Here is a 56,911-nt window from a genome sequence, read left to right on the forward strand (position 1 = left end):
CGCCCTCGCTGCTCTTGTCGTAGAACACGCCGTGGATGGACCGACGCCGGCCGGTCCAGGTTGTTCTTGAAGACTACCTTGATGCTGTCGCCGACAACGCCGCGGATCACTGGGCCCTGGAAGCCAAGGTGCTCTTCGGCGGGGGTCCGCTGCTTGAGGGTCCTGAAGGTGGCGTCGGTGTAAGCCCGGTAGAGTGACTTGATTTAGGTGCCATACGCGAAGGGCGAAGGCTCCGAAGCGTGAGGGGTATACATCGAGGGCGCTGGTCTTTTGCTTGATTCTTATGTGGCCTGGTGGAATGATCTTTTTACTAGTTCGATAAAAATTCAGTACACTCTTGCTTGGCAAATGCCGTTATCATGATGCCGCTTGTTGATATCACCCGACTCCCGCAGGGCTGGTGGCCGGATCGGGGCAACCGCCGGCCACCAACGGAACAAACTTTTTCACGGTCTTTCAATAAGACTTATTTGATGCCTTATGGTCCGCAGTCAGTGGAAGATCCAGCTGGCACCGCCTCGCTCCCACGGCGTCCAAGCGGAAGTGGTCAGACCTTCTTTCACCCGGAATCGAACCTTTTGGTACAGCTCCTCATTGCCTTCTTTCCCGCCTCCCGCGTCCCACGTTTGCGGGACCAGAGTGCGGTAGGTGCGCACGAAACTTCCGCCCCGATTCTGGAACGAAATCACCCAATCGGGGTAGTGGCTACCTAAGTAGTCGTCACCGCGACCGAGTCCTTTGGGATCGTCCTCCTCCCAACGCTGTTGCTGGACGCGGATGATGCGACCTTTGCTGCACGTGCCCTTCACGACCCACTCGACAACTGGTCGATTACTGCTGTCACGCCCGACGTACTTTGGACCCGCCGGCTTCAACACTGTGCAGCCCGCACGTGTTGTGTCGGCCTCGGCTGGCGTTGCCACCAACCCTATTGACGCTACGGTAATCAATGTTCCCGCAGCGAACGCTGCAAAACGGTTCTTGCTCATAATTCTCTTCCTGATTGTTTTTGATAACCGCTCCAATTGCCGGAGCTGCTTGCCCGGTATTTTGCCCTACATTCTCATCCTCTCTTGGAGGGCCTCAGCCTTCATCCGTGCCAGTACGGTACTTTTGCCCGTGCTGCCACGGATCCCCCGAGGAATCATGTCAAGATGCCCGCCGGGGTTGGGACTGTCTGAATAACGGTGTATTGGTTCCGCGCCTGATCCAAAGGAGACGGCTGTGTCAGAGTCCACGACAAAGAGGACAGGGATGATGATCGATTCTGTGACGGGAGAGATCATCGATCAGAAGGACCTTGCGGAACGGCTGCTCGCGCAGGCCAAGGAACAGGGTGTGAGCCTGATGGGCCGGCGGGCTGCTGGACCAATTTCCGGGGCGTGGAAGACGTGTTGATCGCCGTCTGCGATGGGCTCAGGGCCTGCCGGAGGCGATCACGAGCAGGTGGAGCGAACGGTCGTGCAGCAGTGCATCGTGCACTTGATCCGCAACAGTTTCCGCTACGCCGGCCGCCAGCACCGCGACGGTATCGTCAAGGCGCTCAAGCCGGTCCACATGACCCCGTCCGAGCAAGCGGCGAAGGACCGGTCCGCGGAGTTGTCGGCAGCACTCGGAGGAGTGCCGCCTGCGGCACTCCTGCCACTCGGCGCCGTTGTATAAAGCGCGATCCGGAGCAGGCCCACGCCGGGTACGAATCGACCACGATTCCAGTGTGCTGCGTTCGTAGTTCAGTTGTTTGTTACGCTCAGGTCAGAAAAACGAGGCAAAACTCCCTCAGCCTCACCTAGGCCGCTTTTCACTCAGGCACGCTGCTTTGAGTCACATCCGTCGTCAAGCCAGTTTTGGCGGAGCGGGTGTGGCCCACGGCACTAGTCGGACGGGATGAGCCACAGGCGGCCGCAGGAACTTTCCGGCGTGCGCAGGGACGGCCTGGGGTAGGAAATGCCTGTGCCATCTAATGTAATGACCGCTTAGCCGGGCTGCTTGACGAAGCCGTAGTCAGCGGTGATTGCCTGCGTGTGGCCGTCCAGCTGAATGGACCCGCCGTACGGCAGAATCCACTGCGGGCGGGTGTGGCCGAAAGGGACCCCAGCGCAGATGACAGCGTGCTTATTGTAGCGAGTGACCTGAGTGATAACCGCTTCGTATTGGTCAGCGCGGCGCTGCTTCCGTTGGCCAAGGAGTGGCACGAGTTCGTGATTACTCATAGGAGGTCGTGCGACTACCACTCCTTCGACGGCGGTAAGGACATCTCGTTCTCCCAGCGCCCGGACCCATCTTCTAACTAACGCTGGCGCCGGCATTTCTTCGCTGGATTCCAGGAGGAGGATCGTCCCTTGGAGGTTCTCGAGCGGAGGTAGCCGGTCCGCAATCGCCAGCTGGTCAATGACCTCGAAGCATCCGCCCCAAGTCCGGCCCGCTGCTACCCGCCTCGGTCCCGCCCAAACCCACGGTTCCGTGCGTTCGCGCAGCCCGAAGTCGGTCAGAGCGCGTGGAGATCGCCAGTCAGGCCCGAAGTCCTCGGACTCACCCGGATCTGGGATGTTCAGATGCGCTTCTTCGAAGAGGGCAGCACGGAGGGAGGCGAGATGTACGTCATCGATGTGGGGGCCTGGCCAGGTGCATCTGGGTTGACCCGCCGTAATATTCGGGGATGCCCAAGGACCACAGCCAGTTAAGGATGTTGGTGTTGTCGCTGTAGCCGAAGAACGGTTTCGGGTCAGCGGTGGCGACCTCCGCGTTTAGGTGGGGGACTACAGTGATCTGGTCATCACCCCCGACGGTCGTGATGATCCCGCGAATTGTGCGGTCAGCGAAGGCCGCATTGATGTCGGCGGCGCGGTCCTCGGCTCGCGCACCGAGAGTGCGGGTGGTGGGGTACTCCACAGGAATAAGCCCCGTCTCAGCGATAAGCCGCAGCATGGCCCGCTCGTGAACAACCGGAGCGAAACCCGGCGCGGCGAATGACGGGGACAAGATCGCGACTCGATCACCCGGCAGGAGCTTGGGAACAGCCGTGAAGGCCACGGGGTTTGGCATCTCCTTGTTCAAACACTCACCCCTTACACCTTGTAACCTACATGCCGAACCTATAACGCCTGGAGAGCTTCCGCACGCCAGGCTGCTACAGGTGCCCAGTGAAGCCTTAGAGAGGGGTCGGCAGAAAACCGCGCCGAGAATGAACTTTCGGCGCAGAGCGTCAAAGGGCGCCAGGCGGCGCCCCTAGCGGAGTGCGCACTGCCGACTTTCCAAAAGGGGAAGGAAATGACGGCTACGCAAACCCCCATTAGATCGCTTCGCGTGATATCAGTTATGACCACAGTGCTCGCCCTGATTGCATTGGCCGCACTTCGCTCGCTTCCGCGGCACCGCTGCACGCAGCAGCCCCGCCGGGCTTTGCCTGTAACCAGGTTCCAGATGGCGGGGCCAGGGGAGCCAAGGTTTACGAGGACGAATCACGCAAGCCCGCCACGAAGGTGGGTTTCCATGCTGCTGCAAACCGGTGAAACGCCCAGCCCTTCGCCTCACCTTTAGGCAGGGGTTTGTCCAGGTTCAAAGTGGCGCTGTCACCGTGACTCTGGCGTGGGAATCCCAATAGGGAGGCTCTCCATTCTGCGGAACCCGAACGGTTTATCGGAAAAACTGGGGCGCCCAGCCTCAGCTGTCTGCCCCCTAGGAAACCTACGTTCCCGGACTCATAGTTTCCTGGCTAATGTTGCTCCCCTTTCTCGTTGCAAACCCCGAAATCTTCCCCCTCCAAAAGACCGTGCTGGCACGGAAGTGCGCGCCATAGCGTACGCGGAACATGGAGGTGAACCGGATCACCGGCACCACCTCGACCAAAAGTATTCTCAAGGACTACCGAATGATGAGCATCATGTTTCGCGGCGCTGCTAACCGAATGGGCGGGCCGGCATCCACCGAGACCCAAAAACTGGCGTCCGGTACAAGTGGCGCTGTGAGGCCCCCCCTGCCAATGGCAGACACAACCAGCCCCGCGGCGCGAGAGCACTTAAGAAGCGCGGCGTATGACGCAGTCGAGAGGGTCTTGAACGGCCTGCTTCAACCGCTGAATGCGAGGACGCTGACAACACGGTGGAACGAAGCTCTGAACGCCATGGCCAAGCATCTTGAGACAAGATGCACGAGTTGACGGTGACCAGAGCTCCGCACCGGCTGGTAGCTCGTGCAGAAGTACAGACGTCCTGATCTGAGCCGCCCGAAGTCCGGCACAGAAGCGAGTGCAGCTTGCCTGAGGATTTAGTCAAACGTGACCTATTGCCGTGGTTAATGCCCGGTGATACAACGGACTCACCATTCCCTGCTTCTACTCTCGTCGGAGACATCTCTCTCGCTCATCTAGCGGAAGGGAGGGCAGTAACCGATTGTTTGTGGTCCGCTGCGAGGGGGCGACCTCCCGTTGCTGACCTCATCAAGTGACCAGGTGGCTGGGGGGTGCATGACGTCGTCTTGAAGCTTTGGCCTTCGATCCGGGCCGCGCTTTCAGGGGAGATTGAACATGACTCTAAAGCAGCTGCTTTCCGTGGTCGCAATTACTGCGGGCCTCGTGATAGTCGTCCTGGTTTGTGTTGATTGGTCTCCTGTGGCCCTTCAAGATCCAGCACGTACCCTGGGTTTAAATGCCCAAGGTGTGGTCCGGTGGGGAGAACACCCAAACAGGGCCCCCTTTTCTTTTCTAGAATTGGTGCTATTCCTGGGAGTGGGTCTTGCGTTCGTTGTGGCTGGCATTTCGGCTTGGCGTAGCCGACCAACGCGAAACCCCGGAGTGCTGTTGTGCGTATCCGGATGGCTGTGGCTCATATCCGGCATTCGCAGATCCAGCGACCCACTGGCATTCACGCTCGGCATCACCCTGACGCTGATGTACCAGCCGCCGCTGCTGCAGTTGGCTCTCAGCTTTCCATCCGGAGTGCTGCGCGGTCGCGCTGACAGGGCCGCGGTTAAATTCTTCTACGCTTCCTGGTTCTTCGCACCCATTGCTGGTTGGGCATTCTTTGATCCACGCCTGCACGTCTTGGTCGGCGAATCTACGTCCCGGAATCTGTTGCTTCTCTGGGACAGTCCCACAATCATGACCGCTGTTGGGAACACCGTTCGCATATTTCAGGTCTCGGTGGGAGTCGCCATCGTAGGCGTGCTGGTTGCCCGCTTGCGAGCAGGAACGAAGGCATACCGTTCCGCATTCCTTCCGTTGTGGCTAGCCGTAATCGTCAAGACAGCGGCCACTGTATGGGTCTCACTTGCAGTAATCCAACTATCTGGATCTTTGTCCTGGGAAGCCCTCCTCTGGCAATATCCTGCGACTGCCATAGTTCCGCTGGCGGTACTGTTCGGCCTATGGCGCTACCGGTTCGCACGAGGGGCCCTCGGTGACCTCATGGTCGAAGTCGGCTCCGCCCCGGTAAGCGACAGACTCATTGGCGCACTGCGCCGAGCCGTACATGACCCGACCCTCACACTGCTGCGCTGGTTGCCCGACCAAGCGACTTTTATTGACGACCGGGGACAGCCACAAACACTGCCGGATCGCTCAACTGGCCGGGCCAGCATGGTTCTCGAACGCCACGGAACACCCATAGGCGCGTTAGTCTTCGACGACGCACTCCAGGACCAACCGCAGTTGCTCGCTGCCGTGCGCAGCGCAACCTCTCTCGCACTGGAAAACCAACAGATGGAACAACAGCTCCGCGATCAGCTAATTGAGGTCCGCCGCTCCAGAGAGCGCATCGTAACGGCTGGAGACTCCCGGCGACGTCAGCTTGAACGGGACCTTCACGACGGAGCCCAGCAGCGCTTGGTTGCAGTGTCGATGGAGCTAGCACGGGCCCAGCGGACGACAGATTCCCAAGAGATACGGTGTCTGGTCAAACAAGCGCAGGCTGAGCTTACGGACGCCCTTGACGAACTGCGCGAACTAGCAAGGGGCGTCTACCCTCCCTCGCTGCGGGAACGGGGCTTGGCGGGATCCATCACTGCCCTCGCGGAACGATCGACACTGCCAATAAAGCTGGATATTCGCGGATGCACGGGGCTGCCGGCTCCTGTGGAATTGGCTGCCTACTTCATCTGCGCCGAAGCTACTACTAACGCTGCCAAGTATGCGAAGGCGGCTTCGGTGGCGATCTGTATCGATGGAAACGAGACAGCGATCCGAGTGGAGATAGTGGACAACGGAATCGGCGGCGCGCAGCCGGGACCGGACGGGGGCCTTCTGGGCATAGCGGACCGCGCAGCGGCACTCGGCGGTACATTGTCAATCGACAGCCCTGTGGGCAAAGGGACGACGATTCGTGCCGTTCTACCCTTTTCCACGGACCCGGAAGGTGACCAGTTATGACGTTGCGAGTTGCTATTGCTGATGACTCTGCTTTACTGCGCCGCGGGCTATCCGCCCTGCTGGAGTCGGAGGGACTTGACGTCGTGGGTGAGGCTGCTGACGGGGAACAGTTGCTGGAGATCATTGACAAATACGGCGCTGACGTGGCTGTCGTGGACATCCGCATGCCTCCCAGTTACAGCGTTGAAGGCATCCACACTGCTGAAGCCCTGAAAAGCAGATACCCTGAGCTCGGCGTCCTTCTACTATCCCAATACGTCGAAACGGAAAATGCCATGTTCCTACTGAAAAATGGAGCCAAGGGATTGGGCTACTTGCTTAAGGAGCGAGTATCCGACGTTGACGAATTCATCGACGCCCTGCATCGCGTGTCGTCCGGCGGCACAGCTATCGACCCCGACCTTGTCAGTCGGCTGATTGCGCGTCCGCATAAGGGTCACGATCCGGGGGATGAGCTTACGAGCCGCGAAAAGAGCGTCCTTGAGCTTATGGCTGAAGGGCGAACTAACCAGGCCATAGGCAAGTCACTCTTTCTAGGGGAGCGCACCGTAGAGGCCCATATTCGGAGTATTTTCCTTAAGCTCGACTTGAGGCCTGAGCCAGAGGACCACAGACGGGTGCTGGCCGTTCTCACCTACCTCCGTGGTGTCGGAGCGCGACGTGGAGGTGAATAGTTGACCCGTGCCTTGGTCTCGGAAGCAGCATCAGGCAGCGATCTCTACCCCTGCTAGATCATCATTACTAGGCGCCTGCGCCATTTTATCCGCCTCCAACGGCGCCACAAAAGGAGGGCCTGCTGGGTAGAGGAAAGTGCGTGCGGGAACAACAGCGTCAGGTGGGCCAGATGCAGCGCCGCGACGACGTAATGAGTGCCCGAGATGCTGCCCAGAGACCGAGCAACGCTGGCTTTGATGCGATCGAGGCCAAAAGAATTCGCATAATTGGCAAGGGCCACTCGTGCAAGCATGTGCTGTGGATGCCGCTGGACGCGTCTATCCATCTCGGCCGCAGCCTCCAGTTGACTCTTGGTCCAGTAACGGTCCAGGAATTGGCCGGGGTCCCCGCCATCCCCTCGGTGCCCTTGGCAGATGGTGCTCACCGCTTCAGGAGTAGACAACATCGACGTGCTCCTTCGAACTGCTAGGGACGATGGCAACGGAACTGGTTTGGCTTATCCGCGCCTCTTGCTAGGTCCATAGTGCCTTTAGACGTACAGGTCAGGATCCGTGCCAGCACGCATTTTGGCACCGGACAATGAGAGTCACCACCTGTCAGTCGACCCTCGTCGAAGGGATTGCGTGAGACAGACGCGTGACTGAAGGGAAATCCGATCCGCATCCACGGTTCATTTCTCACGACTACCTGGGCGCTGGGTGAAATGGCCAAAAGGGGCCGCTGAAGCGGTGGGCAGCCTGCTAGCCATTCACGAATGCACGACAAGGGCCAAAAGCGGGCTTGAACCAACAGTGGTAGCACGGAAGCGAGGGCTCTAGGTGCAATCGCAGACTGGACGTACCGGTTCCAGAGAAGCAGCCGGTATTGAAGCTCAGTAAAAGAGCAAAACCATCCAAATAACACAAGATAGCTGCTCCACGCATCTGGTCGCAGCAGGTCGAACAAATTTTTTCAATATCTCATTTCCAGGAGCAACACCGTGTTCGTCACAAAGGTTCTAAAAACTCATCGAGTCCTAGGCTCCAAGATCGCGCTGGTCTCTGCCGTATCGTTAAGCCTCGCCGCGGGTGCTGCTGCGGCGGCGACGCCAGCGCAGGCTGCGAGTGCCGAGCCGACGTCTATATCAGCACAGGCATCGTCCCTAATTATCACAGGCCACATCACGGCTTACGGGCCTTATGAAGTGATAACTCCCGCAGGCTGGCCAAAGTTCGTGGCTTATGCCGGCAAGGTGTATATCCCGTCTCATGGCTTGGTGCAGGTCAAGCAGGAACGGTGGGAACGAGACAACTGGCCGGACAGGGACGACTCCCTGGGAACATCATATTTCAGCAAATTTCTTCCATACGGCGGGACATTCACTTTTAAGAGCACACACGTCCTGAAACGTACGGACTTCGGAATCTTTGACAGGACAGAGGAGGTCTATCAAAAGGTGTCGTACCGGGTGTACAAGAACGGCCACTGGTCTCCTTGGTCCACCCCGGTATACAGCAGCACTGCAATCATTCATCGCTAAACGGCCGCGAGAGATAAGGTTCCATACCAGTGGCACCTGGCCTGAATTGAACAACATGTTGGAACGGACCTGCGGGGGCAGGTCCGTTCCAACCTTTCATGCAATGGAGTCCGGCAGCGCCCGTAGCCACAGGAGGGTTCAGGCATGGATAATTAGCCTTGCCCGATCGCGCGGGCGCGGCGACAGCAGTGTTCTATGTCGCGTTCACACATTTAACTTGTTGTGGTTGTCGGGCCAAGGGCATGACATAGCACTCTCAGCATATGACCCCAATATTGGCCGGTCGGCTCAGCCCGGGCCGCGTCCTGGACCTGGCACTTACGGACCCGAAAACAGGCTGGGTACGACCTAGCCAGCTGCTTCGCCACAGCCTTGGGGCCGAGCACCATCAATCTCATCCTCCATGTATATGCCGCTCTGCAGAGTCTGCAAAGCCTTGGCCGGGAGGCCCACCTGCTAGGCCGCGCACGCGCCACGAGGCTTCTTGTGAGTCACAGCATCCTCCTCTGGCATCACTTGATGTGGGGGCGTAGCCTCAGTGGGACAATGAAGGCTGGAATCGGCCGGTAGGTAACTGACTGCCTTCTGCAGGAGTGCTCGCACTGAAGAAATCCCTTGAAGGAGCCGGGATGGCGGGATGGAATGCTGATACGGCGGCCGGGCCCTTGGGCGCCGGTACGCTCACATTGGTGGAAGGCTCGTCCTTTTGCATTTCAGCGGCCAACGGCGATCTTCAGCCGGAGCAGCCGCACGGGGTTTTCTTCGAAGACACGCGTATCTTGTCCCGGTGGCTTCTAACCGTGAACGGTGAGCCCTTGGAGCCGCTCACTGCCAAGACAACGGAGCCTTACCGTGCCCTCATTATCGGGCGCGTTCGCCGCTCCGACGGGTACACCGACAGCCCGCTGATAGTCGAACGACTTCGCGAGCTAGGTACCGGAATTTCGGAGCAGGTCACCGTCCGAAATTACTCACCTGCCCCTGCCGACTGCACCGTTTCCCTCCACGCCGAGGTCGACTTCGCTGACCTTTTCGAGGTAAAGGAAGCCCATATCCATCGGCATTGGGAGAAGCTCCGGGAAGCAACTGGCGGATCCCTGACAATCCGAGCTTTCTCCCAAGACATTCGGAAAGGCATCGCGGTCAGTGCCCCCGGTGCAGACATCACGCCGGAGGCCATTAGCTATCGAGTGAACGTACCGCCTCACGGATATTGGACGACGGTCCTGACCGTAATGCCCATCATCGAGGCAGATGGCTCCCCAATGGTGTTTGTTCATCCTGACGGAGAGGGTGTTTCCCCCCAAGACCGGCGGCGGCAGGAATGGGTCTCCAAGATTCCGGTCCTACACATAGGCAACCGCTCCCTCGAACGGACTCTGCGGCGCAGCTACGACGATCTGGGGTCACTTCGGATTGAGGATCCTGCCCATCCAGAGCGGAACGTCGTGGCTGCCGGCGCGCCATGGTTTATGGCGCTATTCGGGCGGGACTCCTTGTGGGCTTCCATCATGGCCCTGCCAGTAGACCCGTCTCTGGCCATCGGGACCATCCAAACGCTTGCTGACCGTCAAGGCAGCGCGGTGAATCCAAGGACCGAGGAGGAACCAGGAAAGATCCTGCACGAGGTCAGACTCGGTGTCTCCAGCGGGTTGGCCTTGGGTGGCAGATCGGCCTATTACGGCAGTGTAGACGCCACGCCGCTATTCGTGGCTCTACTCGGCGAAGTCAGCCGCTGGGGCTTCGCCGCCGAAACCATCGCCGCCTTGATGCCTCACGTGGACAGGGCACTGGAATGGATCCGTAGCTACGGGGACAAGGACGGGGATGGTTTCGTTGAGTACAAGCGGCTCAACGACCAGGGGCTGATCAACCAGGGCTGGAAGGATTCGTGGGACGGGATCAATTTCGCGGACGGCACCTTGGCTGAGGCGCCGATCGCGCTGTGCGAGGTCCAGGCCTACGTGTATAGCGCCTATTTGGCGCGCTCCTGGCTCGCCCGTGACGCTGGCGACGTGGAGTTGGCCGACAGGTACAAGGACCGTGCCGCCCGGCTAAAGAGGCAGTTTAACGAAAAATTCTGGTTGGCTGATCGCGGTTACTATGCCATCGCCTTGGACGGGAAGAAGAGACCCGTCGATGCCTGCGCCTCCAATATGGGCCACGGCCTGTTGTTCGGACTGATTGATGAGGACAAGGCGCCGCTCGTGGTCGAGAGGCTGATGTCCCCTGAGATGTTCAGCGGTTGGGGCGTGCGGACCTTGGCAAGCAACATGGGCGCGTACAACCCTGCGAGTTACCATAACGGGTCGGTCTGGCCACACGACAATGCGATCATCGTGGCCGGCCTGCTGCGTTACGGATTCAATGCGGAAGCGCAACGGATTGCGACGGCTTTGTTGGAAGCCGCCGAGTATTCAGACGGCCGCCTTCCGGAATTGTTTTGTGGCTTCGACCGTGAGCACGTTGATGAACCCGTCCCCTATCCCACAGCTTGCTCGCCCCAAGCCTGGGCTGCTACCGCTCCCATCATGCTCGTCAAAAGCCTGATGGGGTACTACGCGGACGTTGCTTTGGGCGGCCTTTGGATGAATCCCGTGCTCCCGGAGTCGTTTGGGGCCGTGCACATCTCCAACGCTCCCATAGCCGATGACCGGATCACTATTGACGTCTCCGGTTCGACGGTAGCCGTCCAGGGGCTGCCCGAAGGCGTGGTGTTACAGCATGGATACCGCCCGTGGGCGGCTGACCTTGTGGACCAGGCCAGAAAGCGCGAAAGGGCTTAGCCGGATCGACTCTGCGTTTTTCCTGCCTGAGGATTCGTGTGAGCTTGGCGCGCAAGTTACCGCGCGCAACGCCCCCGGGGACAGGCAACGGGCGTACCACTCCGTCTTCACTACGCCCGTGACTAGGCGACCATCTCCGCGAACAAGTCAGGAAGCTGTCTGACCCGGTGGCCGAGGGAAAAGCTCGGCGGTGATCCCTCCCCGGAGCAGACCCGAGGGGAACCTGCAGGCACTCCTGGAGAAAGACCACTGGTCCGTCCTTGTGGTTTACGGCCGCTTCAGTTGCGGCTCCGGGGCCAAACAGATCGCAGCGCTGCCACTCTCCGGTGAGTTGCCTGCAGCGGCTCGAGCCGGGCGCAGAGAATCACCTTGCTCAGGTTCTCTGCAATTCAGTGCTCGGCTAGCAATTCCGGGAAACGGTCTAATTCGGCGAAAGAAAGCAAATCACGGCACCGCATCGTTCGTTGGCCCGAAACAACGCGTCCTTCCACCGTTCCACGAGCTATACAAGACCGGGTCTTGCTCACCAGCCAGTGTTTGAAGGAGACCGCGTGCCCGGCAATCCTACTCGAGTGACTCAAGAACATATGAGACAGGCTGGCTCCACATCCGGCTACTCAACCGGCTCGCCGTTCGACTGTAGGGCTGGAAAGTCCGCCTAAGACAATAATCGGAGCTTGAGTCGTGACCACGATGACGTGTGCGGCTGATCCGATTTTGGGGGCCAGGCTCGATGATCATGAGACTAGGCACTTCATGTATTCGGCTGTAAGCCAGTGAATTCGGAAGGTTTACCGTGCTTGAACCCAGCTATTCTGGAATCCTACAAGGGCAGTCTGCCAGACGACCGTTACGATCTCCGCACCCGGCTGAATATAGGAAAGTCGCCTTATGCCGTACCAGATACTAAGCAGGGATGATCATTTCCGCAGTAATGGCAGACCGAAGCGCATTCTTGCACTTGACGGCGGCGGCTTGCGGGGCATTTTGAGCCTGGGAATTTTGGAAGAGATTGAGGGCCTGTTGCGGGAACGCCACGGTGGTGGCGAAGGCTTCCGGCTTTGCCACTACTTTGATCTGATTGCAGGGACATCAACGGGAGCGATCATCGCGGCGGCTCTTGCCCAAGGCAGGAGCGTCGGCGAAGTCAGGGATATGTACTTCCGTCTCGGGCAGCGGGTCTTTAAGCGAAGCCCCTTCCGCCAGCTTACTTTGCGGGCCCGATACGACGAGCAAGCTCTTGTCTCCGAGCTGAAGGACCTCTTCGGCGAGGACACCACATTGGGTGGCCCGCGGTTGCTGACCGGGCTGTTGGTTGTCATCAAACGTCTGGACAGTGGCAGCCCCTGGCCGGTGAGCAACAACCCCCGAGGCCGGTACTTTGGTGCTGGCGACAACGGCAGAATGGGCAACGGCGAATATCCTCTGTGGCAGGTTGTTCGCGCGTCTACGGCCGCGCCCTCGTATTTTGAACCAGAATCGATCACCATCATGGGTGGACCTAGCGTCAGCCCTGTGACGGGCAATTTCGTTGATGGCGGCGTAAGTCCTTTCAACAATCCTGCACTTCAGGCGCTCATGTATGCCGCGCTGGAAGGCTACCGCGTGTGTTGGGAGACCGGCGCCGATAAGCTGTTGCTCGTATCGATCGGCACTGGAATGGCTGACCCTGCCGTAGGGAAGGCCAAACTGGCCGCCAGCCACGCAGTGCGGGCGCTGATGTCGGTGTTGCAGGACTGTGCAGTGCTGCAGGAGACAATGTTGCAATGGATGTCCGCGAGCCCAACTGCGAGGACAATGGATCGAGAACTGGGGGAGCTGAGCCGCGATCTTATTAATGGGGCCCCGTTGATGAATTACCTACGGTACAACGTGGATTTGCGTCCAAGTTGCCTCCATGCCCTGGACCCCAAGGTCGCCGCAATGGACACCGCCTCGCTTAGCGCCATGGATGCGCCTGGCAATATGGACGTGCTCTACCGGTTGGGCAGGCTGGCCGCGTCACGCGATGTGCGGGACACTGATTTTGGCACCGTTTTTGACCTGCCACTGGCGTAAACGGAAGGGACCACTCATGCGGGAGCTTCGCCGCTACAGACGCCTACCGGACCAGTACGTCATCGCTATTCCTTTGCGCTTGGATACCGATGGGTTCAGTTACCGCAAGTGGGGTGGCGAACAGCAGTGCAAGCCCGGTGACTGGCTGGTGGACGACGACGGCGACATCCACACCGTCGACGCGGACGTCTTCGCTGCCACCTACCGTCAAATCCATCGAGGCGCCTACGTTAAGTGCAGCCCCGTTTGGGCGGAGGTTGCAAGGGAAGCGGGCAGTGTCGCTACAAAGGAAGGCCGTACCAGCTACAACAGGGGCGACGTCGTCGTGTTTAACAACGAAGACGGGACGGACGGCTACGCTATGACCGCCGAAAGATTCAATTCACGCTACGAACCGGACCAATGAGGCAGCGAGGCTGATTAGCGGGTCAGCGCAACAGCTAGAGGAAACACGGGGGAGCCGTCAGCTGCGAACTCATTTCCATGCATTTCGGGTTACTGAGCGATGAAGTGCCCAGGCCGCAAGCGCGAGGAATGCCAAGGCTTGGAGGCCCAGGAACCCTATGTCGATGAGCCACTGCTGGGCGGTTGGGTCGTACAGCTGGTCGGTCTCGGGCACGGGTAGCTTCTGGAGGCCCGTGGTCGCAGCTGTCGCGGCGTACCCAAACCGTGCAGGCAGCAGCCACGACACCTGTTCCAAGCCGACACGTCCGGCTATTTGAAACAGTCCACCGCACAGGACAAGTTGCGCCATGACCAAAGCTACAAGTCCGGGCATGGTTTGCTCCGTCGACGTCGCAGCAGCCGAGACGACGAGGCCAGCTACTGTCATTGTGATGCCAACAGCTGCCACCGCAACGGCGACTTCGACGAGTCCGTTACCCACCACGAGAGCGTCGTCCGGACCTGGGAGTCCGAGAAGCGCCAGCACAGTGAAGACTGCACACTGACAAGCGACCAGCACTCCGAGAACCAAGACCTTGCTAAGCAGGTACGCCGCGGGGGAAAGGCCGACTGCCCGCTCCCGCCTGTAGATAGGCCGCTCGACAACCAACTCCCGTACAGCGAGCGCCGTGCCCATGAGCGTGGCTCCGACGACTAGGACAATCAGTCGTTGCTGGATCTGGTTGAAATCGCCATTGGCCTGACTGATGGAGAGTCCTGCTTTGCCAGGAAAAGCATGCGCCATCAAGGCCAGCAGCATCGGCATGCCGACGAGGAGGACGACGAAGAGCCGGTCCGCCGCGACGACCGCCGCATTGCGGCGGAGCAGCGTCCATAGCTGGCGTACAGGGGCGGCACGCGGCGGCGGGGGCGACTCACCCGCCGGAAGCGAAACGACTGCGCTAGTTGTACGTCCTAAGTAAGCGTTGCGGGCGGGCGAGCGGGCATACCGGCCCGCCCATGTCTGGTCCTCTAGGGACGCGAAAGCCGCGGGGTAGTTGTCCACGCCGAAGAACGGGAGCACTTCGGCAGGTGGTCCGAAAAACGCTACCCGTCCACCTCGGGCGAGGACCAGCACGCGGTCGCACACGTCCAAGGCGAGGACGCTGTGGGTGACCACCAGCACGACGCGTCCCGCGTCCGCTAGTGAGCGCAGGCTGCCCATGACTTGCTTGTCGAGTCCGGGATCAAGTCCGGAGGTCGGCTCGTCCAGGAATAGCAGCTGTGGGGCGGTGAGCAACTCCAAAGCAATCGACGTTCGCTTGCGCTGCCCCCCGGACAGAGAGTCGATCCGCTGGTTCATCTGCTTTGTCAGGTCTACCTCTGCGATGACCTGGTCAACCCGCTCCTCCAGCTCCGTGGCGCTCGTATCGGGCGGCAGGCGCAATTGCGCAGCGAAATGCAGGGCGCGCCGCACCGTGAGTTGGCGGTGGAGGATGTCCTCCTGCGGCACCAGGCCCACCAGAAACCGGAGTTGGGCGTACTCGGCGTAGAGGTCCCGACCGTTCCAGGTCACGTGTCCTCGGGTCGCTGGTTGCAAGCCGGTGAGTGCGCCCAGAAGCGTAGATTTTCCTGCACCGGACGGCCCGATGACTGCTACGAGTGTGCCGGCCGGCACGGTCACGGCCACATCGTCCAGTAGGTGGTCGCCTGCTTTTGTCGTGACTTCCAAGTGGCGGGCGCTAAAGACCGGACGATGGGCTGAAGGCGCCGCAATGTCGGCGCCGTTCCAGACAAGCGTGCTCGAGCCTACCCCGATTTGGTCACCGGTGCGGAGTTCGACTTCACCACGGAGCCGCTCCCCATTCAGGAAGGTGCCGTTGAAGCTGCCTTCGTCGCGGAGGACTGTTGACTCCTGGACCGCCACTGTGGCGTGGCGCCGCGACACCAGGGGGTCGTCCACAACAATGTCCGACGATCGCGACCGCCCTATGGTGAGTACCCGCTGTTTCCTGGGCTGCCGCCACGGTTCGGCACGGAGGAGCAGCTCCGGTCCATCCAGCGCGCCAAGGCGCAGTCGCAGACCCTCTTGACGGAGCGGCACGGGCTGGTCCATGGCCTGCTCTCTCCCCACAATCCACGTGCCGTTTCGGCTGGTCTGATCGGCTACCCACCAACCGTCGTCGCTATGCCATATGCGCACGTGTCCACGGCTTACACGTTCGTCATCGAGGCGTACATCGGCTTCAGGTCCTCTACCCACTTCGATGGCCCGTGCAGGCGGAAAGCTCCAGTCATGCCCATTCAGGCGGATGTGCAGCGAAGCTCCGCTCATGGATGGAGTCGTGCGGTCAGTCATGGCATTGCCTCACCTTGTTCGACGCAGGGAATCGGCGACCTTGTCGAAGACCGGGCTGCTCTTCTCGAAGAGCGACGTCGGCGCGAAGAACACGAGGAGTTGGCGCGGATCCGTCTCCAAGATGCAGACGCGCACCTGCAGGGTAACGGAGGACGATAGGGGAAGCGTCCCCTCCATAACCTGTGCTTCGACCTCCCCGATTTTAGTGCGACCACGGTCTGCCAAGCGGGGGTCTTGGCCGGGAAGAAGTGCCTCGGCGACGCCGACGCGAGTAGCTGGGGATTGGCCACTGACCACCGCGGCCTGGTGGTAGATGGTCACCCCTACGACGCTGGCGGGGTCCTGGCCTGCGACGCGGGCGACAACTGCAGGGGCGTCCGGCTCGTCAGCGAATAGCGCAGTGACGTCTGCAGGAGACAGAACACTGACCGTACTATCACCCCCCATCCGGCTGCGGGGTGTCCAGCTTTTGGGGACTTCGAGTGTGTAAGGGACGCCCTCAGCGCTGAAGGGGACTCGGTCGTCTGCGGGGGGCAACTGCGTGAGAACCAGAACGGCTGCGAAGGTCAGGACGAGCACGGCCACCAGGGAGCCAAGTAGCCAGGCGCGCCTTGGCCGGGCGCCCCCGACGGGATGCAGCGACTGGGCCGGCAGTCTATGACGCGGTGGGGCTGCTCCAGGGTGTCGAGCTGAGGCGTCGTACTCTCTGTCCTGGATGGCGCCCGCACGGACGCTGTGCGGGTCGGGGGACGGCCAGGCCGTTGGACTCGGGAGGGTGTCCATCATGCCGATGAGGGCGCCACACGAGGCAGGCCTGTCGTCCCGGTTTTTAGCCATGCCGGCCTGGATGACGAGTCCGATCACGGAGGGGAGCTCCGGCCGTTCCGCGCAAAGGTACGGCGGCTCCTCCGTCATATGTGCCCACAGTTGCGCGGAGTCGTCGTCGTAATCAAACGGCGGGTGGCCTGCCAGCAACGCGTAAGCAACGCAGGCCAAGGCGTAAACGTCGGCTCTGCTGTCAACGTCATCGCCGCGAATCTGCTCGGGGGCGACGTAATCCAACGTGCCAAGAAAGTGACCCGCGGTCGTAACACCGGTCGCTGAGGTGGCTCGCTTCGTGAGGCCAAAGTCGGTTAGGTAGACATGCCGGTGACCATAGGTGCGGTCGTCGGAAAGCAGGATATTGCCTGGTTTGATGTCCCTATGCACGAGCCCAGCCGCGTGCGCGGCGTCCAGTGCGGAGGCCGTGTCTGTGAGGATGCGCATCACTTCGGCCAACGGCAGGGCGCCACGGTCTTCGATTTCCGCTTTGAGATCCGTGCCCCGCACGTAGCGCATAGCAATGTACAACAATCCGGACGATTCTCCCGCGCCGTATATGGGCAAGATGTTCGGGTGGTCCACGGAGGCGGCTAGCCGAGATTCGCGGACGAACCGTTGCCGGAACTTGGCATTTGCCGCGAGCTCTGGTGCGAGGAGCTTTAGGGCTACGGGGCGGTTGAGCTGGACGTCGAATGCCCTGTACACGACGCCCATCCCGCCTCGGGCGATCATTGACTCAACCCGGTAGCCAGCCAGCTCCGTCCCTGGATCGAGGTAGTTGGGTGTCAAACCCATGGCTCAACCTATCCGTTGGCCGCAACTGACACAGAATCGCCATTCCGCCTGAACCTGCCGGCCGCACCTGAAACAGAACGCCGGCACCTCGCCGACGGCACGAGGTGCAAGCGGACCTGCAAAGCGCGTTTCGCCCGCGCCTGGCTGTGCGCTCGCGTGGGCATTAGGCTTCGATTCCGGGGCCGGGGGTGTAGCGAAATACATGAGCGCCTGTGGCTGCGCGGGGCTGTGATGCTCTCCTGCGTCAGTTCGAACGGAGTGATTCCTGCCCCGGCTGGCCCGCCGATCGTTGTCCCCTGCATCTTTCGTCAACTCGGTTCGCTCTACGCTCGCTCGGGAGTGGTCTGGGGCATGCGACCCAGCCCTGAAGGCTCCGGCGGCTGGAGGATGAGAGGCCGCGGGGCGGCTCCCGCTAGCAGGAGAAGCAGTGGCCAACGCGGCTCTCCTCCGCACCAGCACCATGGCTCCGGCGATAATCGCCAGAAGCAGGGCGCCCAGGAGAACGGGAACTAGCGGCCCCGGTAATGAGGTGGCCGTGTTTTTGTCCCCCGCTGCCTGTGCCTGGCCTGTCGAGGACTGTTTGGCCCCTAGCGCGCGGGCTTCGGCGAGTCGGGTCGTTGCCAGGGCTGAGTCGAAGTAGGTCAAAGACTCCGCCAACGCGCTTTCTGCCGACCCGCCCTGGTTGCCTGCCACCAGATGGTCGATACCCCGGCGGAATACGGCGTCAAACCTCGAAGGCGACGCTTGGAGGCCGGTCTTCGCCAGTGCCGCTCGGATGGCGGCGGCGGGTACGAGAGCGGCCCCACCATCAGGTAGGCGCGAACCTGCGAGGCCGAGGACCTGTCCGGTCGCACGATCGACAACCGGACCGCTCGCCACACCGGCGAGCAGTGGCCCGGCGAGGTTTGTAGCGGACTGAATGCGGGCAGCTGTCGCGTCCACCTTGGTGGGAAGCTGAACTGGAGCCACCTTCGGGGTCGGGCGCTGCGTAAAGCCAAGCAGCATGCCGTCGACCTTGGGCGCTGGGGCTGACGGGGCGAGGCTGGCGGTTGGCGCAGCGCCACCCCCGCTGATTCGAAGAAGCGCGACGTCGTTGGGCTTAGACGGCGTGTTGAGCAGCTCGGCGACAACGTCTCCAGGCTTGGACGTGTATGTTCGCACGTGGTATTGTGCCACGCTGAAGAGGACGCAGTGCGTCACCTGCTTATAGCAGTGTTGAAGATGCGGTCCCCAATGAGGGTCCGGAGTGTAGCCCCGACGGGCGCGGTTTCCGTTGTTGCCGAGAATCGGCACGTGCATTTTTGCAGCAAAGAGCTCATTTGCGGCGTATGCGGCGACGGTGTCCTCGTCGAGGGCGAGGCTCTCCCACGTAGTCGCCACGATCCCGTCAGCAGAGAGCAGGATCCCGGTGGCGGACCGCAATGGCACTATGGAACGGCCCCGGGCGATTTCCACCTCTCCGCTGGAGTGGTCGATGTGTGCAATCTCCGCCACTGCGACAAGTTCGATCCGGACCAAGGCTGCCTTGGTGCCCTCCATGCCGCTTTGCATACTTGGCGTTGGCGATGGGGCGGGGCTACTGGCGCCGGTCAGGCCTGCCGCGATGACGACGGCAAGCAATACTTTGAGCAGCAAATCGAGCAAGTGCACGACAGGAAGTCGGAGCACGGTTTCTCTGTTCAAGTCCGCAGTTTCCATTGGCACGCGCCTCGTTCCATTGACGGTCAGGGTGACCCGGACCGTATGGTGAGACCGCTAGATGAAACTATAGGGGTGAGGCTAGCACGCGCCGCAGTGCACCGGAAGATGCCGTGTTGACTCATGCGAAAGGTCCCTGTAGCGGGATACGTTGCCTCATTGGAAAAGGTTCAGGAAGAGGCAAGGCACGGACACGGACATCCTTGAGGGATTGGACTGACGATACGCCAGCGCGAGGCCGTCACGGTGATCAAGGCGCGGGCGTATGCCCACGGGAGCCGGCTGGAGACCTTGATGAAGTGGTGGAGCCTGCACCGGGCGCGGGCGCTGCGGGCCCAGGGTCATTGAGGCTCTCGATCTGGTCGGGCATGAGTGCGGGGTGGCCTCGTGGCAGTTTTGCCTCACGCTGACCGTAACGGACATCGCGACGGAGTGGACCGTGAACCGGTCTTGCCGAACAAGGCCCAGAAATGGGTGTTCGCGGCGCTGCAGTACGCACTGGGCCGACGCCGCGCTCACGCCATATCAACGCGCTATCACAAACCAGGGACCCGGAAGCGCCGCGTCATCGCCATGAACGCCGAGTTCAACGCCTCAAACCCGCAGCATTGTCCCAGCAGATCCTGGCCTTACCGGCGAACTGGAAAACCCCACCCAAGCAAAAACCCGCCTCGCGACAACTAGGTCAACACCTATGAGGCAACGAAGCAGCCGTCCGGCACCTATTGACGTGAGGTAACGGGAATGCCTTCTGTCTCAGCTTGTCCGGCTCGCTAAGGTGCATCCGAAACTCGGAGGATTTCCAGAGCTCCATTCTAGCGACTTGTAGCCATGCACGAGATTAGGCATTAGCCATATATCCATCCGCAGGAGCAGTTTAAGCCGGGCGTCTCCGCTCCCACCCGTCATTGCCGTGAAATGGTCACGGGTGCAACATTGACGCCAAGGGAAGAAGCTCTTCCCGGTTGGACGATGTGCTCGGACCTGAGCGGATTTACGGCGCGACCTATTTTACCTGTTTGCCGCGGCTTTTTGCGGTGATCCGAATCGTGGGCGCCCGTGGGCTCGTTACTGTGGCGTCGGATTTCAAGGCATTACCGAGCCGGCCTTCGAGCCGATGACGCCAAGGGCTCGCTCATCCGCCGAGAAGAATCTTGAATCGGGAGTGTTCATATGTCACGCGTATTCCTTAGTCATTCGAGTCGCGACACTCTTCAGGCTGTAGCGTTGAAACGTTGGCTGGTCGAGCAGGACCTTAGCCTCGAAGGTGAGATCTTTTTGGATTTGGATCCTGTAACCGGGATCCAGCCCGGCGAGCGGTGGAAGGAAGCACTCCGGCGGTCTAATGCACGGTGTGAGGCAGTGATCTGCCTGCTCTCGCGAGACTGGGAAGCTTCGGCCGAATGCAGAACCGAGTTCCGCACGGCGGAGTCCCTCAACAAACTCATTCTGTGTGCCCGGCTGGAGCCCCTCAGTGAAGGGGGTATCACTGGGGAATGGCAGCGATGCGACCTCTTCGGTGAGGGCTTAAGCACAAAGATTCCGGTTGATGGCACGAACCGTTTCGTCGCATTCCAGACAGAAGGCCTCCAGCGGTTATACAGGGGTCTTCGCAAGGCAGGGATCGGTGCTGAGCATTTTGTATGGCCTCCAACGAATGATCCGAACCGGGCACCTTACCGAGGCTGGCAACCGCTGGAGGAATGGGACGCGGCGGTGTTCTTTGGCCGCGACGGACAGATTGTCAGGGGCTTAGATGAGTTGCGTGGCATGCGCAGTTCCGGCATCGAGTCGCTGTTCATGATTTTGGGTCCTTCTGGCGCCGGGAAGTCGTCGTTCTTACGGGCAGGCCTATTGCCCCGGCTAAGACGGGACGACCGCCACTTTGCGGTGTTGGAGGTCATGCGCCCCGAGCGCAATGCGCTGACCGGGGAGCGTGGCTTCGCCCACTCACTCCATGCTCTTCGCAGCAGTCTGGGAATGGACCGACCAGTACTTGCGGAAATCAAGGATGCTTGTGTCGCTGTCGACTCGGAACCGCTCCTGCAGTGGTTGGAAGAGGCGAGATCGGCGGCAGCGTCCCGGCTGCCGGCGGACGTGCCAACGACGCCGAAACCAACGCTGATTTTGCCGCTGGATCAGGCGGAGGAACTTTTCAGTGTGGACGCGGGACCACAAGCAACCCAGTTCCTACGGCTCCTAGGCCGGCTACTACTCCGCACTCGGGACGGAGCCGCACCCGCGCTGATTGTGGCGGGCACTATCCGGGCCGACCGGTACGAGATGATGCAGACTGCTCCAGAGTTGGCGGACCTGGGCAGCGGGTTTTTGATGAGCTGAAGCCGATGCCCGTTGCCCAATTCAAGGAGGTTATCCTCGGACCCGCCGCACGGTCCACGGCGGCAGGACGGCCCCTGCGGGTGCAGCCTGATCTAACTGAACGGCTTCTGGCTGATTCCGCCGAGGGCGCGGACACTCTGCCGCTGCTCTCATTGACCCTGGCCCGGTTGTACGCTGACTTCGAGGGCGCCGGTGAGCTGACCTTGGACGGATACGAGGCCATTGGCGGCATGAGCAGCGTAGACCGAAATCGACGCCGTGCTCGCACGTGACCCCATCGCGCGTGAGTCCCAGCTTGCGAACCTGCACTCGGCGTTTATTCCATGGCTGGCCACCATAAACCCCGACAATGATCAGCCAACGCGCAGGGTGGCACGTCTGGTGGATCTTCCGGCGCAGGCCCGTCCGCTGATTGACACGTTAGTGGCCAGGCGTTTGCTGATTGAAGATGTACGGGGCGGCGAGATCGTTGTTGAGGTGGCGCTTGAGAGTTTGCTGCGCCAGTGGAAGGAGCTGGCCCAGTGGCTGGCAACTGAACGGGAGGATTTGAAGGAAGCCGACAATCTTGAACGCGCCGCAGCGGCATGGGAGAGCAGCGGTCGGGGACACGCCTGGCTACTGGAGGGCGCCCGGCTGACCGGCGCAGAGTCGCTGGCCTCGAAGCCCGCCTTCAGGAACCGCCTAAAGAATGTGCGGAGTTTCCTGATCACCTCCAGACGACGGGAGAACGATCGAATTGTCGCAGCGAAACAAGCCGACCTAAAGGCCGCGAGAGATAAGCAGGAAGCGGCAGAGAGGCAAGCGGCGGAACTGCGGAAAAGCGCCCGTGTGCTTAGAGCAGTGCTGGCGGCCGTGACCCTGATAGCAGCGGTTGCCATTTTCGGTTTCGTGCAAGCGTCGATTACAGCGGAAGAGGCAACTGCCGGGACCTGCCAGGCAACGTCAATGCTGCCGGCATCTGAGGTCCAGCCGATACTGCGCGGAGCCAGGCTTGGCGGCGGAATGCCACGTGCGAAGCAAGTCCTTGCCTCGCACGTACTGACAGAACCCGTTCGCAACCTCATAACGAGGCAGACAGTACTGCCCGGAGCGCTGCTGCAGTCGCTCCGGATGGCCGCCAGATAGCATCTGGACAGACTGACCGTACAGCGCGGTTGTAGATCCAGCCAACGAAGGTCACCTCATAATCTGAAGGCATAATGTCATGCCGCTAGTTGCGCCTTCGATGACGTGTCATCCGCTGCCTCTATGAGCATTTCGGCGGCCGCTAGCGGGGCCAACAGGAGGGCCCGCTGAATGCCGGACAGGGTCTGCGGGAAGGCGTTTGCCAGATGGGCAAGGTGTAGGGCACCAACGATGTAATGCGTACCAGCCGTTCCTCCCAGCGTTCGCGCTACGCTAGTCCGGATACGTTCGAGGTCCAAGGAATTCCCATAGTTGGCGAGAGCCGTCCGGGCGAGCATGTGCTGGGGATGCCGCTGGACCTCCCGATCCATTTCGGCCACAGCCTGCAACAGCCCAGCAACCTCAACCTGAAAGGTTTCCCGAACCTTGTCCAGAAATGCTTCCACGGAGTCATCCGCGACCAGCGCATCACGGGCCAGATCAGCCAAGGTCGCCGACTCCGCCCGGGCCCGTGCAGCCTCCCTGGCCCGCTTGGCCGAGAGGCCCACGAGCAGGGAGACCGATACCGCCGCGAACAGGAACACCAGCAAAGCAAACACGTTCTGCGGGTCGCTGATACTGAACGTCCCGACCGGCTCGGTCTCGAAGTAGTTCAACAGCAGCGAGTCCAAGACAGCCGCCAGCACAGCCGGCCACAGACCGCCAACGAATGCCACCACGATCACCCCGGTGAGATGGACGAGCACGTGGGTCGCCAAGTTAAGGTCCGGGGCCAGCGACATCACCAGGGTGACCAGGACCGGGAGGAGCACAGCCAGGATGAACCCCGCCGTTGTCCGGACCCTGCCCAATGCGAACGAAGGCGCTCCAGGAAGCGCCCGGGCGCCCAGAGCATGGGACACCATGTGCACGTCAATGTCTCCGGCCCCCTTCACGACCTGAGAGCCCACGCTGCTGCCCAGAAGACGGCTAGCGAAGCCGCCGCGCGACACGCCCACAACGATCTGCGTTGCGTTCACGCTCCGGGCAAACTCCAGCAGGGATTCGGCCACGTCCTCGCCGACAACGGTGTGACAGCTGCCACCCAGATCCGTGACCAGCTGGCGCTGGGCCGCCAGCGCCTGCGATGCCTCCCCCGGTTGCGCTTCAGGGCGGCGCACGTGAAGGGCCAGGAGATCCCCGCCGTTCACCCGGGACAGGATCCGGGACGCCCTGCGGATGATGCCCTCGCCTTCCGGGCCGCCCGTGAGCCCGACAACGATCCGTTCACGTGCCGGCCACGTCGCCGTGATGCCCTCGCTGGCCCGGTACTTCGTCAGGCCTTCGTCCACTCTGTCGGCCAACCAAATCAACGCGATCTCACGCAGCGCGAAAAGGTTGCCGAGCCGGAATTCGTTAGCGAGAGCAGCGTCAATCATCTCCGCCGGATAAATGTTTCCGGCCGACAACCGCTCCAGGAGAAGCTCCGGGGCAATGTCCACGAGTTCAATCTGGTCCGCCCGGCGCACAATCGCGTCCGGAACAGTCTCCCCCGGGGGCTGCCCGGTTATCGCGGATACTACGTCGCTCAACGAGGCGAGGTGCTGGATACTGACAGTCGAGAGCACATCAATGCCGGCGGACAGCAGCAGCTCGATGTCCTGCCACCGATGTTCATTCCGGCTCCCCTGCATGTTGGTATGAGCGATCTCATCCACCACAGCAACTTCCGGGCGCCTGGCCGCCACCGCGTCCACGTCCATTTCCTGCGCCCAGACGCCGTGCGGGTCCGCCCGACCTGGCGCAACGACCTCAAGACCTGTCACAAGGCCCCGGGTTTCCCGTCTCCCATGATCCGCGGCAACGCCAACAACCACGTCCCGGCCGCTGGCCACGAGTAGATGGGCTTCCTGCAGCATGGCGAAAGTCTTGCCCACGCCCGGCGCCGCGCCCAGAAATATGCGAAGAGTTCCCCTTGCCATATCCTCAGTCTGTCAGCACCAGCCCGGCAGGCGGGTGGTTCCCGGAGGCCCGGGCGAGGGTGTAGCCAAGCTCTGAGTACCCGCGTCAGGAGTCCGGGCTAAGGTGAAGCGAGAACCCTGTGGTTTCATCGTTCTCGTCCTTGTCGATCTAGAGCTCGTCCGCGGCGGTAGCACCGCCGGCCTCCGCCCGCTTCACGAAGCGCTGCAAATCCCCGAAGGTGACACGATGCCCACCGGGTCCCGCGAATCCCAGACTTAATTTCAATCCGATCGTCATGGCAGACAGTATGACAGCCAGTATTCAATGCTGGTCTTTGCCTTTCGCCCGTTGACTTTACCGCCTGGGTGCCGGTGTTCTGCGAGCGTTGTCCCAGCCATAATTCGCGTCCTCCCGCAGAGCCTGCGTTGGAACGGCCCCAACAGCGTCCCACAACCCTAGGGTTACGAGACTGCCCGCCCTTGCATCAAGGCTTTCAGGGCCACACGCCGCTCCTCAACAACGGCCTAAAACGGTCGACATACACGATCAGCTGAACCGAGAAGCAGAACAGTTTTACGTTTCTCCACGACGATCGCGTCTAGCGGAGGCATGGGGCGAGGGACTGGTTCGCGCCTGCTCAGCGCTGCGCCGGGTTACCGGTATCGTCGGGGCGCAGGTGATACTCACATGACGGTGTCGCCGATTTTGTCGCGGGCGCCGGCAGTCCTCGAGTTTATTGCTGCAGCAGCTTGTCCCGGCCAATGTCTTTTCGTCAGTTGAGTAGCCCATCCAGACAGCTCACTAAAGCGCCGATAATTGCGATTCCGTCGACCTGCAACGAGCCTGTGGCTGACCGGGGGCAGCCCTGTCGGAATTTGTTCATACCAAGCATGACAAGGCGCATCGATACCAACTGTAATCTGTCCCTAGTCACGAATATCTGGTTGGGGGAATGATGGGGTTCGCGCGTTCAGCAGGGATCTTTCAGGCAGGAGTTCTGATGGCCATTGGTGGCCCAGTGCTCGGTGCGCTCGGAGCAGTTATCGCCGTCCCAAACATCGCTGCCCTCTATGGCGGAAACGTAAATCGCGGGGGATTGGTAATCGGTTTGATCATCGCTGCCGTTGGTTCACTCCTCGCGCTGGCCGGGTACATCATGATTCTCGTCGCGGTGCACCGCGCCTTGGTCAAAATCGATGCTCTTCCCGTACGTCAGCAGCCACGGGCAGGGCAGGGATCAACCCATTCCGCATCTGACTTCACGTACTAGCAAGTGACATTCAGCCCAATGCCGGTACGGAAGCTCATGTCAGCAGCGGTGTCGTGTTGGGGTGCACTTCAAGCGGGCAACAGAAGAGAGAAGTGTCATCCGGTAATCTGCTGCGATGGCACCGCCAAGTATCGCACCAGCGGGCAACGTTCGACCAACCGTTGTCTCCCATCACTCAGGCCCTGATCTTGCATTGGATGCAAATAATCACGGTACTTCGTCACTTATAGGAGATTTCCGGCTCGGCCAAGTCCTCTGCTTCTACCCATGTTGAAAAGTCCGCCAGCGACATAAAGCAGTAGAAATCGCAGTACCGCAGATTCTGCTTGTCATCCTTGCTCATGTCAGTAATTCGAAGCATGGTTCCACCAGGATGGCACCCGGCCTCCGGGATTTTTGCATGACGGGCGCACCCTGGGTAATGCCCAATGGGGAAGGAGGCTACGTCCGCGACTATGTCACCGATGGTGCCCAGGAATGTAGCGTTTGATGCCGTCGTGATCCGGCGGGTGATCGTCAGCTCGGCGGTCACAAGGTCCGGGGCTGGCCTCCGGCCTCTGGAAGGGTGCAGATGTGCCCGTCGGCGTCTATGGGGTAGCCGCAGAGCGAGCAGATAGGACGCCCGGCGCCCACGACCTCACGGGTACGCTTGGCGAATGCGCGGGCCGTGCCGACCGGCATCCGCACCAGCAGCATTTCGGTCGCGTTAGGGCCGTCCTCATCAGGGGATTCGTCGTGGTCATCAGCATCGACATCGGTGATGGGGTAGGCCTCTACTACGACCTGGGCCGTCGTTGGGTCCCAACCTAAGCTCATGGCGCCGGTCCGAAACTGCTCCTGAACGGCCTCGAGCTGGTCATTGTCGACAAGTTCAATGGGAGTGCTCGTGGGAACGCTGAAGGGGTTGTTCTCGATGGTGATGAGCTGGTCGAGAATTTCGTCGATCTTCTCCGCGAGCAGGGCCGACTGCTGCTTTTCCAGGGCAATGCTCACGATCTGTGTCCCTGCGCGCACCTGCAGGTAGAACGTGCGCGCGCCTGGAAGGCCAATGGTGCCAACGACGACCCGATCCGGCCAGGCAAACTCGTGAACACGTGTAGGCATGTCAGTATTCTAAGCACGTGAGGTTCATGGTGCCTTTTGCCCTGCAGCGCCGCCCGCCGGTGCATCGCCAGAGTGGATGCCGTTCGACAGCCACGGCAGGTCGCCCGCTTCGGTGTTGGCCGCATAGACGCTCGACCGGCTTTCGCCGTGGCAGTCCGGTCCTCGCTCAGCGAGGTTCGGGTCACGCGTTCTTCGGTGGTGTCCGCCCACGGGTGTGCACAATGTGCACTCATGATGCTTACCGTTCTCGCCCGGCGGCCCGATCGAGTTGAAGTACACCACAACTTGACGCTGTTCCGGTCATGCACTCATCCAACGGGCTGGCAATGAAGAGACATGAAGGAAAAGCCAAGCAGCAGTACCTCGCTTCCAGATATCGAGAAGAAAGCCGCGGTGTCATGTTGTCGACGCCGACGGCAACCATGAACAGTTATGGACGGAAAATCTCCTGCCCTGAGGGTGCGGCTGCGGACATTGGTCGGCCTGCGCAGCGAATCACTGGCAGGAGGGCAGGTCCGAGGCCCCCGCGCCGTCGGCCTTCCCCGGCGGTGCGGTGCGGGCTGCGTCTGTTCGGGGGCTCGTGCTGCATCACTGTCGGGGGTGCCGGTACAGATCGGGTTTCAAGATATGGAGCTGGGTCGACCAGGAATATGGCTAAGAATAGACTTGGAAAAGCCACCATCGACACAGATGTCCTGCCCGGTGACATAACCCGATAGCGGACTCACAAGAAATTCGATGACGTTGGCAATGTCCGTGGGGTCTCCAATTCTTGCCAGCGGGATGATATCTTCCCTGGCCTTCTTGATTTGGGGATCGGCATACATTTTCTCGGTCATCCGTGTATGAGTCATGCCCGGGGAAACCACATTTACACGAATTCCGTCAGGTGCCCATTCCAACGCGAGTGTTTGGGCCAGCATTGTCAATGCAGCCTTGCTGGGGCTGTAAGCACCTGATCCGGCATGTGGCAGCTGACCAGACATGGAAGAGGTGAAACAGGCGGACCCGCGGCTCTGCTGCAAGTGCGGGTAGCTTGCTTTGGCTAGAAGCCACGCGCCGCGGAGGTTGACGGAGAACATGTTGTCCCAGTCCTCAAGGGACACGTCACAGATGGCGCCTGGGTTAGCGATTCCGGCGTTTGCTACCAAGGCGTCCAGGCCACCGAACTCGGCTACGGCAGCCTCCACGAGTTGACCTGGCACGTCGGGGTCAGCGAGATCGCCCGCCAGTGCGATGGCGGTACCTCCCATTGACTGGATTGTACGAACGACTTGCTCTTGGTTGCCGTTCGCTCCGTGTCCACCCACAGCAATCATAGGGTGCACGCCCCGGGCCAGAGCCGCCTCTGCGATTCTCACGCAGGTAGACGCGCCTATGCCGCTGCTTCCGCCACTGACCAGTGCTCTCATTGCACACTCTCCTTTTATCAGGGATTCTCTTGATAATCCTTTTTTGACACCATTTTTGATAGGAGTCCATGGACTGCAAACTCAGATCCGTTTTACAGCGCAATTCGCAACGAAACCCGATTTCATTATTTGAAACAAATCCTCGGCAGATACGCCGCAACCTCCAATGCTGGAAGTTAAGTTCCCAGTTCCCAGCCTTGATTTCTGAGATCCTGCATCGCTTTCTTGAATTCCTGCACAGGGTTGTCTTCGCGGATGATCTCAAGAACTACGTTATTGACGCCGCACGTTTCTCTGACGACGTTGCCCAATCCATTCCAGTCGATCACTCCCGTGCCGATTGGATCATGGCCCCAGGTCTCCGTGCCCGTATCAGAAATATGCACCAACCCAATGGATTCATGGTATGAGAGCAAACTATCTACGGGATCTTCTCCGATATAGGCAGCGTTGGCGACGTCGTACACAATCTTGACTGCTTCGTCGTTGATAGTGCTTACGACGCCCGCCAGATCCTGGATGGTAGGGGTGAAGCAGTAGGGAGTGTTTTCGAAGAGAAGTCGCGTGCCGGCCTGTTTGGCCAGTGGAAGTAGATTCTCCAGGCTCTCGTACATCCACCCGTAGGTTTTTTCGAGTGAAGGTGAGATCATCGGGCGTCTTGTGCCGGGGGAGATCACAACCTCGGGGACATCCCAGGCTGCAGCCAGGTCGATCACTGATTTGATGTGCTCGATGCTTTTGCGGCGCATATTGGCGCCGGGGCTGGCCAAGTTGACGTCATATCCACCGGCGTTCAGTGATCTGATTTTGGCACCGTATTCATTGAGTCTTGCATGAGTTGCCGTACGCTCTGAGCCGGATATTTCATCAGGCCAGCAATGAGGCGAGCTGACCGGAACTTCAAAGGTTTTATACCCGTTGTCGACCAATTCAGCTATCGCATCAATGGCCGTAGATGACCATAGATAGGAAAATGTGTTAATGATCATTTGGTTCACTTGAAGGCATCCTCTCTGTTCTTCACCGATGGAGAAAAGTGTTTCAGTCATAAGGCACTGTGAATTTCGATCCTGAGTAGGGGACCGCAAGCGCGAGCCAAGCGGCTCGAAGGGACCCGGGGCAGACATGCCCCTTCTGCCCCGTCGAGCCGCCACGGCTTACTTGGTACCGGCGGGCCTACCGGGAACGCTTAGCCCCGTCGATGGCCGGCGATGTGCTCGAGACCAGGTGTTCGCCTTCAAGTACCTCAGGGTCAGCAAGCGCCACCGTGACACGGTCACCGCGGTTGCCGGTCTCCGGCAGCGTGAAGTAGACGACGAGGCAGAGGGCGACAATGGCGATCATGTAGACCGCGACCAGCATCGGCTGTCCGGCGCCGACAAACGCGGCGGCGATCAGTGGCGCGGTGCCGCCGAAGACGGCTATGACGATTTGGTGTGCGAAGCCGATGCCCGATACCCGTACCGCAGCCGGGAACAGTTCGGCCTGGATGGTCGGATAGACGGACTGCCAGATACCGAGAACCACCCAACCGGACGCCGATACCAGAACGTAAACACCGAAGCCCGGCTGGTTCAGCAGCAGGAGCAAGGGGTAGAAGAGGACGATCATGCCGATGGCGCCGATGATGGGGAAGATTTTGCGTCGGCCGAGGCGGTCGGAGAGCGCGCCGCAGATTGGCACGATGATAACGAGGAGGGCCAGTCCGATGACGCTGCCGGCCAGCGTCGAGGACAGGTCTCGGCCGGTGGTCAGCTTGGCGTAGGTGGGGAGGAAGGTGGCCCAGGTGTAGTAGGCGACGGCCGGGGCTGAGAGCGCTGCTGCCTGCAGCAGCGCCTTCGGGTGTTCGCGAAGCAGGTCCATCAGGCGTGCCGGCGCGGACTTTTGGTCAACGAGGGCAGTTGCCTCGAACTCGGGGGTCTCTTCCGCCCGGGCCCTCAGGATAAGGCCGACGACGCCGAGGATGCCTCCCGCGACGAACGGGATGCGCCAACCCCAGGCGGCGAGGTCTGCTGGAGTGAAGGATGATGTCACCATTGCCGCGGCGCCGGTGGCGGCGAGGGTCGCGAAGCCGCTTGCCATGTTGGAGAACGAACCGAACAGGCCCCTGCGGTTCGCGGGAGCGTGTTCGACCATGAATGCGATGGCGCTCTGCGCCTCACTGCCGGCCGAGATTCCCTGGAGGATGCGTGCAACCAGAAAGAGAATCGGTGCTGCGTAACCGATCGTCGCAAATGACGGTGTGAGGCCGATGATCAAAGCACCAAGCGCCATGCCTGAGATTGACAAGGTCAGGATGAGCCGTCGGCCGAAGCGGTCGGCCAGCGGGGAGATGATGATTCCGCTGAGCGGGCGTACAACAAACCCGACCGCGTAGGTGAGCAGTGCTGCGATAAGGGAGGCGAACGGGGAATCGCTTGGAAATATCTGCGATGAGAACACCGCTGCCAGCAGCCCGTAGATGTACCAGTCGTACCACTCCACGAAGTGGCCGATCGTGCCCGCCACCATATTGACGGTGCGGCGAGGGGGCTCAGACACTTCGGGAAGGCCCGAAGGGTCGGGACTGCTGACGGCTTCTTTTGAGGTCTTCATTGAACTCTCCAAACTTTCACGTTTGCTGGGTAAGGGTATTGGAATATTCGGGGTAACCGAAGCGACGTGGTGGGTGGGCCTTTGTCCGCCTGTGTCCCGCTTCGAGGTATGACTGGCGGCAAACTCCCGGGGGCGTACGGGCTGCTCTGGCCATTCATGAGATCGATTGCCGTAAATCGCATCGTTGAGATCGGTTGCTGAGATCGGTTGCAAGTAACGATATGTAGGCGGGTGAGCCCTGTCAACGGTCATTTTCAGTTCAAAGGACGGCGGTGCAAACCTTTGGCCAGCGCGCGGCGAGAGGGCAAGCGGGGCCCGCTCCAAACGGACCGGACCTGAAAGTCATCCCTGAATTCGCAGGGACTTCTCATTGTTGACATTAAGGAATCGGACTCCGGACCAGGTGCAGTCCAGGCTGCCGTAGGATGCCCAGTACTCGTCCCAATGCGCAAGTTTCCATCGGTCTCTTTCGAGTCCCCGCTCAAGAAGTCGCCCCCGGAGGACATCCTGGGGGACCTGTACCCGCACCACTGTGGTCTCCGAGGGCGGCCAGTGGAATTCTTCCGCGGCGCGTGTCAGGTAGTCCGGCATGGCGAAGTAGGCACCGAAGGGTGCATCAAGTACGACCGATCGTCCCAGGCGCAGGTTCACTCCGGCTACATCCATGAGTGTCTCGTACTCCAGGGGCAGCAGATTTTCCCGATAGAAGTCATTGGATTCCCGGTCTGTGGGGTCGTGTCCGGCTGCCTCCAGTGCAAACTCGACAAGGCGGCCGCAGATCCGGTCCTTATCCAGATATGCAGCACCATGCTCTCTTGCTGTTTGCTGGGCAATGGTCGTTTTCCCGGAGCCGGCAGGGCCGATGACAATGAAGACTTTCGGGGCTGTCATTGGCGTGCCTCTGCCACTGCTGAGAGGAACTCTTTGGCGGCCTCGGTGACGCGGGAGAAGTCGCCGTCCGGCTGCCATGCTTTGGTCACGTAGCTGCCGACGCCGACACCTGCGACGCCGGCCGCAAACCATTCGCCGACGTTCTCTACGGTCACGCCGCCTGCCGGCATAATCGGCAGATGTGCGAGCGGGGCGAGAACTGATTTGGCGTAGGGGATACCGCCGGCTTCGGTGGGGAAGAGCTTGAGGATGTCAGCGCCTGCCTCTGCGGAGTTGACGAACTCAGTGGGTGTGTAGGCGCCGCTGATTGTCGGCACCTGGTACCGGTTCGCGGTCCGGATCATTGCCGGGTTCAGCTGGGGGCTGACCAGGAAGTCGGCGCCGGCCCGGATGCACTCGTAGGCTGAGTGCTCGTCCAGAACTGTTCCGGCTCCCACCGCTACTCCGTTAGGCCCGTGCTTGGCGGAGAGCTGGCGGATCACGTCCACGGCGCCCGGGATCGAGAGCGTGATTTCCAGTGCGCGAAAACCCCCGGCGATCGCCGCTTCCGCCACGCGTTCTGCCACGTCAGCGTTCTCGAGCCGGACGATGAGGACGGCGCCGGATTCGTCGATGGTCTGCAGGGTGCGAAGTTTTTTGTACATTGCTGGCCTTTCTTCTGACCCGGACGGTCGGCTCATCACCGAGCGTCCCTGAGCCACTGTTGAAGTGTCGTTGACAAACTCTCCCACCATCCATAGTGTTATTGCAACCGATCTCAGCAACCGATCTCATGCTGAGCAAACAATCGAACTCCTACTTAGCAAAGGGGCTGGCAGGGTGAGTAAAACTCGAACGATCATCCTTGGTGCTTCGCACTGGCACGTCCCGCTCTGTACGCGGGCGATCGGCGAAGAACACCAGGTCGTTGGTGTCAGTGACGAGGACGTGTCGTTCGTCCAGGGTCTGGCTAGGGCGTGGAACGCTCCCGTGGAGGCTGACTGGCGGAGCCTGGTGGATCTGCCCGGTGTGGGGCTTGCCTATGTCTTCGGCCCGCACGATGGCATGGCGGAAAAGTGTTTTGCCCTGATTGAGCGCGGGATTCCGTTCGTGGTGGAGAAGCCGCTGGGAACCTCCCTGGCGGAACTTTCCCAGGTGCGCAAGGCTGCGGAAGCGGCCGGCGTGGCCGCGACGGTTCCGCTCGTTCAGCGGAACGGCCCCGTCGACCGGTGGCTGGCCAAGGCCGGCCGGCCGACGTACCAGAGGATGTCCTTTATCGCCGGACCGCCCTCGCGCTACCTGGCTAACGGCAATCCCTGGATGCTGGACCCTGCCACTGCAGGGGGCGGGTGCCTGGCCAATCTGGGACCGCATTTCGTTGACCTGTTCCTGCAGGCCTGTGACGAGCCAGCGGCGGCTATCGAGTCGCGGCTCTCGTCGGCCCTTCACGGCGGGGCTCTTGAGGACCATGCCAGCCTCATCATCACCACCCCGAACGGGCGTGAAGCCATCGTGGAGGTCGGCTACGCCTTCCCGGGTTCGCCGTTGAAGCGGTACTGCAGCTACACGTCGGCGGGCGCTGCGGGATTCGCCTCTGTCAACTCGGACGGTTCAGCCACCTTCACAGCCTTGGATGGTTCGACGGAGACCGCCGTGATCGAGGTGGATAGTGATCCCCTCTACGATCCGTTCGTGCGCCGCGTCGCACAGACGCTGGAAGATGGATTCCGGGGCCTGCCGACATTGGCTCAGCTCGAAGATGTGATGCGCCCCATTTGGCAGGCATACGACAACCAGCACGGAGGAAAAGAAGATGGCCGACCTTAGTATTGACGTTGTCGCGAAGGCGGCCGGTGTCCACCGCTCAACAGTTTCCAGGGCATTCTCCCGGCCTGAAGCGGTGAAAAGCGAAACCCGCGAACACATCCTCCGCGTCGCCGAAGGTCTCGGCTACACCATGAGCCCGCTCGCCCAGGCACTGCGCCGAAAGACCAGCACCTTCATCCCGCTGATCGTCCCTGACATCACCAACCCGTTCTTTGCCGAACTTGCCAAGACCATGACGCAGGCCGCGGACGAGCGCGGCTACCAGCTGCTGCTCTGCGTCACGAACGGGGACCCTGCCAAGACCGACGGATACTTCACCGCGATGCAGGCCATGTACGCGCCCTTCGGCATCGTCGCGCCCTCCACGAAAGTCGACACCGAGGCCCTCAAGCTCTTCGATTTCGGCCACAAGGTGGTGGTGATCGACCGTGTGGAAGGCGACTCCTCGGTTCCAACGGTCACCGTCGACAGCCGCCGCGGCATCATGCTGGCCCTGGACCACCTGCATTCTCTGGGGCACACCTCGATCGGCTACGTTTCCGGTATCGCTGGCACCCACACCGCCCAGGACCGGATGGACGCCTACCTGGAGCTGTCAGCCGAAGGCAACAGCACGCCCCTGGTACTGGACAGCGGCTCCGATCCGGACGCAGGAGCGCGCGCGGCACAGCATTACCTGGAGATGGAGAATCCACCGACGGCGATTATCGCCGCCAACGACATGGTCGCCTTCGCGGTGATCTCGGCCCTGGGACAAAACGGCATCCGCGTGCCGGATGACGTCTCGGTCATCGGCTTTGACGGACTGGCCCTGGGCGCCCGGTTCAACCCGCCCCTGACCACCGTACGGCAGCCGATCGACGACATGGGAAACATCGCCATCGAACTGGCAGAAAAGCAGAACCTGAACGGCTCGGTGGAGCACATCGTCCTGGAACCTGAACTTCTGATGCGCGCCTCCACCGCAGGACCGCGCAAATGACCGCGGCCAACGAAGGAACCCTGCGGCGGCTGCCCGGGCTGCGGCACACCGACCACGTCGGCCTGACAGTTCCGAACCTCGAAGACGCCATCAGGTTCTTCGTCGAGGTGCTCGGCGCCGAGGAGCTGTACCGCTCCCAGCGCGGACCCGACCCCGAGTTCATGCCCACCAACTTCGACGTCCCCGCCGACGCCCGGCTCACCCTCGCCATGCTCCGCCTGCCCCCGAACCTGAACATCGAGCTGTTCGAGTGGCGCAGCGCCGAGCGGCGGGAAACCCCGCCCCGGCACTGCGACGCCGGTGGGCACCACCTGTGCTTCGTAGTGGACGACGTCGACGAAGCGGTCGCAGTGCTGCAGGAAACCCCCGGGGTCCGGGTGCTCGGAGAACGCAAGGAAGTCGCCGGCGACAGCCCGCGCGTGGCCGGCAACCGCTGGACCTACTTCATCACCCCCTGGGGGCTGCTGATGGAAATCGTCGACCGCTCCCGCGTCGCATCCCCACCTCGGCTCGTCGGTCCAGCGGACTGGACAGCTACACACGACACTTCCCGGAAGGACAATGAACAATGAGGCTTGCAGGTCACACACTAGGCACTCCGGACCATACGGTCCCCCAGGCACTGAAGCTTTTCCGGGCCGCGGGGCTCGATGCCGCCGAAGTCATCTACCAGGACGGCTACACCTCAGGCCTGCCTCAGGGCGACCGGCGCGCCGCACTGGAGGCACTGAAGGCGGCCGAGGACGAGGGCCTGCCCATCATCGGCCTCACCCCCTACACCACCGCCATCAATGCCCTGGACGAGAAAGAGTGGCGCGGGGGAGTCGACGAATTCCGTGGCGCGATTGAAACCGCCCATCTGCTCGGCGCCGACCGCGTACGCGTGTATGCCGGGTCCTGGCACCCGGGCGACACTGATCACGACCGGCGATGGGCGAAACTGCGGGAGGCGCTGCAGACCCTGGCACCCGAGGCCGAACAGGCCGGCGTGCGGCTGTGCGTGGAAAACCACTTCGGCACCATGACCCAGACCGGGGCAGAAACCGCCGCGCTCGTCCGGGAGGTAGCCCACCCGGCCGTCCGAGTTCTCTACGACCAGGCCAACCTCACCTTCACCCACGACGAATCATTCGAGGAAGCCTTTGCTGTCCAGGGCGACCTCATCGGTCACGTCCACGCGAAAGACCTCGTCTTCACCGACCCCAACGCAGCCTTCCGCGCCACGGAAACAGCCCGCGTCAACACATCTGAGCGCGCCGTACGCTCCCGGGTCATCGGCACCGGCGTCCTTCCCTGGCCCCAGATCCTCGCGGCCCTGCTGCGCCACGGCTACGATGACCTGCTGAGCATCGAGTACGAGTACCGCTGGCACCCGCAAGACCTTCCCACCCCCGAGGACGGATTCCGGGAATCCGCGGCCGCACTGCGCGGGATGCTCACGGAAATTGCAGAAATGGAGAACGCCCGATGAACGGCCAGCGCCTTCGCGTCGGCGTCATCGGCGCGGGAAACATCGCCACCATTGCCCAGTTGCCCACACTCGTACAACGCGATGATGTCGAGTTGGCAGCCCTGGTCTCCCGCCGCGAGGACCCCGGCAACCTGGTCCGGCGCTGGGGTTTCGGCGCCGCCTACCGGTCACTGGAGGACATGCTGGACGCGCAGGATCTGGACGCCGTGTTCGTCCTCACACCCCGGTCCGAGCACGCCCATGCGGTCCAGCTGTGCCTGAATAATGACGTCGACGTGTTCTGCGAAAAACCCCTGGCCCCCGCCACGGAAGAAGCCGAGCGTTTGGCGGACCTCGCCGAGGAACGCGGCCGCATCCTGATGGTCGACTTCAACCGCCGCTACGCACCCGTCTACACCGCCGGCCGGGAAGTGTTCGGGGCGAAAGGCGCTACATTCTGCGTCGCCCAAAAGAACCGCCCCGGATCGGAATACCGTGCAACGTTCGAGAACGCCATTCACATGGTCGATCTGCTCCGCTGGTACTGCGGCGGTGAACCCGTGGACGTGGCCGCGCACGCAGCCGGTGATGATTCCTGGGAGGAAGACGGCGTCGCAGCCATGATTCGCTTTGACACCGGCAACACAGGAGTCCTCATGGCTGCCCGAACGGCAGGTGCCTGGAACGAGAAACTGGACGCCTACGGCGACGGCAAGACCGTGGAGGTCCGCGCTCCCGAAACAGTGTCGACCACCGTCAGGGGGGTCACCACCTCACGCGAGCTCAGCGCCGAGGCCTACGGCTGGGCAACAGCGACCGACACACTAGGGTTCTCCACTGCCGTCCACCATTTCCTGGACCGGGTCGCTGACCGGGCGCAGCCACTGACCTCCGGTCGCGAAGCCGTCCATACCCAGCGGCTGCTGGACCGGATCCTCGCTGCCTCCGGACTGCCCACAGAAGAACAAGAAGGCCGGCAATGGGCAAGCCACGCTACCAGCAGCACCAAATAAACAGTGTTTGCGCCCTGGACTGCGGACGGCATTCAGCCCGGGCTTGAAAGCATGCAGGTGCGAGGCACCCTCATGACAGTAGCGACGACCGCAGGCACGCCACACCTCCCAACAAACACCCCATGTAAGGACCTCCGAAGATGAAACGAGCCACTCGCAAACCACCACCCGGGGAGCAGCACATCAGCCAGCACAGGAACGGAATCTTCAAATGAGCCTCAAAGACCAGGTCGTTCTGGTGACCGGATCGAGCGGCGGCATCGGCAATGCGCTCGTCGATGCACTCACAGCCGCCGGCGCCGTGGTCGTCGGCGCCGACCGGGCCCCCAAGGAGGGCCAAGCGCTGGCAGACTTCTTCCCGCTCGACGTCACCTCGGAAAGGCAATGCGCCGCCGTCGTCCGCGAGACAACAGCCAAGTACGGCCGCATCGACGCCCTCGTTCACGCCGCCGGAGTCCTGGGCGCCACGCCCGAGATCATGGAGACAACGACGGAGGAATTCGACTCCATCATGCGGATCAACGCCTCCGGCACGTTTTCAATGGTCCGGGAAACGGCACAGTCAATGATCAGCTCCGGTACCGCCGGCGCGATTCTGATCCTCTCCTCGGTGGCAGCCAAGGAAGCCCGCAGCAATTATCTGTCCTATAACGCAAGCAAGCTTGCCGTGCTTCATATCATGTGGTCCTTCGCCCAGATACTCGGTCCCAACGGTATCTCGGTCAACGCCATCGCACCTGGCCCGGTCAACACCCCCATGTGGGCCCAATTCGCAAAAGACTCCGGCCCGGACGCAGCCGCGAACAGGGCGAAACGGGCAGCACAGCTTCCCATGCGCCGGTTCGCCGAACCAGACGAAGTCGCCCGCGCGATCCTATTCCTGGCCGACCCGGACAACCGCTACATCACGGGCGTAACCCTGGATGTGGCAGGGGGCGCGCACCTCGGTATGGGGACCTGACAGCAGCGAGGAGGGTAGGGGGGCAGGAGAGCTTGGCCTGGCGAAGGTACGGGTATACAGTCTCCCGGCCTATGCCGTACTGGCTGGCGAGGACGGATTTCGGAATTCTGTTGGCTGCCCGCTGGACCAGCTCAGCCGCCATATCAGGTGTGAGCGTCTTCTGCCGCCCCTTGTAAGCGCTGCGCTGCTTGGCCCGGGCGATGCCTTTCCGCTGCCGATCGGAGAACAATCCGTGGTCGGATTCCTTCGGGACTGTGGCGGTCTCTTGCCCCACCAACGCTTCGCGTCGCTGGGGTGCCCCTGGAGGCATCGTTTCGCGAGTGGCACCAGCTACCCGCCGGCCTGTTGGTTGTCGGACAGAGACTCCCATGACGGTGTCCCAGTCGTCTCTGAGAAGAGCAGTGCAGACGCCCCGCGACCCATCCATCGACAGTCACCTGGAGCTTCAGAGGGGATGCATCGCCCATGAGCAGCAACCGGCATTTCAGCCGGTGCGAAAAGCGCAAGGCACCCGCAGCCGTACCTGCTGTCCCGGATCTGGGACGGCTCACCATGCCCCACAAGACGAACCACGCAGCAGCCAGGACCGTCGCTTCCGGGGATGTGCTGTGGAACAAACGCAAATGTAGCCAGCAAGGCTCGCAAGCGAGGTTCTGGAAACACGGGAGCTCCGGACGTCGCATAAGTTTTCCACCAGCTGAGCCGCAAACAGAAGCAGTGGCTCGCAAACCATCTTCCGGGCTGGTCCTGGGACAGTGCCACCGGTGCTCTGCAATCGCCCGCGAAGACCAACCAACGGCAGCTCGCTGACCTGGTGGAAGCGACCGGCCTTCCCTACGTTCAGCGTGCTGTGTTGAAGGTGCAGGGGCTGAGCCTGGAGCAGGTCGAATACATCGTAGAACGTGCGTCGAGGACTGCCCTGTTCATCCTCGCTTCAGACCCGCCAGCCAGCGAGGCTTCCCGAGGAATCATTTCCGGAATGGTTTTTGTAAGTACTGAAGCGAGGATTGAACGGTCCTTGGTCCCCATCGGCGTTGCTGCAATAGAGGCCTCAAATCCCGCACCAGCCAAGGTGTCCGCCGGTGTCCCGCGACGGCACTACCGGTATATGGGGCAGGCAGCTGGTCTGAACCCAACCGCGATGGCCTCATTTATTCCGTGACTGGCTGCCGATCCAAGGAACTGAACCCGCCATGACACCCGATAAAGTTGGTGCCATGGGGGATAAGAATACCGACGAGCATTATCAGCGGGTCATCAATCGCCCGTACTACTACGGATACGCAAAGACAGGCACGACCATCTACGCGTACACGAAGGAAGAGTGGGGCATCGGTGCCAGCTCGGGCGGCGGCGACCACAACCTGATCCGTTCCTTCTACTTCAGCATTTTGCTCACGGTACTGATTGCCCTGCCGGCGTCGCTGTTCGCCCTGGCCTTTGGGGTCATTCTGCTCTTCAATCTGTCGATCATGGGACTGGTCATGGTGTTCTTCGGGCTCCTCTTCGGCCTCGCAGTCCTCCAGGGATACTTCAACGTCACCGAAGAGTGGCAGGGGCGCAACGCCCGGAAGCGCAGCGGGCTGCCGAAGCCCTGGTGGACGGCGGACGATGACCGCGCCTACGGATGGTTCCGGGAGCACCCGGATCCCCGCATCCAGATGACCCTGGATTATTTTCCGTATTCCGTGACGCTCCGTAAGGAAAATGAGGAACAAGCTACTCAGCGTTGAGGCCTGATTTGCACCTGGATACTGCGGACTTTGAAGACTTACCCCCTGCCTCGTTCTGGTTCATCGGCTCTTCCCGCTCCGCGAGCCAAAAAACCCCACCCCTAAGAGAAAACCCAGGAGAACGATCGTGAAGCGAATCTTCACCGCCGCAGTCATCGGAGCGGTCGCCGGCCTGACGGCATGCGCCTCAACCCCCAAAGAACCCATCGGGCCCAGCTCCATACCTACGGAGACAGCCGTCACCACACAGCCATCGCCTTCAGAATCATCCCCGACATCCACGACTGGCAGCGTGAAGGAGGCCTGCGAGACATTCAACGCGCTCTACGCCGAGTACGAGGCCCTTTCCGGCACTGACCCGAACGCCTACGAGGACATTTACCTGAAGGCGCAGGACGCAAAAGACACGGTTTCAGGGGACCTGACAGGCCTGTTTGCGTCCCTGAGCGCTCTCTCAATGGACCACTCGGCGGCGGCCGAAAACGGTGGCCAGCCTGAGCAGGCATCCAAGGACGCCGTCCGGGACGCCGTCTTCGCTAATGCCGGCACCTGCACGGCCGAGGGCGTCACGCTCCGGCTCTAGGGCGGCCGGGCAACGTAGAAACGGGATGAAGAAACCGGGTCCCCGACCCTGGTCCGCTTTATAGACAGGAAGACTGAATATGGTCTACGACCGTGAGCGTATGCGGCGCGAGGATGCCGTGTACGCCGAACACAAAAAGGCTGTCGCCGCCGGTGAGAAGCGGGTGCTCCGCACGACCAACACCGGCGAGCTGCACAGCTACCCGGCCGACGAGATCGGGTTCACGCCCGGGAGCGGACAGGCTCAGGTAAGTACCTGGTGGGGCATGGGGATCATCACGGTCTTTTCGGGGCTAGTCCTGATCGCCGGCCTGTGGCTTTTCCAGCGTCCTCTATGGGAGGGCGGGCTGCCGGATTGGGGAGCCCTGTGGCTAATAGGCTTTGCCGGATTCGTGACGCTCTATACATTCAACCTCGCCCGTGACGAGTACCGGGCCACCCAACTCCGCAAGCGGCGCGACTCTCCGAAGCCAGGCACCAGGGGCCGGGTCGACATCAACCTTTTGGAGCTGGGACAGGAACGTCCCGACCGGCCCGGCACGTCCAGATAGGATTCGATCCGTGTTCAACCAAGACCAGCATAGCCAGCCAGGACGCCGGAACCGTGCCCGCCTCAGTCGACGCCCGGGCCGCGGCTAGCGCTCTGGTCACCGCGTTCTCCGGCTTCCAGCTCACTGTGCGCCCCGGGATGGACCGTTCTAGGCTGGAATGGTCCCTGGCCTACCTCCTGGCCCAGCTCGAATCACTCGCGCCCTAAAGGAGCCGCACCAAGAAGCGACCCGGCCGTGACGGCCTCAACATTGCGCACCGCCCGAGCACGGCCGCCTCGTGATCACTCCACCCCAGGATCAAGCGGCGTCCAAGACAGTGCTGCTGATCGGCGCCACGGGATCCCTCGGAGGCATGATGTCGCGAGAGCTCCTGGAGCAGGGCGCCGAACTCCGGATACTGGTCCGCCCTGAGTGCCGCCGCAAGCTCGACGCCGACATCGTGGCTGAGTCCTCGGAGCGTTCGATCTCGGCAAGGGAGAGGCCTATCTCTGGGGTGACGGCGACGCAGCTGCTGTGGCCGTGGACGAACGTCCTGTCCCAGACAAAATCCACGTCGCAGGCCTCCCACAACGAGCACGAATACACCACCGACGAGGACATCGTGGCCGGGCTCGCCATGCTCACCGAAGTAGTCGACCGTCTCTGCAACGGAGTCCTGGAGGGCTAGGAGGTTGTCAGCCGTTCGGTCTTGGGCGCCAGAACCTGGTCGGCGTCCTGCGTGCCGATAGCGGGGCTTTGTCCTTCGGCTCGTCCGGTGGCGGTCAGCCTGAGGCCCCCTGCAGGACCCCCTGCGGAGCTATTCGGCCCGTGGGGAACCCATGCGGCGTGGACGACAACGGCGTTAGCTCCGAGCTTCGCGCCCTTTAGGAAAGTTCCCCGCAGCTGCGGCGGGACTCGTCTGGCCGGGGGAAGCTTGGTGGGCCGCTGCCAGGCCAGGTTTGAGGCTTGTCCCCATGGTCAGGGGCTGTTACCGGCTGACTGGCTCACGCGTCTGGAGGATCGGGAGTTCGTGCCGGCGGGGGAAGCCCTCCCAGTCGCCGGGGACAAGGCAGGCGAAGGCGCCGGTGGCGGCGGCGGTGCTGAGGCGGTCCTGGGGTCCGCGGCCGCTGATGTATTCGGCGAGGTAGCCGGCAACGAATGCATCCCCGGCTCCGACGGTGTCGATGGCGTCGACGGTGATTGCTTCCTGCCGGAACAGTGCGCCGTTGATCAGGGCAAGGGCCCCGTCGGCGCCGAGCTTGATGACCGCCTCGCTTGGTCCCAGTGCCGCTATTCTCCGGGCAAGTTCCTCGGGTTCACCGGCACCTACCGCGATCGCGGCCTCGTCGTCGCCGGCGAATACGATGTCGGCGAGCGGGATGATGTTCCGGTAGATGCCTCCTGCTTCTTCGGCCGACCAGAGGTTGCTGCGGAAGTTGAGGTCGAAGGACACCGGCACTCCATGGATTCTCGCGGCGTCGACGGCATACCTAAGGGTTGCCTCCGCCTGCGGGGAGAGGGCGGGGGTGATGCCGCTGACGTGCAGCAGGCCGGCCCCGGCGATGAGTTGTTCGTCAATGTCTGTGCTCGCGATCCGCGAGCCGGCACTGCCTGCCCGGTAGTAGCTGACGCGCTGGGTGGCAGGTGTCCTGCGTTCCTTGATCATCAGGCCGGTGGGGGCGGAGGGGTCGACGGCGATGCGGACGTCCACCCCTTCGGCGCGGATTTCGCGCCCCACCAACTCGCCAAGCGCATCCGATCCTGTGCGTCCGCACCAGACGGCCTGCACGCCGAGCCGCTGGAGGCCGATGGCGACGTTGGACTCGGAGCCGCCGATGCCCAGGCTCATGGTGGAGGCGTGCGGGAGCGGGCCGACCTGGTCGGCACGCATCAGCGCCATGGTCTCGCCGAACGTGAGCACGTACGGTGCCGGCTTCACTTGATCGCCCCTAGCTGCTCGACGGTCTGGTCTATCAGCTTGCGCAGGCGCCGTGCCCTGACTGTGAGGTCCTGCAGGTCGCCGCCCTTGCAGGCGTCGCCCAGGAGCGGCCCGCCGAGGCTGACGGCAAGTGCGCCGGCCCTGATCCAGGCCGGCACGTCCTCGATGTTGACTCCGCCGGACGGAATGACCTCGATGTCCGGGAACGGGCCGCGAAGCTGTGAAACGTAGCCGGCGCCGACCGTGGATGCGGGGAAGACCTTGACTGCGGTGGCGCCCAGTTTCCAGCCGGTGTGCAGTTCGGTGGGGGTCAGGCCGCCCGGGTATACCGGAACGCCGCGGCTAACGCAGGCATTGATGACTCCCGGGTCGGTCACGGGCGTGACAATGTAGGCGGCACCCAGGTCGAGGGCGGTCTCAGCTTCCGCCGCTTCGGTGACCGTTCCGACGCCGATCTCGACGGAGTCCCCGAACCGCTCCTGGAGGAGCGGGAGTTCCTCCCAGACACCGGGTGTGCTGAGGGTGAGTTCGATGCTGAGTACGCCGCCGCGCTGCAGCGCCTCGACGACCGGCGCGTAGTCCGAGGCGTGCCTGGCCCGGAGGACAGCCACGGCCCTGGTGTCGCGGAGGACTGCGGAGGGTAACGGCCGGGATGCCGTGCCGGGGTTTTCGAGGCGGAGCATGGGATTCCTTTGCGGTGGAAGTGCTGTACAGCGGAACTGACACTGCACGACGGCGGCAGCGTGCCGCCGTCGTGCACTGGGTGTTACTTGACTGTGCGGGCGGCGGCCAGCTCAGCCGCCACCGTAGGGGTGGCGACCACGTCGGCACGGCCGGCGTCCTCGGGGTCGGTCAGGTCGCGGTTGACGGTCTCCGGTGAGAGCCGCGTGGCGATGAAGCTGACGAGCATGGTGAGCGACATGTAGATGGCCACAGGGATCCAGGAGTTGCTGAACAGGCCCAGCAGTCCGGCGCAGACCATCGGCGCGATGCCGCCGCCGATGATGGAGGAGAACTCACGGCCCAGGGTGACGCCGGCGTAGCGGTAGCGGCTGCCGAAGATCTCCGGGAAGTAGCTCATGTGCACACCCACCACACCCTGGCAGGCCAGCATGAAGCCCACGATGATCACCAGCACGATGGCCACGGGGGAGCCGGTGGTCAGGAGCATGAAGGCCGGTGCCGGGAAGAGGATCAGTGCCCCGGTGATGACGGAGACCACGCGCCGGCGGCCGATCTTGTCGGACAGGATTCCGAAGGACACGGCGGCGACGCCGCCGCAGAGTGCACCGATGAGGAGTACCGGCGGGATGAACTTGGGGTCCGTGCCGACAACCGTGATCAGGTACGAGGCCATGAAGACCTGGATGGTGTAGGACTGGGTGCTGACGCCGAAGTTCATCAGGATGACGCGCAGGACGTTGGCCTTGCCGTGCTTGGCGACTTCCTTGAGCGGGGCGGGCGGCTCGGTGCGGGCCTGCTTGATCTCTTCGAACACGGGGGATTCGTCGAGCTTGCGCCGGATGACCAGGGCGGCGATGGTGACGAAGATACTGGAGAGGAAGACGAGCCGCCAGCCCCAGGTCAGCATGTCGTTCGGTGCCAGGGATTGGGCGGCGATCCACACCAGCGCGCCCAGGGCGGTGCCGGCGGCGGCGCCGACCATGATCAGCGAGGCGAGCTTGCCCCGCGTGCCGGGGGCTGCGGATTCGGTGAGCAGTGTTGCGCCGCCGGACTGTTCGGCGCCGGCGCCGAAGCCCTGGGCGGCACGGCATACGCACAGCAGGATCGGGGCTAGCAGGCCGATCTGGTCGAAGGTGGGAAGCAGGCCGATGGCCAGTGTGGCGCCGCCCATCAGGAGCAGCGTGACCACGAGGATCCACTTACGGCCGAGACGGTCGCCGAAGTGGGAGAAGAAGACGCCGCCGAGCGGACGGAAGAGGAAGCCGACGGCGAAGGTGGTGAAGCTGGCGATCAGCGCGGCTGCGGGGGAGACGTTGGGGAAGAACAGTTTGCTGAAGACGAGGGCCGAGGCGGTGCCGTAGATGACGAAGTCATACAGTTCGAGGGTGGTGCCGATGAGGCCTGCGACGGCGGCCTTCCGGACTTTGCTCTGGTCGACTTTCCCCGAGGGGAGGTGCGCTGCTGTGGTCATTTCCAAACTCCTTTGAATGGATGTAACGCGGTTGCTGGGCCTGGGGCCACGACCGCCGGGTTCCCTGGCCGAGCTTGCGAGGCTAGGGGGCGGTTGGGGGGTAGGTAATGAGTACTTTGAGGTTGGTGGGGTCGGTCACCGGTGCGGTGAGTGCGGCGGCGGCGTCTTCGAGCGGGAACGTGCTGGTGATGATGGACGGCAGGTCCACGACGCCGGAGGAGGCGAGGTCGATCGCCGCCGGGAATGCGTTTGCGTAGCGGAAGGCAGTGACGAGGTCGATCTCGTAACGCTGGAGGAACCCGAGCGGGATACCGTCCACCGTGGCTTTGGCCTGGCCGACGACGGTGGCGCGGGCTGCCGGCGCCAAGGTCTGGAGGCCGTCCGCCAGGGCCCGGGTATTGCCGGAGCATTCGATGAGCCGGTCCATGCCCGTCAGGTCCAGCGGCGTGGTTGCGGTGTTGATGGTGCGGGTGGCGCCGAACTTCGCGGCGACGGCGAGGCGGTCGTCGTTCACGTCCGTCACCACGATCTCGGCGGTGCCCTGGGCTGCTGCGACCTGGGCGACGAGCAGGCCGATGGGTCCGGCGCCGGTGATCAGCACGCGGTGGCCCTTGCGGACCTGCGCCCGTTCCACGGCCCAGACGGCGACGGCGAGGGGTTCGATCGCTGCCCCGATTTCCGCCGGGATGGTGTCCGGCAGTCGGTGGACGGCAGCCTCGGGCACCACCACGTGGCGGGCGAACAGCCCGTTGGTGGGCGGGGAACCGAAGCAGGTTCCGGCAGGGCAGAGGTTGTAGCGCCCGGACAGGCACGTCGGGCATTCCCGGCAGGGCAGGGCCGGTTCAATGACGACGGCGGTGCCCGCGGCGGTGGTGGCCTGCGGTCCGGCGGCGATGACGACGCCAGCCCCCTCGTGTCCGAGGACGGTGGGCTGGCGCAGCAGGTTGGTGCCGTTCCGGCCGTCGGCGAAGTAGTGCATGTCCGAGCCGCAGATCCCGCCGGAGCGCATTTCGACCAGCAGGTCATTCCGGCCGAGGGCGCGCAGCGGCTTGTGCTCGATGCGCAGGTCGCGGGCGCCGTGCAGCACGGCGGCCTGGGTTCCGGTGGGAAGCCCGGCGGTGTTTGTTGCGGGAATGGTTTGGGTGGTCATCGCGTGCTCCGTGTGGTTTGGAGGGACGGGGCTGAAGTGAGGGACGCGGCGGTGCTGGCTTCGGCGACGGCAGCCAGGGGTCCTGCTGAGTGGATGATGTCAATGAATTCGCCGGTGCGCAGGATGAACTCGTCGCGTTCGGCCAGTTCCTGGCCAAGGAGGTGGTGGTCGCCGAGGACCTTGCGGGCGAAGTCCTGGCCCGAGCGGGAGCCTGCCGCCAGCCCGGCCAGCAGCCCGCGTGCCGGGTCCTCCATGGCGTGGGCCTGGGGGCCGGGGTCGAACCCGGGCAGCGGGGCGATGCATGCCAGATACGCGGCGGTGGTGAGCGCCAGCAGCTGTGGCGTCCGGCCGTCGTCGAGCATCTGCAAAGCCGGTAGCGGGATCCGCTGACGGAGTTTGACGGACCCGTCCGAGCCCACCTGGCTGGTGCGGTGGCCCAGGGCCGTGTTGCGCCAGCGGGAGAAGAGCTGTTCCTCGTAGGCGTCCACGTCCACGCCCGACGGCACCGAGACACTGGGCAGATACTCGTTCTGCAGTACGGACCGGGCGGCCAGTTCGATGGCCGGGTGCGAGACGGAGTCGGGGATGGTGACGGCTCCGGTAAGGGCTCCGAGGTAGGCGATGAGGGAGTGGGTGCCGTTGAGCAGGCGGACCTTCAGCTGCTCGTAGCCGGCAACTTCGTCGGAGAACACCGCGCCACCGTCCTCCCAGGTGGGGCGTCCGGCGATGAAGTTATCCTCCACGATCCACATGGTGAACGGTTCTGCGGGTACGGGGATCCGGTCGCTGTAGCCGCGCTCGGATGCGACCAGGCTGCGGTAGTGGTCTGTGGTGGCCGGCACGATCCGGTCCACCATGGACGAGGGGAAGCTGGTGCGGGTGTCGATGAAGGCTAGGGCCTCGCCGGCTTCGGCGGGCGGGAGCCGGGAGGCGAATTCGCGGACCAGCCGCTGCGTGTGGTGGCCGTTGTCGGCGAGGTTGTCGCAGCTGAGGATGGTGACGGGTTCCGCGTGGGTCCGGGACCGGTGCTGCAGGCCGCGGACGATCTGTCCGATCGGTGTCCGCGGCGTTCCGGGGTTGGCGAGGTCATGCTGGATGGCGGGGTCCTGGAGGTTCAGCGAGCCGGTGGCGGGGGTGTAGTTGTAGCCGTTTTCGGTGACGGTCAGGGACACGATCCGGGTGCCGGCGTCGCCGATGGCCGTGATCACCCGGTCCGGGTTGGCGGCGGCGGTGAAGGCGTCGGTGTGGACCCGGGGAAGTGAGAACTTTGAGCCCGCGGGGGATACTTCCACCACGGTGTAGAGCATGTCCTGGGCGTGCATGGCGTCCGGGATGGCGGTGGAGCGGCTGGCGACGCCGATGATGCCCCAGTCGCCGCCGTGGGCAGTGACGGCGGCGTCGGTGTAGACGGCCTGGTGGGCGCGGTGGAAGTTGCCGAAGCCCAGGTGCACGATCCCGGGGGCCGGTACTGCCGGCCGCCGCAGGATCCCGGCGATGGCGGCGGACAGTCCGGGGGTTGATGAAGACGTCATGGTCACCAGTCCTTCATGGAGCCGTCGAGCTCGCGGGCGATGGGCAGGTAGGCCTGCTTGTACGGGAACCGGGCGGCGGCCTGCTCGTCCACGTGCACGCCGAGGCCAGGTTCGTCGCCGGGGTGGAGGTAGCCGTCTTCGAAGCGGAAGCTGGAGCGGAAGACCTCGGACACGAGGGGGTCGTAGCCCATGTATTCCTGGATGGCGAAATTGGTGGTGGCCAGGCCAAGGTGCAGCGAGGCCGAGAGGTTGATGGGGGACACGTCGGAGGGACCGTGCGGGGCGCCTTTGATCTGGTAGACCTCGGCGAGGGCGAGGATCTTGCGGACGTGGGAGATGCCTCCGGCGTGGACGACGGCGGTGCGGATGAAGTCGATGAGGCGTTCGGTGATGAGCTGCTCGCAGTCCCAGACGGTGTTGAAGACTTCGCCGATGGCCAAGGGGATAGTGGTCTGCTGGCGCAGGGTGCGCAGCAGCCGCTGGTTTTCCGCCGGGGTGACGTCTTCAAGCCAGAACAGGTCCACATCCTCCAGTGACCTGGCCAGGCGGGCGGCTTCTGTGGGGTTGAGCCGGTGGTGGACGTCGTGCAGGAGCTTCAGTTCCGGACCCACGTGTTCGCGGACTGCGGCCAGGACCTTCGGGGCGTGGCGGAGGTAGGCGGAGGTGTCCCAGTCCTCTTCGACCGGTCCGGCGCCGCGGCCGGCCGGTTCGTAGCTGGCGGCACCCTTCGTGACGCCATAGACCTTGTCCAGGCCGGGAACCCCGGACTGGGCGCGGACGGCGCGGAAGCCCTGTTCGCGGCGGCGGTCCACGGAATCGAGGAGCTCGGGAACGTCCCAGCCGGTGGCGTGGGTGTAGGTCAGGATCTTGTCCCGGGCCGCGCCGCCGAGGAGCTGGTAGACGGGAACGTCCAGGGCCTTGCCCTTGATGTCCCACAGCGCCAGGTCGACGGCACCGATCGCGGCCATGGTTACCGGCCCTCGCCGCCAGTAGGCACCGCGGTAGAAGTACTGCCAGGTGTCTTCGATCCGGTCCGCGTCCCGGCCGAGCAGGGCGGGCGCGAGGTGGTCGCGGAGGTAGCTGGCAACGGACAGTTCGCGGCCGTTGAGGGTGGCGTCGCCCCAGCCGACGATGCCGTCGTCGGTGGTGATCTTCAGGGTGACGAAGTTGCGGCTAGGGCTGGTGACGAGGACGTCGACGTCAACGATTTTTCGGGTCATCGGGAAATCACTACATTCTTCAGGGGCTGGTTCGCTGACAGTCGGGTGATGTTTTCGGCAATTTCGCGGGCACGGCCGCGGAAGGTCTCGGCGGTGACGCCGGAGGAGTGCGGGGTCATGATGACGTTGTCGAGCCGGCCGAACGGCAGGGCAGAGGGTTCGCCACGCCCGTCGGTGCCCGGGTACTGGTACCAGACGTCGACGGCGGCGCCGGCGATCCGGCGCTCCTTCAGGGCCTCGTAAAGTGCGGCTTCGTCGACGACGGGTCCGCGGGCAACGTTGACGATCTGCCCTTCGGGGCCGAGGTCGTCCAGTTCGGCCGCACCGATCAGGGAGGTGGTTCCGGCGTCGAGCGGGATGCTGACCACCAACACATCGGATTCGCTGAGGGCCTCCCCCAGGCGGTCTGTGGCGCCGGTCCAGCGCAGCGAGTTCTCCTGCGCGTTGACGGAGCCGCTGCGGGTGATGGCGATGCCCTCCGCGCCGAAGGCCTGCAGCAGCTTCCAGGCGGCGCTGCCGATGTGGCCGAAGCCGAGGAACGTTACCACCGCGCCGCGCAGCGTCTCGGGCTGGCGGATGTCGGGGGAGTAGACCGAGGAGGACCAGACACCGGTTCTGAGGGCTGCGTCCTGGCCCAGCAGGTTGCGGCGCAGCGCCACGAGCACGGTGGCGATGTGCTCGGCGATGGAGCCCTCATGGTGGAAGGTGTTGGCGCAGACCGTCCCGGCGGGCAGGGCGGCGGCGTCGATGCCGTCGTAGCCTGCGCCCGCCACGTGAACCAGCCTCAGGTTCCGTGCCTCGGCGCCCATGGCGGCGGTGAACTTCGGGCCCACGTAGACGTCGGCGTCCTTGAGGTCGGTCAGGACTGAGTGTTCGTTCCAGCTGTCGTGCCAGGACGTGACGGTGCCTTCCGGCAGTGCCGCCTCGAAGGTGGCGCGCTGGGGCATCAGGTTGGAGTCTGCGATGACGATTCTCATGGTTACTTTCCCTGGAGGGTCTGGTCGGCGGTGCGGGCCGCGAACGTGGAGCCGCGCACGATGAGCTGCGAGTTGAGGTGGACGGCTTCGGTGGCCGTCGGCTTGCCGGAAATTTGTTCAAGGAGGAGTTCGAGGGCGAGGGAGCCGCTGCGGCCGATGGGAACCCGGACGGACGTGAGTCCTGGTTCGGCAGCGGCGGCGATGTCGAGGTCGTCGATGCCCACCACGCTGATGTCCTCGGGGCAGTGGTAGCCGAGTGTCCGGGCTCCGGCGAGCATGCCGATAGCCACGAGGTCGTTGTAGGCGATGACGGCGGTGGCGCCGCTGGCGACCACCGACGCGGCGGCGGCTAGGCCGCCGTCGACCGTGGCGTTCTGGTTGCCCACGGTGACCAGTTCAATGCCCCAGTCGTCGCAGAGGCGGGTGATGGCGGCAAGACGCTGGCCGTTGGCCCAGGAGGAGGCCGGGCCGGGGATGTAGGCGAGCTTGCGGTGGCCGAGGGCATGCAGGTGCTCAACGGCCTGCCGGATCCCCTCACCGGCCTCCATCAGTACGCGGGCCGCATGGTCGGCCTCACCGTTGATCACGACGAGCGGCGCGTTGCCGGCCAGGTTGTGGATCTGCTCCGAAGGGAGCCGCGGGGAGCAGAGGATGATACCGTCCACACCGGTGGCGAAGGCCGCGAGGTGGTCGCGCTCCCGGGCGGAGGACTCGCCGGTGTCAGCGAGCACCATCCGGTGCCGGCCGTGCCAGGCCTGGTCCTGGATGGCCTTGATGAGCGCAGCGAACACCGCGTTGGAGATGTCCGGCACCACAACGCCGAAGGTCCGGCTGCCAGTGAGGCCGGGGACGTCGTACCCGAGCTGGGCGGCGGCATCCATGACCTTCTGCCGCGTCTCGGCGGCGAGCCGGCCGGGGTCGCCGAACGCCCGTGACGCGGTGGCGAGCGAGACGCCCGCGAGCTTTGCGACGTCCGTGAGTTTTGCCGCCATCAGTCCTCCAGTTGCTTCGTTGAAACCCTTCCCCCCAAGTATGGAAAAGCTTGTACAAGCTTGTCAACTGTTTTCCATGAACTGCGTCACATGGGTGCATGGGGCCTTCCAGAAGACGCAGTAGGACCAGGGGGCGAGCTGCGACGGGAGTCAAAGCCCGGTGAATGCGGCTTTGAAAACCGTGCCGCTGCGCTTCGGGTCATGCTGATCCGCGGCGGGGATGCCGGGGCTGTGCGCCCCGAGGGCCGCTACGCCGCCTGGGCTTGGTGAAACCGCGCACGGCAGTGGAACAGTTGTGCTTTTCCCCGTTCGAGGCGGGACGGGCGTTCGCCTGGCAGCCGCCGCAGATCCGGTCAGACCAGCCAGCGCCACCAGCGTGACCGCTCCGGTTCCGGCGTCGGTTCCGGTTCCGGCTCAGGCTCCGGCTCCTCACCCAATGCCAGCGCGGCCTCGACGATGTCGTCCGCGGTGAGCGTCATGACGGCCTCACGATCGAGCGCGTCGAGACTTTGTTCCTCGTCGAGCGACAGCCGCAGCGCCTGACGGTTGAGCGTCTGCTCGAACAGCGTGCGGGCGAACCGTGCGTTGCCGGAGTCCTCGCCCGCGTGAAGCCCGGTGAGGATGCGGCGCAGCATCTGGTCCGCGCCCGGCTCCAGCGTGTACTCGTGCTGGGCCAGCATCTGGTGGAAGATCGTCTGGAGTGCGTCGACGGAGTAGTCGGGGAACGTGATCTCGCGGGCGAACCGGGAGCGCAGTCCGGGGTTGGAGAGCAAGAAGGATTCCATCAGCCTCGGGTACCCGGCCACGATCACGACCAGGCGGTGGCGGTGGTCCTCCATCCGCTTGAGCAGGACCTCGATCGCCTCGGGGCCGAAGTCCATCCGGCCGTCCTCCGGGGCCAGCGCGTAGGCTTCGTCGATGAAAAGGACGCCGTCCAGCGCACGCCGGATCACCCGGTCCGTCTTGATGGCGGTCGCGCCGACGTACTGCCCCACCAGGCCCGAACGGTCGACCTCGACCAGGTGGCCTTTTTGCAGCAGACCGACCGCGCGGTACATTTCGGCCAGGAGCCGCGCCACGGTGGTCTTGCCCGTGCCCGGGTTTCCGAGGAACACCAGATGCTGTGATGTGGCTACCTCCGGCAGGCCGTGCGCCTTACGGCGGGCCTGCACCTGGAGCAGTGCGACGAGCGCCCTCACCTGTTCCTTCACGGTCTCCAGTCCGACCAGAGCGTCGAGCTCGGCCTGCACCTCGGACAGCGGCCGGGCCGGCCCGGGCCTCGCACCGATGAGATCGCCGACCAGGTCGTCGACGCGCTCCGAAACGGGCAGCTTGAGCTGATCGGCCAGATGGACGATGGTTTCGCGCAGGTCGTCGAGCGGATGGCGGCTGGCAGCCATGCATCCACTGTAGTACTCGATTCCCAGGTATTGAACGCGGCAACCCAACCTGCCACACGCGCGCGGTTCCATACCCCGTTCCGTTTCGGGCCGGGGGCTGTCGGTTGGCGGTTTCTCGTTGAGGAGGTTGCCCGGAGTGCTCGGCACGTGAGGATCGTCGGCTCATCAGGACCGTCGCCGCTGCTCGGATCGGAAGCTCGTGCACGCGCCTGCACGGACAACGCTAAACCATCAATTTTTCGGGAGTGGGATGTCTCTTCCCAAATCTGGTTCCGTCGGCGCGGGCGACACGTTTCTGCCCCCTGGGGTATGGAGCAGAGCGCGCAACGTCTGGATGGTGTCGGCCTCTGCGGCCGTCTTGTCGTCACGGTAACGCTTCACGCGTGCGAACCGAAGGGCGATTCCACCCGGATAGCGGGGAGAGTGTTGGACGCCGTCGATGGCGATCTCGACCACGGTGACCGGCTCGGTCCACACCGTACCCGCAGTACGCCGCACCTCCAGCTCCTGGAACCTTTCAGTCTGCCATTGCAGCAGCGCATCGGTAAGGCCCTTGAAAGTCTTGCCCACCATGACGTAGCCGCCGGCCTCGCCGAACTCGCCAACAGGGTCCAGGGCTCCGAGGTGCAGGTTCGACAGCAGTCCGGTGCGCCGTCCTGACCCCCATTCGCAGGCGAGCACCACCAGGTCGTAGGTGAGCACCGGCTTCACCTTGATCCAGTTCGAACCCCGCCGCCCGGCGGCGTAGGCCGAGCCCACCGCCTTCACGACCACACCCTCATGACCGGCGGCCAGCGCATCGCGCGACACGCTCTCGGCAACAGCCGCATCCGCAGTGATTTTCCCCGGGATGCGGTGACCCGGGGCAATGCGCTCAAGCACGCCGATGCGTGTGGACAGCGGCTCGTCCAGCAGGTCGCGCCCGTCGATGTGCAGCACGTCGAAAAACCACGGATGCAGCAGCGTCGTGCGCGCCGCGTTCGTTCCGAACCTTGACATGGTCTCCTGGAACGGCCGGGGGCCGCCGTCCTCGTCCAGGGCTAGTGTCTCGCCGTCGAGGATCACATCGCGCACGGGCAGTCCGCGCACCACCTCCACAACCTCAGGCAGCCGATGGGTCACTTCGGCCAGGGTGCGAGTGTAGATGCGCACGTCGTCGCCGGCACGGTGAACCTGGATACGTGCGCCGTCGAGCTTGTATTCCACCGACGCTTCCCCCGTCGCCTCCAGCGCCTCGCTGGCACTGGCCGCGGTTGCGGCCAGCATGGGCTGCACGGGACGTCCGACGACGAGGCCGACAGCGTCAAGCTGGGCCGCCGTGCCCGTGATCGCCAGCAGGGCGGCCCAGCCGAGATCGCCGGAGAGCATGGCTGCGCGGCGTACAGCCTCGACCGGCCGGCCGGCGGCGCGGGCGATTGCATCCGTCAGTACGCCTTCGAGTGCACCGGCACGAAGTTCTCCGAGCAGCACGCCGGCGATGAAGGCCTGCTCGCGTTCGGTGGCTTCCGCCATCAGGGTCCGAAGGGTGGCGGCGCGTTCCACGGTCGAGCCAGTGCCTGCGGTTGCCTGCAGCCTGTCCAACGCAGCGTCGAGGTGGGCAATGGTGAGATTCGGCTCAGGAGCGGGTCCGCCCTTGGCCGCCCTCATGCCGCTCCAGCCGATCCCGACTCGGCCCTGGCGAGGCTTAGCGGTGAGCAGGCCGACCGCCGTCGGGATGTCCGCGGGGTCGAGCCGGAGCAGCAGGTCTGCAAGTTCGTTGACCTTGGCGAGCCGGGAGCGGGTGGCCGCTACGGCTTCCAAGGTCCTCACGAGCACGTCGAGCAGCATGGCATCAGTCTGTCACGGACGCTGGCTGTGTACAGCGATTAGCTGGCAGGCGCCCGTGTCCGATGACGAGGCTGGCGCTGCCATCGGCGAGGAGATTGGCCGCATCGACGCCCTGCTCCTCGGGCGGAAGACCTACGACATTTCCGCGGCCTACGGGCCGCACCAGTCCGACGAGATCGGCGGCACGCTCAACCGGGTGCCTAAGTTTGTCGTTTCCAATTCACTGGTTGCTCCGGCGTGGGCGGGCACCAAAGTGCTGCCAAATGCAGAGGCAGCGGGCCGTACGTGGTCGCCCGTGATGGCGTCCGACACCTCATGTCATTAGGTACGGGAAAGGGGTGGATCTCGCGACGCCGCTGGAGTAGGTTGAGCGCAATTATCAGCGTCGCCGGGGAGTCCACCGTGACCAGTAGCAGGCACAACCACAATTGGCATTTTCCCTCCCGCCTCCTCGCACTCGGCATCGCAACCGCAACTGCGTTGGCGATCTCCGGGTGCACGTCCACGCCAACGCAGGCCCCCGCGTCGTCCACTGCACCGCCATCGGTGGCCCCTTCAACTACCGGCACGACGGCGGGAGGAAAGACAGGATCGGCGACTCTCGGCGGACTGGACAAAGCCAAGGTCCAGGACACTTTCCGGACTCTCGCCAAGGAGCTGCTCGTACCGGGAGCGGCCATGATGCTCCGCACCACGCAAGGCGACGTCAGCCTCACCTACGGCGTGACGAGCGCAGGCGGGTCAACATCTGTCTCACTCGATGACCACATCCGCATCGGCTCCGTCACCAAGACGTGGACTGGGACCGTCATCCTGCAGCTCGTGCAGGAAGGCAAACTCAAGCTTGAGGATCCCGTTTCGAAGTACCGCTCTGACGTACCGAACGGCGACAACATCACCATCGAACAACTCCTGACCATGCGTAGCGGAATCTACAACTACTCGGAGTCGTACGAGCTGAACAAGGCCCTCGACACCACGCCGCAACGGGTCTGGACGCCTGAGCAACTCGTGGCGATCGCCCTGCCGCTGCCCGCATACTTCGGCCCCGGCGAAGGCTTTCACTATTCGAACACCAACACGGTTCTGCTGGGGCTCATAGCCGAGAAACTGGATGGCAAGGGCTTCGGCCAGATCGTGCGTGACCGGATCCTGGAACCACTGGGCCTGAAACAAACGTCGTTTCCGGCGGCGGAGTCTTCCGGCCTTCCCAAGCCTTTCTCCCGCGGCTACATGTACATGGACAACCTTCTCACCCTGTCCACGGCCAAGCTTCCCGCGGACTTGATCGCCAAGGCGCAGGACGGCTCATTGAAACCGCATGACTACACAAACGCCAACCCTTCCTGGACGTGGGCCGCCGGGCAGGGAGTCTCCACGGCGGGCGACCTCATGACGTTGGCCGAGGGCCTCACCGATGGCAAGCTGCTCAACCCGGACCTACAAAAGAAGCGCATGGACAGCCTTGCGCCGATCGACCCGGACAACCCGGGCGCCGCGCGGTATGGCATGGCGCTGGCCCAGTTCGGCCCGCTCTACGGACACACCGGCGAACTCCCCGGCTACAACACCTTCATGGGCAGAGATCCGCAGAACAATGTGACCTTGGTAGTGTGGACCAACCTTGCACCGTCACCGGACGGACGGGATCCGGCGTCGACCATCGCCAAGGCAATCATCGGGGACCTCTACGGCGCAGCGCCGACAGGTCCAGCCACGCGGTGAACCTCAGACACGGCGTCGCCCGGCGCGCCCGAGGGCTTGGCGCCTGGCGACACCTGTCCAGAGGGAAAACCAGGCAAACCCGGCTCAACCTGGCCCTGCCTCCTCCAACGCAAAGATCACTCAGCTCGGGAATCCGGCCAGTCCTTCCACATCATCAACCGGCCGGTTTCGGGCCCAGCATCAAGGCGTCGGCCCCCTGAGTATGATCCTGCTGGTGGTCGGTGCCGGCGCGTTCTTCGGTGCGGTGCTCTCCGCCACCGGTGTTGGCAAGGCTGTTGCGGATTCGTTGGCCCAGGCCGGCCTTCCGATCATCCTGTCCGCCTTCGGGGAGGCCGGACGCTCCTCACGCTAGATGCTGCAAGGGTTACGGTGAATCAGTGCGGTGAGGTTTCCCGCTCGGCGTGCCGTCCGTCGTAAACAGTCCGGCCGCCGACGACTGTGCGCAGGACTTCCGTGCCGAGGAGCGCGGTTGGGCTTGCGGCCGCGAGAACATCAGTGTCGAGGACCACGAAGTCGGCGTAGAGGCCGGCGGCGAGGCGGCCGATCTCGTGCTCCGCGCCACACGTCCAGGCCGAGTCACGGGTGGCGTGTTCGATGGCGTGGGCAAGTGGTAGCGCAAAGTCCGGGACATTGGCCGCTGCGGTTGGGTCGAGGGCGGAGGCGCGGGTGGCGGCGACGTACATATTGGGCAGCGGCGCATGGGGCGACGTGGGGGAGTCGGTGCCGAAAGCGAGGCGCGCGCCAGCGTCCGTCATCCATGGCCACGGGAACCCGCGCTCGACGCGGTCGTCGTCGAGCTTTG

Annotated in this window: 50 protein-coding genes and 2 pseudogenes (1 of these 52 cut by a window edge); 27 read left to right on the forward strand and 25 right to left on the reverse strand. The window is 63.0% G+C overall.

The window, feature by feature from the left end; all coding sequences use genetic code 11:
• Positions 1-35: 35 nt before the first annotated feature.
• Positions 36-197 (forward strand): hypothetical protein, encoded by a 162-nt coding sequence (locus ARGLB_RS23820; protein WP_217491530.1) that lies wholly within the window; start codon positions 36-38, stop codon positions 195-197.
• 294 nt (positions 198-491) lie between these two features.
• Here the strand turns inward: ARGLB_RS23820 and ARGLB_RS05480 are convergent, their stop codons facing one another.
• On the reverse strand, positions 492-989 hold the full coding sequence (locus tag ARGLB_RS05480) for a hypothetical protein (RefSeq protein ID WP_003799853.1): 498 nt from the start codon (positions 987-989) through the stop codon (positions 492-494).
• 265 nt (positions 990-1,254) lie between these two features.
• Between ARGLB_RS05480 and ARGLB_RS23515 the strand changes: the two genes are divergently transcribed.
• Together ARGLB_RS23515 and ARGLB_RS24495 are read left to right on the forward strand one after the other, a co-directional pair.
• A complete protein-coding gene (locus tag ARGLB_RS23515) occupies positions 1,255-1,398 on the forward strand; it encodes a hypothetical protein (RefSeq protein ID WP_175304962.1) in 144 nt (47 codons plus the stop codon).
• Positions 1,377-1,632 (forward strand): annotated as a pseudogene (locus ARGLB_RS24495) (transposase); the annotation flags it as partial. The gene ARGLB_RS23515 and the pseudogene ARGLB_RS24495, both read left to right, overlap by 22 nt.
• Positions 1,633-1,973: 341 nt before the next feature.
• On the opposite strand, the gene ARGLB_RS24355 reads toward ARGLB_RS24495, so the two are convergent.
• Both ARGLB_RS24355 and ARGLB_RS24360 read right to left on the reverse strand, forming a co-directional pair.
• Positions 1,974-2,648, reverse strand: coding sequence for a S66 peptidase family protein (locus ARGLB_RS24355; RefSeq protein ID WP_306302338.1), 675 nt, complete (start codon positions 2,646-2,648; stop codon positions 1,974-1,976).
• Positions 2,599-3,042 carry an LD-carboxypeptidase gene (locus tag ARGLB_RS24360; RefSeq protein ID WP_306302336.1) on the reverse strand — a complete coding sequence of 148 codons (444 nt, stop codon included), beginning with the start codon at positions 3,040-3,042 and terminating at the stop codon, positions 2,599-2,601. Before ARGLB_RS24360 ends, ARGLB_RS24355 begins: the two co-directional genes overlap by 50 nt.
• 1,747 nt (positions 3,043-4,789) lie before the next feature.
• Between ARGLB_RS24360 and ARGLB_RS05505 the strand changes: the two genes are divergently transcribed.
• From ARGLB_RS05505 to ARGLB_RS05530, 6 genes are all read left to right on the forward strand, one after another.
• The gene (locus tag ARGLB_RS05505) at positions 4,790-6,361 is read left to right on the forward strand and encodes a sensor histidine kinase (RefSeq protein WP_245531480.1); all 1,572 of its coding nucleotides are present in this window, start codon (positions 4,790-4,792) and stop codon (positions 6,359-6,361) included.
• Positions 6,358-7,035, forward strand: a complete 678-nt coding sequence (locus ARGLB_RS05510) for a response regulator transcription factor (protein WP_003799866.1) — start codon at positions 6,358-6,360, stop codon at positions 7,033-7,035. Before ARGLB_RS05505 ends, ARGLB_RS05510 begins: the two co-directional genes overlap by 4 nt.
• Positions 7,036-8,015: 980 nt before the next feature.
• Positions 8,016-8,555: a hypothetical protein gene (locus ARGLB_RS23150; RefSeq protein WP_003799869.1), complete on the forward strand. Its 540-nt coding sequence runs from the start codon at positions 8,016-8,018 to the stop codon at positions 8,553-8,555.
• Positions 8,556-9,184: 629 nt separating this feature from the next.
• The gene (locus tag ARGLB_RS05520; protein ID WP_003799871.1) at positions 9,185-11,341 is read left to right on the forward strand and encodes an amylo-alpha-1,6-glucosidase; all 2,157 of its coding nucleotides are present in this window, start codon (positions 9,185-9,187) and stop codon (positions 11,339-11,341) included.
• 891 nt (positions 11,342-12,232) lie between these two features.
• Positions 12,233-13,399, forward strand: coding sequence for a patatin-like phospholipase family protein (locus ARGLB_RS05525; protein WP_003799874.1), 1,167 nt, complete (start codon positions 12,233-12,235; stop codon positions 13,397-13,399).
• A 79-nt stretch (positions 13,400-13,478) separates the two neighbouring features.
• Positions 13,479-13,805: a hypothetical protein gene (locus ARGLB_RS05530; protein WP_245531481.1), complete on the forward strand. Its 327-nt coding sequence runs from the start codon at positions 13,479-13,481 to the stop codon at positions 13,803-13,805.
• Positions 13,806-13,874: 69 nt separating this feature from the next.
• On the opposite strand, the gene ARGLB_RS05535 is transcribed toward ARGLB_RS05530, so the two are convergent.
• Both ARGLB_RS05535 and ARGLB_RS05540 read right to left on the reverse strand, forming a co-directional pair.
• Complete coding sequence (locus ARGLB_RS05535) at positions 13,875-16,142, reverse strand: FHA domain-containing protein (protein ID WP_139023269.1); 2,268 nt, start codon at positions 16,140-16,142, stop codon at positions 13,875-13,877.
• Positions 16,143-16,151: 9 nt separating this feature from the next.
• A complete protein-coding gene (locus ARGLB_RS05540) occupies positions 16,152-17,759 on the reverse strand; it encodes a serine/threonine-protein kinase (RefSeq protein ID WP_003799879.1) in 1,608 nt (535 codons plus the stop codon).
• A 2,871-nt stretch (positions 17,760-20,630) separates the two neighbouring features.
• Between ARGLB_RS05540 and ARGLB_RS22355 the strand changes: the two genes are divergently transcribed.
• Genes ARGLB_RS22355 through ARGLB_RS22365 form a run of 3 tightly spaced genes read left to right on the forward strand, consistent with a single transcriptional unit; the run spans position 20,631 to position 22,922 of the window.
• The gene (locus tag ARGLB_RS22355) at positions 20,631-21,797 is read left to right on the forward strand and encodes a toll/interleukin-1 receptor domain-containing protein (protein WP_003799883.1); all 1,167 of its coding nucleotides are present in this window, start codon (positions 20,631-20,633) and stop codon (positions 21,795-21,797) included.
• A gap of 5 nt (positions 21,798-21,802) precedes the next feature.
• Positions 21,803-22,069, forward strand: coding sequence for an nSTAND1 domain-containing NTPase (locus ARGLB_RS24390; protein WP_003799885.1), 267 nt, complete (start codon positions 21,803-21,805; stop codon positions 22,067-22,069).
• Entirely contained in the window at positions 22,056-22,922 is an 867-nt protein-coding gene (locus ARGLB_RS22365; RefSeq protein ID WP_003799887.1) for an nSTAND1 domain-containing NTPase, read from the forward strand. The genes ARGLB_RS24390 and ARGLB_RS22365 overlap by 14 nt, the downstream gene beginning before the upstream one ends.
• A 77-nt stretch (positions 22,923-22,999) precedes the next feature.
• Here ARGLB_RS22365 and ARGLB_RS05555 read toward each other — a convergent pair whose 3' ends face one another.
• The gene (locus tag ARGLB_RS05555; protein WP_003799889.1) at positions 23,000-24,883 is read right to left on the reverse strand and encodes a sensor histidine kinase; all 1,884 of its coding nucleotides are present in this window, start codon (positions 24,881-24,883) and stop codon (positions 23,000-23,002) included.
• 980 nt (positions 24,884-25,863) lie between these two features.
• Here ARGLB_RS05555 and ARGLB_RS05560 point away from each other — a divergent pair.
• Positions 25,864-26,133 (forward strand): hypothetical protein, encoded by a 270-nt coding sequence (locus ARGLB_RS05560; RefSeq protein WP_003799891.1) that lies wholly within the window; start codon positions 25,864-25,866, stop codon positions 26,131-26,133.
• Positions 26,134-26,353: 220 nt separating this feature from the next.
• Here the strand turns inward: ARGLB_RS05560 and ARGLB_RS23825 are convergent, their stop codons facing one another.
• The 7 genes from ARGLB_RS23825 to ARGLB_RS05595 all read right to left on the reverse strand — a co-directional run bounded on the left by ARGLB_RS23825 (position 26,354) and on the right by ARGLB_RS05595 (position 32,779).
• On the reverse strand, positions 26,354-26,665 hold the full coding sequence (locus ARGLB_RS23825) for a hypothetical protein (RefSeq protein ID WP_003799892.1): 312 nt from the start codon (positions 26,663-26,665) through the stop codon (positions 26,354-26,356).
• Complete coding sequence (locus tag ARGLB_RS05570; RefSeq protein ID WP_003799894.1) at positions 26,662-27,237, reverse strand: Rv2134c family protein; 576 nt, start codon at positions 27,235-27,237, stop codon at positions 26,662-26,664. Before ARGLB_RS05570 ends, ARGLB_RS23825 begins: the two co-directional genes overlap by 4 nt.
• Positions 27,238-27,857: 620 nt before the next feature.
• Positions 27,858-28,649 carry an SDR family NAD(P)-dependent oxidoreductase gene (locus ARGLB_RS05575; RefSeq protein WP_003799899.1) on the reverse strand — a complete coding sequence of 264 codons (792 nt, stop codon included), beginning with the start codon at positions 28,647-28,649 and terminating at the stop codon, positions 27,858-27,860.
• Between the two features lie 176 nt (positions 28,650-28,825).
• Entirely contained in the window at positions 28,826-29,698 is an 873-nt protein-coding gene (locus ARGLB_RS05580) for a sugar phosphate isomerase/epimerase family protein (protein ID WP_245531483.1), read from the reverse strand.
• A 127-nt stretch (positions 29,699-29,825) separates the two neighbouring features.
• Positions 29,826-31,244, reverse strand: a complete 1,419-nt coding sequence (locus ARGLB_RS05585; protein ID WP_003799902.1) for an MFS transporter — start codon at positions 31,242-31,244, stop codon at positions 29,826-29,828.
• 342 nt (positions 31,245-31,586) lie between these two features.
• Positions 31,587-32,135: a P-loop nucleotide/nucleoside kinase family protein gene (locus ARGLB_RS05590; RefSeq protein WP_003799904.1), complete on the reverse strand. Its 549-nt coding sequence runs from the start codon at positions 32,133-32,135 to the stop codon at positions 31,587-31,589.
• Positions 32,132-32,779 carry a bifunctional 4-hydroxy-2-oxoglutarate aldolase/2-dehydro-3-deoxy-phosphogluconate aldolase gene (locus ARGLB_RS05595; protein ID WP_003799906.1) on the reverse strand — a complete coding sequence of 216 codons (648 nt, stop codon included), beginning with the start codon at positions 32,777-32,779 and terminating at the stop codon, positions 32,132-32,134. The genes ARGLB_RS05590 and ARGLB_RS05595 overlap by 4 nt, the downstream gene beginning before the upstream one ends.
• A gap of 175 nt (positions 32,780-32,954) precedes the next feature.
• Between ARGLB_RS05595 and ARGLB_RS05600 the strand changes: the two genes are divergently transcribed.
• From ARGLB_RS05600 to ARGLB_RS05625, 6 genes are all read left to right on the forward strand, one after another.
• Positions 32,955-33,941 (forward strand): Gfo/Idh/MocA family protein, encoded by a 987-nt coding sequence (locus ARGLB_RS05600; RefSeq protein WP_003799909.1) that lies wholly within the window; start codon positions 32,955-32,957, stop codon positions 33,939-33,941.
• On the forward strand, positions 33,928-34,923 hold the full coding sequence (locus ARGLB_RS05605; RefSeq protein ID WP_003799912.1) for a LacI family DNA-binding transcriptional regulator: 996 nt from the start codon (positions 33,928-33,930) through the stop codon (positions 34,921-34,923). Before ARGLB_RS05600 ends, ARGLB_RS05605 begins: the two co-directional genes overlap by 14 nt.
• Complete coding sequence (locus tag ARGLB_RS05610) at positions 34,920-35,495, forward strand: VOC family protein (protein ID WP_003799914.1); 576 nt, start codon at positions 34,920-34,922, stop codon at positions 35,493-35,495. Before ARGLB_RS05605 ends, ARGLB_RS05610 begins: the two co-directional genes overlap by 4 nt.
• Positions 35,492-36,394, forward strand: coding sequence for a sugar phosphate isomerase/epimerase family protein (locus ARGLB_RS05615; RefSeq protein WP_003799915.1), 903 nt, complete (start codon positions 35,492-35,494; stop codon positions 36,392-36,394). The genes ARGLB_RS05610 and ARGLB_RS05615 overlap by 4 nt, the downstream gene beginning before the upstream one ends.
• A complete protein-coding gene (locus ARGLB_RS05620; protein ID WP_003799916.1) occupies positions 36,391-37,386 on the forward strand; it encodes a Gfo/Idh/MocA family protein in 996 nt (331 codons plus the stop codon). The genes ARGLB_RS05615 and ARGLB_RS05620 overlap by 4 nt, the downstream gene beginning before the upstream one ends.
• Before the next feature lie 211 nt (positions 37,387-37,597).
• On the forward strand, positions 37,598-38,347 hold the full coding sequence (locus ARGLB_RS05625; RefSeq protein WP_003799918.1) for an SDR family NAD(P)-dependent oxidoreductase: 750 nt from the start codon (positions 37,598-37,600) through the stop codon (positions 38,345-38,347).
• On the opposite strand, the pseudogene ARGLB_RS23980 reads toward ARGLB_RS05625, so the two are convergent.
• Positions 38,292-38,570: pseudogene (locus ARGLB_RS23980) on the reverse strand (helix-turn-helix domain-containing protein); the annotation flags it as partial. The gene ARGLB_RS05625 and the pseudogene ARGLB_RS23980 overlap by 56 nt on opposite strands.
• 994 nt (positions 38,571-39,564) lie before the next feature.
• On the opposite strand from ARGLB_RS23980, the gene ARGLB_RS05630 reads away from it, so the two are divergent.
• From ARGLB_RS05630 to ARGLB_RS05645, 5 genes are all read left to right on the forward strand, one after another.
• Positions 39,565-40,080, forward strand: coding sequence for a hypothetical protein (locus tag ARGLB_RS05630; protein ID WP_139023270.1), 516 nt, complete (start codon positions 39,565-39,567; stop codon positions 40,078-40,080).
• Positions 40,081-40,207: 127 nt separating this feature from the next.
• On the forward strand, positions 40,208-40,663 hold the full coding sequence (locus tag ARGLB_RS05635) for a hypothetical protein (RefSeq protein ID WP_003799925.1): 456 nt from the start codon (positions 40,208-40,210) through the stop codon (positions 40,661-40,663).
• A 79-nt stretch (positions 40,664-40,742) separates the two neighbouring features.
• Positions 40,743-41,213 carry a hypothetical protein gene (locus tag ARGLB_RS05640; protein ID WP_003799926.1) on the forward strand — a complete coding sequence of 157 codons (471 nt, stop codon included), beginning with the start codon at positions 40,743-40,745 and terminating at the stop codon, positions 41,211-41,213.
• A gap of 53 nt (positions 41,214-41,266) precedes the next feature.
• Positions 41,267-41,419 (forward strand): hypothetical protein, encoded by a 153-nt coding sequence (locus ARGLB_RS23520; RefSeq protein ID WP_003799928.1) that lies wholly within the window; start codon positions 41,267-41,269, stop codon positions 41,417-41,419.
• Between the two features lie 71 nt (positions 41,420-41,490).
• Positions 41,491-41,880 carry a Rossmann-fold NAD(P)-binding domain-containing protein gene (locus tag ARGLB_RS05645; protein WP_003799930.1) on the forward strand — a complete coding sequence of 130 codons (390 nt, stop codon included), beginning with the start codon at positions 41,491-41,493 and terminating at the stop codon, positions 41,878-41,880.
• A gap of 300 nt (positions 41,881-42,180) precedes the next feature.
• Here the strand turns inward: ARGLB_RS05645 and ARGLB_RS05650 are convergent, their stop codons facing one another.
• The 10 genes from ARGLB_RS05650 to ARGLB_RS05695 all read right to left on the reverse strand — a co-directional run bounded on the left by ARGLB_RS05650 (position 42,181) and on the right by ARGLB_RS05695 (position 54,384).
• On the reverse strand, positions 42,181-43,131 hold the full coding sequence (locus ARGLB_RS05650) for a sugar kinase (RefSeq protein ID WP_003799933.1): 951 nt from the start codon (positions 43,129-43,131) through the stop codon (positions 42,181-42,183).
• Entirely contained in the window at positions 43,128-43,814 is a 687-nt protein-coding gene (locus ARGLB_RS05655; protein ID WP_003799935.1) for a bifunctional 4-hydroxy-2-oxoglutarate aldolase/2-dehydro-3-deoxy-phosphogluconate aldolase, read from the reverse strand. Before ARGLB_RS05655 ends, ARGLB_RS05650 begins: the two co-directional genes overlap by 4 nt.
• 83 nt (positions 43,815-43,897) lie before the next feature.
• Positions 43,898-45,286 carry an MFS transporter gene (locus tag ARGLB_RS05660; protein WP_003799937.1) on the reverse strand — a complete coding sequence of 463 codons (1,389 nt, stop codon included), beginning with the start codon at positions 45,284-45,286 and terminating at the stop codon, positions 43,898-43,900.
• An 82-nt stretch (positions 45,287-45,368) separates the two neighbouring features.
• On the reverse strand, positions 45,369-46,436 hold the full coding sequence (locus ARGLB_RS05665; RefSeq protein WP_003799940.1) for an NAD(P)-dependent alcohol dehydrogenase: 1,068 nt from the start codon (positions 46,434-46,436) through the stop codon (positions 45,369-45,371).
• A complete protein-coding gene (locus ARGLB_RS05670) occupies positions 46,433-47,968 on the reverse strand; it encodes a mannitol dehydrogenase family protein (RefSeq protein ID WP_003799942.1) in 1,536 nt (511 codons plus the stop codon). Before ARGLB_RS05670 ends, ARGLB_RS05665 begins: the two co-directional genes overlap by 4 nt.
• 2 nt (positions 47,969-47,970) lie before the next feature.
• On the reverse strand, positions 47,971-49,188 hold the full coding sequence (gene manD, locus ARGLB_RS05675; protein WP_003799945.1) for a D-mannonate dehydratase ManD: 1,218 nt from the start codon (positions 49,186-49,188) through the stop codon (positions 47,971-47,973).
• Positions 49,185-50,165, reverse strand: coding sequence for a 2-hydroxyacid dehydrogenase (locus ARGLB_RS05680; protein WP_003799947.1), 981 nt, complete (start codon positions 50,163-50,165; stop codon positions 49,185-49,187). The genes manD and ARGLB_RS05680 overlap by 4 nt, the downstream gene beginning before the upstream one ends.
• A gap of 2 nt (positions 50,166-50,167) precedes the next feature.
• Entirely contained in the window at positions 50,168-51,157 is a 990-nt protein-coding gene (locus ARGLB_RS05685) for a LacI family DNA-binding transcriptional regulator (protein ID WP_003799949.1), read from the reverse strand.
• A gap of 353 nt (positions 51,158-51,510) precedes the next feature.
• Entirely contained in the window at positions 51,511-52,557 is a 1,047-nt protein-coding gene (locus ARGLB_RS05690; protein ID WP_043418115.1) for an AAA family ATPase, read from the reverse strand.
• 231 nt (positions 52,558-52,788) lie between these two features.
• Complete coding sequence (locus ARGLB_RS05695) at positions 52,789-54,384, reverse strand: ATP-dependent DNA ligase (RefSeq protein WP_003799955.1); 1,596 nt, start codon at positions 54,382-54,384, stop codon at positions 52,789-52,791.
• 55 nt (positions 54,385-54,439) lie between these two features.
• Between ARGLB_RS05695 and ARGLB_RS05700 the strand changes: the two genes are divergently transcribed.
• From ARGLB_RS05700 to ARGLB_RS24275, 3 genes are all read left to right on the forward strand, one after another.
• A complete protein-coding gene (locus ARGLB_RS05700; RefSeq protein ID WP_003799957.1) occupies positions 54,440-54,709 on the forward strand; it encodes a dihydrofolate reductase family protein in 270 nt (89 codons plus the stop codon).
• 77 nt (positions 54,710-54,786) lie between these two features.
• A complete protein-coding gene (locus tag ARGLB_RS05705) occupies positions 54,787-56,109 on the forward strand; it encodes a serine hydrolase domain-containing protein (protein ID WP_245531484.1) in 1,323 nt (440 codons plus the stop codon).
• Positions 56,009-56,461: a GntT/GntP/DsdX family permease gene (locus ARGLB_RS24275; protein WP_083839600.1), complete on the forward strand. Its 453-nt coding sequence runs from the start codon at positions 56,009-56,011 to the stop codon at positions 56,459-56,461. Before ARGLB_RS05705 ends, ARGLB_RS24275 begins: the two co-directional genes overlap by 101 nt.
• 22 nt (positions 56,462-56,483) lie before the next feature.
• Here ARGLB_RS24275 and ARGLB_RS05710 read toward each other — a convergent pair whose 3' ends face one another.
• Positions 56,484-56,911: the final stretch of an amidohydrolase gene (locus ARGLB_RS05710; protein ID WP_003799962.1), read on the reverse strand. It continues 1,213 nt past the right edge of the window; the window shows 428 of its 1,641 coding nt (coding positions 1,214-1,641); the start codon falls outside the window, past its right edge; the stop codon is at positions 56,484-56,486.

The sequence above is a fragment of the Arthrobacter globiformis NBRC 12137 genome, assembly GCF_000238915.1.
In the GTDB taxonomy this organism is placed as follows: domain Bacteria; phylum Actinomycetota; class Actinomycetes; order Actinomycetales; family Micrococcaceae; genus Arthrobacter; species Arthrobacter globiformis.

What these genes read in the sequence shown, in the direction of transcription:
- ARGLB_RS05640 (WP_003799926.1), top strand. Translation starts at nt 40,743, where the DNA reads ATGGTCTACGACCGTGAGCGTATGCGGCGCGAGGATGCCGTGTACGCC.
- ARGLB_RS05615 (WP_003799915.1), top strand. Translation starts at nt 35,492, where the DNA reads ATGAGGCTTGCAGGTCACACACTAGGCACTCCGGACCATACGGTCCCC.
- ARGLB_RS05620 (WP_003799916.1), top strand. Translation starts at nt 36,391, where the DNA reads ATGAACGGCCAGCGCCTTCGCGTCGGCGTCATCGGCGCGGGAAACATC.
- ARGLB_RS05630 (WP_139023270.1), top strand. Translation starts at nt 39,565, where the DNA reads ATGGGGGATAAGAATACCGACGAGCATTATCAGCGGGTCATCAATCGC.
- ARGLB_RS05655 (WP_003799935.1), bottom strand. Translation starts at nt 43,814, where the DNA reads ATGCTCCGCCTCGAAAACCCCGGCACGGCATCCCGGCCGTTACCCTCC.
- ARGLB_RS05580 (WP_245531483.1), bottom strand. Translation starts at nt 29,698, where the DNA reads ATGACTGAAACACTTTTCTCCATCGGTGAAGAACAGAGAGGATGCCTT.
- ARGLB_RS05670 (WP_003799942.1), bottom strand. Translation starts at nt 47,968, where the DNA reads ATGACGTCTTCATCAACCCCCGGACTGTCCGCCGCCATCGCCGGGATC.
- ARGLB_RS05535 (WP_139023269.1), bottom strand. Translation starts at nt 16,142, where the DNA reads ATGACTGACCGCACGACTCCATCCATGAGCGGAGCTTCGCTGCACATC.
- manD (WP_003799945.1), bottom strand. Translation starts at nt 49,188, where the DNA reads ATGACCCGAAAAATCGTTGACGTCGACGTCCTCGTCACCAGCCCTAGC.
- ARGLB_RS05695 (WP_003799955.1), bottom strand. Translation starts at nt 54,384, where the DNA reads ATGCTGCTCGACGTGCTCGTGAGGACCTTGGAAGCCGTAGCGGCCACC.
- ARGLB_RS05560 (WP_003799891.1), top strand. Translation starts at nt 25,864, where the DNA reads ATGGCCATTGGTGGCCCAGTGCTCGGTGCGCTCGGAGCAGTTATCGCC.
- ARGLB_RS05665 (WP_003799940.1), bottom strand. Translation starts at nt 46,436, where the DNA reads ATGACCACCCAAACCATTCCCGCAACAAACACCGCCGGGCTTCCCACC.
- ARGLB_RS05680 (WP_003799947.1), bottom strand. Translation starts at nt 50,165, where the DNA reads ATGAGAATCGTCATCGCAGACTCCAACCTGATGCCCCAGCGCGCCACC.
- ARGLB_RS05540 (WP_003799879.1), bottom strand. Translation starts at nt 17,759, where the DNA reads ATGGGTTTGACACCCAACTACCTCGATCCAGGGACGGAGCTGGCTGGC.
- ARGLB_RS23515 (WP_175304962.1), top strand. Translation starts at nt 1,255, where the DNA reads ATGATGATCGATTCTGTGACGGGAGAGATCATCGATCAGAAGGACCTT.
- ARGLB_RS22355 (WP_003799883.1), top strand. Translation starts at nt 20,631, where the DNA reads ATGTCACGCGTATTCCTTAGTCATTCGAGTCGCGACACTCTTCAGGCT.
- ARGLB_RS05590 (WP_003799904.1), bottom strand. Translation starts at nt 32,135, where the DNA reads ATGACAGCCCCGAAAGTCTTCATTGTCATCGGCCCTGCCGGCTCCGGG.
- ARGLB_RS05605 (WP_003799912.1), top strand. Translation starts at nt 33,928, where the DNA reads ATGGCCGACCTTAGTATTGACGTTGTCGCGAAGGCGGCCGGTGTCCAC.
- ARGLB_RS05555 (WP_003799889.1), bottom strand. Translation starts at nt 24,883, where the DNA reads ATGGCAAGGGGAACTCTTCGCATATTTCTGGGCGCGGCGCCGGGCGTG.
- ARGLB_RS05510 (WP_003799866.1), top strand. Translation starts at nt 6,358, where the DNA reads ATGACGTTGCGAGTTGCTATTGCTGATGACTCTGCTTTACTGCGCCGC.
- ARGLB_RS05570 (WP_003799894.1), bottom strand. Translation starts at nt 27,237, where the DNA reads ATGCCTACACGTGTTCACGAGTTTGCCTGGCCGGATCGGGTCGTCGTT.
- ARGLB_RS05595 (WP_003799906.1), bottom strand. Translation starts at nt 32,779, where the DNA reads ATGTACAAAAAACTTCGCACCCTGCAGACCATCGACGAATCCGGCGCC.
- ARGLB_RS05610 (WP_003799914.1), top strand. Translation starts at nt 34,920, where the DNA reads ATGACCGCGGCCAACGAAGGAACCCTGCGGCGGCTGCCCGGGCTGCGG.
- ARGLB_RS05585 (WP_003799902.1), bottom strand. Translation starts at nt 31,244, where the DNA reads ATGAAGACCTCAAAAGAAGCCGTCAGCAGTCCCGACCCTTCGGGCCTT.
- ARGLB_RS05575 (WP_003799899.1), bottom strand. Translation starts at nt 28,649, where the DNA reads ATGAGAGCACTGGTCAGTGGCGGAAGCAGCGGCATAGGCGCGTCTACC.
- ARGLB_RS05660 (WP_003799937.1), bottom strand. Translation starts at nt 45,286, where the DNA reads ATGACCACAGCAGCGCACCTCCCCTCGGGGAAAGTCGACCAGAGCAAA.
- ARGLB_RS24390 (WP_003799885.1), top strand. Translation starts at nt 21,803, where the DNA reads ATGCCCGTTGCCCAATTCAAGGAGGTTATCCTCGGACCCGCCGCACGG.
- ARGLB_RS05685 (WP_003799949.1), bottom strand. Translation starts at nt 51,157, where the DNA reads ATGGCGGCAAAACTCACGGACGTCGCAAAGCTCGCGGGCGTCTCGCTC.
- ARGLB_RS23820 (WP_217491530.1), top strand. Translation starts at nt 36, where the DNA reads ATGGACCGACGCCGGCCGGTCCAGGTTGTTCTTGAAGACTACCTTGAT.
- ARGLB_RS05625 (WP_003799918.1), top strand. Translation starts at nt 37,598, where the DNA reads ATGAGCCTCAAAGACCAGGTCGTTCTGGTGACCGGATCGAGCGGCGGC.
- ARGLB_RS05690 (WP_043418115.1), bottom strand. Translation starts at nt 52,557, where the DNA reads ATGGCTGCCAGCCGCCATCCGCTCGACGACCTGCGCGAAACCATCGTC.
- ARGLB_RS05525 (WP_003799874.1), top strand. Translation starts at nt 12,233, where the DNA reads ATGCCGTACCAGATACTAAGCAGGGATGATCATTTCCGCAGTAATGGC.
- ARGLB_RS05520 (WP_003799871.1), top strand. Translation starts at nt 9,185, where the DNA reads ATGGCGGGATGGAATGCTGATACGGCGGCCGGGCCCTTGGGCGCCGGT.
- ARGLB_RS24360 (WP_306302336.1), bottom strand. Translation starts at nt 3,042, where the DNA reads ATGCCAAACCCCGTGGCCTTCACGGCTGTTCCCAAGCTCCTGCCGGGT.
- ARGLB_RS05480 (WP_003799853.1), bottom strand. Translation starts at nt 989, where the DNA reads ATGAGCAAGAACCGTTTTGCAGCGTTCGCTGCGGGAACATTGATTACC.